This is a genomic window from Streptomyces sp. P6-2-1 (assembly GCF_050613165.1).
Taxonomy (GTDB): domain Bacteria; phylum Actinomycetota; class Actinomycetes; order Streptomycetales; family Streptomycetaceae; genus Streptomyces.
The window spans coordinates 4,532,672-4,590,342 of the sequence record NZ_CP192513.1 but is presented as its reverse complement, the minus strand read 5'-3'; the positions used below and the strand labels follow the sequence as shown (position 1 = coordinate 4,590,342).

Genomic DNA, 57,671 nt, shown 5'->3' with positions numbered 1-57,671 from the left:
CTCGCGCCCAGAGAGGCATCCTGCCCCCACCTGCGGCGGGAACGCCAATCCGGGTCCCCCGTGGAGCTTCGGGCGCGTCGTGTCTCGTGCCCGACACCCTAGGTGCCGGGTGCGGGGGCGGCGATTCGCGACGCGCCGACCGTACGTCTGCCCGCTCGGCGCGGGCCGATGCCCGGCGTGGCGTGCCTCACGTGCGCCACGCCGGGCGGTACGGGTCCACCGCGCCCCGTACCGCCACGGCGAGAACCCCTGCCGTCCCGTACGGAACCGGTCGCGGAACCGGCCCGTACGCCCCGCGCGCGGGCCTCAGCCCGCCGTGGGCGCGGCGGGGGCGCTCATCGCGCCCTCGGCCGACTCACCGGCCGCGCGGGCGGCGTCGCGCACCGCTCCGGCGACCGCGCCGGCGACCTTGTCGTTGAAGACGCTCGGGATGATGTAGTTCCGGTTCAGCTCGTCGGCGCTCACGACGTCGGCGAGCGCGGCCGCGGCGGCGAGCATCATTTCGGTGTTGACGGTGCGCGACTGGGCGTCGAGCAGGCCGCGGAAGACACCGGGGAAGACCAGCACGTTGTTGATCTGGTTCGGGAAGTCGGAGCGCCCCGTGGCGACGACGGCGGCGGTGCGGCGCGCCTCGCCGGGGTCGACCTCGGGGTCGGGGTTGGCGAGCGCGAAGACGATCGCGTCGTCGGCCATCGCGGCGACGTCGTCGCCGTCGAGGACGTTCGGGGCCGAGACGCCGATGAAGACGTCCGCGCCGCGCACAGCCTCCTTGAGGGTCCCCGTGAGGTTCTCCGGGTTGGTGTTGTCGGCGATCCAGCGCAGCGGCGAGTCGGGGGCCGCGTCGACCAGGTCCGTACGCCCGGAGTGGACGACGCCGTGGATGTCCGCGACGACGGCGCGCTTGGCACCGGCCGCGAGCAGGAGCTTGAGGATCGCCGTGCCCGCTGCGCCCGCGCCCGACATGACGACGCGCACGTCCTCGATCTTCTTGCCGACGACGCGCAGCGCGTTGGTGAGCGCGGCGAGCACGACGATCGCGGTGCCGTGCTGGTCGTCGTGGAAGACGGGGATGTCGAGCGCCTCGCGCAGGCGGGCCTCGATCTCGAAGCAGCGCGGCGCGGAGATGTCCTCCAGGTTGATGCCCGCGAAGCCCGGGGCGATCGCCTTGACGATCTCGACGATCGCGTCGGTGTCCTGCGTGTCGAGGCACAGCGGCCACGCGTCGATGCCCGCGAAGCGCTTGAAGAGGGCCGCCTTGCCCTCCATGACGGGCAGCGCGGCCTTCGGGCCGATGTTGCCGAGGCCGAGCACGGCGGAGCCGTCGGTGACGACGGCGACCGAGTTGCGCTTGATCGTCAGGCGGCGGGCGTCCTCGGGGTTTTCGGCGATCGCCATGCAGACCCGCGCCACGCCGGGCGTGTAGACCATCGAGAGGTCGTCACGGTTGCGGATCGGGTGCTTGGACTGCATCTCGATCTTGCCGCCGAGGTGCATGAGGAACGTACGGTCGGAGACCTTGCCGAGGGTCACGCCCTCGATGCCGCGCAGCTTGCTGACGATCTCGTCGGCGTGCGCCGTGGAGGAGGCGGCGATGGTGACGTCGATACGGAGCTTCTCGTGGCCGGACGCCGTCACGTCGAGCCCGGTCACCGAGCCCCCGGAGGACTCGACGGCCGTCGTGAGCTGGGAGACCGCCGTACCGCTCGCGGGCACCTCAAGACGGACCGTCATCGAGTAGGAGACGCTGGGCGCCGTTGCCATGCCGACTTCCTCTTTCCACCTGGTGTTTCTTTGCGACCGGTCGTGACCCGTGGTGAACGGCGACCCGCCGGACGTGCGCACCGATCGTCGCACCTACTTGCGAGTAGGCGCGAATGGCCTCCCTACAGCCCTGAGGGGCCGGGGTGCGGCGGTTGCGACAGTTTTACCGGTCCGGGAGGTCGAATCCGACCGTATCGCGGAATCTATTTTCCGTTCTACGGTACGAGTGAGGGGGATCACGTGCCCGCGCGCGGCGCCGCCCCGCCGTGGCACCCGCAGGCCCCCGTACGGGCCGGGGCCCCGCGTCCCCTCCCCGCCGACGCGCCCACGACCGCTCGGGACAGGTTCCCGACCGTTATCGGGCACACCGGTTTCACGGCGTGGGCAGGTCTTGTCGCGGTGGCGTGAGCGGGGCGGGCGGTCGCGCCGTGCGGTGCGGGGCGGTGCGCGTGGCCGACCCGGCGAACGTCGCGCCCACGACGGGCGGACGGAGCGCGGACGCGGCCTCCGGCCTCCGGCCTCCGGCGAGGGCGTCCGGGGCGTCCGCACCCGCCCGGGGGCGGCTGGGGCGGGGCGTCGGCGCGGCACGACAAAGCCCCGGCCGCGTCTCCGCGACCGGGGCTCCGCCCTACGTCTGGGACACCGGCCCGCCATGCTCGCCTCGCGGCAAGTGGGCGCTCGAAGCGCCTATGGTTGGGCCCGGGGGCTTGGATCGAACCGGTGCCACGTCCAAGGTAACAAAGCCTGGGGGCGGGGCAATTCCCGGTGCCCGGGGTTTTTCCGAGTGACGCTGAGTGACCGCCCGTGCGGGCTGCCGGGTGGACCCTTCCGAAGCGGAGATGGCGTCCAGCAGGCGCCGCTCGTCACCCGGAACGGCCCAGTGCCGAACCGCGCCGCCCCCGCTTGGGAGCGCTTCGCGCACATCCGGCTGCCGGCGACCGGGGTGCGGCGACTCGCCGAGCGGTGCGAGGAGCGGGCGACGGGGCGTCACCCCTGAGAGGGATCGCCGGTCCGGCCCGTGTGGGACAGACTCGGGCGGACGGGTGAGGAGGAGGCGCCGCTTGCCGAGTGGGCCGCGCGGCGGGACGCGCGGGTGGGGCTGCTCAGGGTGGTGGTGTCGGACGAGGCGGGGGGGCGCATGTGCGGCCGGGGAGCCGAGGGCCGTGCGGCGGTGGAACGGGTACGCGTGGGAGCCGTACGCGGTGACGCGGGATCTCGTGGAGGCGTTGCGACCGGTCCGTCCCGAGGGACAGCCGCAGGGCTCGGCGGAACGGTGCCCCGGGTCCTGGCCCGAGAGCCCTGAGCCCGCGCCGCCGAGGTCCGCCCGGTGCGACTCCGGGAACGGCCGGTCACGAGAAGACAGACCGTCCCCGCGCGTGGTCAGCGGGGCAGGATCTCGGCGAGGAGATCGCGGACGAGTCGCTCGATCCGGTCGCGGATCGGCCTGACCGCCTCGATTCCCTGGCCGGCCGGGTCGTCGAGCGGCCAGTCGCGGTACGTCCTGCCGGGGAACACGGGGCAGGTGTCCCCGCACCCCATAGTGATCACGACATCGGATGCCCGGACGGCCTCGGTGGTGAGCGCCTTCGGGATCTCGGCGGAGAGGTCGATGCCGCGTTCGGCCATGACCGCGACGGCGACGGGGTTCACCGAGGCGGCGGGGGCGGACCCGGCGGAGCGGACCTCGACGCGGCCCCCGGAGAGGTGGGTCAGGAACGCGGCGGCCATCTGCGAGCGGCCCGCGTTGTGGACGCACACGAAGAGCACGGAGGGCTTGGTCTCAGGCACGGGCGGGGCCTTCCGGTCGGGCGGCCGCCGACCCGGCCGGGTGCGCGGGCGGAGGGAAGAAGCGGCGGGTGGCGAGGGCGACGTACACGAGGCCGATCAGGACGGGCACCTCGATGAGGGGGCCGACGACTCCGGCGAGCGCCTGGCCCGAGGTCGCGCCGAAGGTGGCGATGGCCACGGCGATCGCCAGCTCGAAGTTGTTGCCCGCGGCGGTGAAGGCCAGCGTCGTCGCCCGGGGGTGGTCGAGCCCGACCGCGCGGCCCACGGACATGGACCCGGCCCACATGACCGCGAAGTAGACCAGCAGGGGCAGCGCGATCCGCGCGACGTCCAGCGGCCGGGAGGTGATGGCATCGCCTTGGAGCGCGAAGAGCACGACGATGGTGAACAGCAGCCCGAGCAGGGCGAACGGCCCGATCCGGGGGACGAGTCGCGTCTCGTACCAGGTGCGGCCCCGGGCCCGTTCGCCGAGGCGGCGGGTGAGGAAGCCCGCCAGCAGCGGGATGCCGAGGAAGATCAGCACGGAGCGGGCGATCTCCCACACCGACACGTCCAGCGCGGTCCGCTCCAGGCCGAGCCACCCCGGCAGCACGGAGAGGTAGAACCAGCCCAGCGCGGCGAAAGCGAGGACCTGGAAAAGGGAGTTGAGGGCGACCAGGACGGCGGCGGCCTCGCGGTCCCCGCACGCGAGGTCGTTCCAGATGACGACCATCGCGATGCAGCGGGCGAGCCCGACGACGATCAGGCCGGTGCGGTACTCGGGCAGGTCCGGCAGGAAGGTCCAGGCGAGCGCGAACATCAGGGCAGGACCGACGAGCCAGTTGAGGAGCAGGGATGTCACCAGGAGGCGGCGGTCGCGGGTGACGGCGCCGAGCCGGTCGTAGCGGACCTTGGCAAGGACCGGGTACATCATGACGAGCAGGCCGAGCGCGATCGGCAGCGAGACGCCGGTGACGGTCACCCGCGCCAGCGCGTCCCCGAGGCCGGGCACGAGCCTGCCCAAGCCGAGTCCGGCCGCCATCGCCAGCACGATCCACACCGCGAGGAAGCGGTCGGGGAACGACAGCCGCCCGGCGACCGGCGCGGGCGCCGCCCCGGCACTCACGACGCCGCCCCGGTGGGCGCGGTCGCGGGCGGGCGCTCTCCGGCGGGCGCGGCGGGCAGCGGTTCTCCGGCGGGCGTCGTCGTGGGCGGTGATTCTCCGGCGGGGCGGGTGAGGAGCGCGGCGAGGCGGTCGGTCGTGTGCGGCAGCAGGCGGTAGTACACCCAGGTCCCGCGCCGTTCGGAGGCGATGAGCCCGGCCTGCTTCAGCAGCTTCAGGTGATGCGAGATCGTCGGCTGCGACAGGTCGAAAGCCGGGGTGAGGTCGCAGACGCACACCTCCCCGCCCGCGCGCGAGGCGATCATCGACAGCAGCCGCAGCCGCACCGGGTCACCCAACGCCTTGAACACCCGGGACAGTTCGAAGGCGCGCGCCTCGTCCAGCGGCGTGGCCAGCAGCCTCGGGCAGCAGTCCTCGGCACCGTCCTGGCCGAGCACCGGGAGTTCTTGTTTCGACATGCTTCTATATTGACAGTCTTCGATCCAGGGCACAAGCTTGCATCGACAGACATCGAATCAACCCCTCGGGGAGAACCGCCATGTCCCGTGTCCAGCTCGCGCTGAACGTCGCCGACCTCGAAGCCTCGGTGACCTTCTACTCCCGGCTGTTCGGCGTCGAACCGGCCAAGCGGCGCCCCGGCTACGCCAATTTCGCCGTCACCGACCCGCCGCTGAAGCTCGTCCTCGTCGAGGGCGAGCCCGGCCAGGACACCCGCATCGACCACCTCGGCGTGGAGGTCGCGTCCACCGGCGCCGTCACCGCCGCCACCGACCGGCTCAAGAACGCGGGGCTCGCCACCTTCGAGGAGAACGACACCTCCTGCTGCTACGCCCTCCAGGACAAGGTCTGGGTCCACGGCCCGGGGAAGGAACCGTGGGAGGTCTACGTCGTCAAGGCCGACTCCCCGCAGAGGGGCGGGAGTCCCGCGCCCGGCACGGCAGGCACCTGCCCCGCCGACCGGCCGAAGGCCGAGGGCGCGCCGACCGCCACGGCCTGCGGGTGCGGCGGCTGAGGCATCGCGCAGGCGTCTCGCGGCGCGGCGCTACGCCCCTCGGCGACGAGCGGCCCGGCGCGCACCCGTGCCCCCCTCATCACCGAGGGGGGCACGTTCCGCGCGCGCCGGGGCCCCTCCCCGGGCCCGTCAGTCCCGCAGCAGGTCGGGGACTCCGTTCTCGTCCGGGGCGTCGCGGTCGCCCGCCACGACCGTGAGGCGTTGGGTCGCGCGGGTCAGGGCCACGTACAGGACGCGCAGGCCCACCACCGACTCCTCGGCGATCTCGGCCGGGGCGGCGACCAGCGTCGCGTCGTACTCCAGGCCCTTCGCCTCCAGGCTGCCCAGGGCCACGACGCGGGGACCCAGGCCGGACAGCCAACTCGCCGCCTCCGCACGGCGGTTCATGGCGACCACCACGCCGATCGTGCCTTCCACCTCACCGAGCAGCCGTTCCGTCTCGGCGCGCACCGTGGCCGCCAGGCCGCCGTGGTCCGCCGCCACGACGTAGCGCGGGGCGAGACCCGTCGAGCGGACCGCGCGCGGGGGTTCGGTGCCGGGCATCGCGAGGGCCAGGACCTGGTTCGCGACGGCGGCGACCTCCGCGGGGTTGCGGTAGTTGACCGTGAGCGTGAAGCGGCGGCGGGGACGGGTGCCGAGCGCCTCGTCGCGCGCCGCCGCCGCTTCCTCCGGGTCGGGCCACGAGGACTGGGCCGGGTCGCCGACGATGGTCCAGGTCGCGTGGCGGCCCCTGCGGCCGACCATGCGCCACTGCATCGGCGTGAGGTCCTGCGCCTCGTCGACGATGACGTGCGCGTACTCGGTACGCTCGGCCGAGAGCCGTTCGGCGCGCTCGCGGCGGCTCTCCTCGCGCTGCGGCATCAGCTCCTCGACGCCGGTGAGTTCGGCGAGCGCGTCGTACGCGCGCGGGCGCTTGGGGCGCGCGGGGGCGCCGAGCACGGCGTGCAGTTCGTCGAGCAGCGCCACGTCGTGGACCGAGAGCTGACCTTCGCCCGTCTCCGGGTCGAGGCGTCGCAACGACCTGGCCACGCGCCGCACTTCGCCCTGGTCGAGCACCCTGCGGGACCAGCGCCCGAGGCGCCGTTCGGAAGCCATCGCCGCGAGCACGCGACGCGGCTTCAGCTCGGGCCACCAGGCGTCCATGAATTCCGTGAAGGAGTCCTCCGAGGTGATGTCCTCGTCGAAGGCGGACCTCAACTCGGCGGCCAGTTCCGGGTCGTTGTGGCGGTCCGCACCCCCGGAGCGCTCCCACAGGGCATCCAGGAGGAGCCGACGGGCGCGCGGGCGGAGGTAGTTGATCGGGCCGCTGCCCGAAAGGGCCGTTCGGCGGACGGACTTGAGCACATCCGGGCCGAGTTCGATGCGGCGGCCGAAGGCGACGACGCGCAGCCGCTCCGGGGGCGCGGCGGAGCGGCCCGGGGTGTCGAAGGTGAGCTGTCCCTCCGCCCCGTCCTGGTCCGTACCCGAAGGGGGACCGGCCACCGGCAGGTCGAGCGCGCCCCGGGCCGCGCGGCGCAGGACGCCGCCCATGCGGGCGCTGCCCTTCACACGCGCGACGGCCGGGGAGTCGTACGCCGTCGCGCCGCCGGGGCCCGCCGCGTCGTCCGCGAGGTCGCCGAGCGCGCGGATCGCGACCTGGCCCTCCTCGCCGAGCGAGGGCAGGACGCCCTCCGTGTACGCGACGAGGAGCGGCGTCGGCGAGACGATGAGGATGCCGCCCGCGTACCGCCTGCGGTCCTGGTAGAGGAGGTACGCGGCGCGGTGCAGCGCGACGGCCGTCTTGCCGGTGCCGGGACCGCCGTCGACGAGGGTCACGGAGGCGGCGGGGGCGCGGATGACCATGTCCTGCTCGGCCTGGATCGAGGCGACGATGTCGTGCATCGCGTGGCCGCGCGAGCGGCCCAGCGCGGCCATGAGCGCGCCGTCGCCGACGGCGGGGAGCGGCGCGCCGTCCAGGAAGGCGGTCAGCTCGGGGCGCATGAGGTCGTCCTCGACGCCGAGGACGCGGCGGCCCTTGGAGCGGATGACGCGGCGGCGCACGACCCGGCCGGGGGCGACGGGCGTGGAACGGTAGAAGGGGGCGGCGGCGGGGGCGCGCCAGTCGATGACGAGGGGGCTGTAGTCCGTGTCGAGCACGCCGATACGGCCGATGTGCAGCGTCTCCGCGATGTCGGCCGTGTTGTCGGGCGTGATGGCGTTCTCGGCGACCTCGACGGCGGTGTAGGCCCCGTCGGGGCCCTTCTTGCCGTCCTTGCCCGCGAGGAGGTCGATGCGGCCGAAGACGAAGTCCTCGAACTCGTTGTTGAGGCGGTTGAGGTGGACACCGGCCCTGTGGACCTGCGCGTCGCGCTCCGCGAGGGCGCCGGGGGTGCCCACGTGGCCGAGCTTGGCCGCGTCGCGCATCAGGAACTCGGCCTCGTCGATCTTCTCCAGGAGACGGCGGTAGGCGCGGTCGAGGTGCGCTTGTTCGACGCTGATCTCGTGGTCGCGTGTATCGGCCACGGAGGCCCCCTTCTGGTGGTGCTGAGCAGCCGTCCACCGTACGGCACTCCCGGTGGGGGGCGGGAGGGGGCTCGCGTCTTCGCACGGGTGCGGCTGTCCGCGGGGCGGGCCTCGTGCGGGGCTCCGCCCCGCACCCCGCTCCTCAAGGGCCGGAGGGGCTGGATTTCGGCGCGGGTGGGTTCTGGGAGCGGGGGTGCGGGGGCGGGGCCCCCGCCGCGGTACGGCGGCGGTGGCGGGCCACGCGCTCGCGGTTGCCGCAGGTCTCGCTGGAGCACCAGCGGCGGCGCTGGCCGCGCGAGGTGTCGAGGTAGATGAGGGGGCAGCCCTCGCCGTCGCACCGACGCAGGAGCGCCGTGCGGGCGGGGTCCGTCAGGAGGGTCAGGGTGTCGCGGGCGAGGAGGGAGAGGAGGGCGGAGAGCGTGGGGGCGCAGTGGAGGGCCGCGACGAGGCGGCCGTCGCGGGCGCGGACGGCCTGCGGGACGGGGGGCGCGGCGAGGGCCGTCGCGTTGAGGCGGTCGAGGGAGAGCGGGGCGCGGCGGCCCGCGAGGCTCGCGTCGAGGAGGCGGCCGAGGTGGCCCCGCACCTCCCGTACCGCCGCCGCCCAGTGCGGCTGCGGCTGCGGGAGCGGCCCGCGTGCGGGGAGCAGCCCCGCGCCCACGCTCCAGCCGACCACGTCCTCGCCCGTCACGAGCCGTTCGACGGGGTGCCCGGTCGCGAGCAGGTCCAGACAGGGCCGCCCGGCGTCGTACCGGAACGGCGCGGGGGCCACGGGAAGCAGCGACATGTTCGTCTCACCGCCGAGGGGGTGGGGGCCAGCGGGGGGTGCGCGACACCAGGGTGCCGGGGGCGGGGGCGTACGGGAAGAGGGCGGGGGGCGCAAGGGTGCCGGGCCGGGGCGTACGGGGGTGGGGGGAGCGCCTCGCGCCCGTACCCCCCCCGCCCGGACCGGGGCCCGCCCGCCCGGGTGCGAGGGGGTGCCTGCCCTCGCGCCGTGCGCCGCCCCGACGAAGGCGGGCGTCCGGGATCGCTGTGGCTACGGGGGCACGGCTGTGGCTACGGGGCACGGCTGTGGCTACGGGGCGCGGGGGCCTGGCCCACCGGGTCTCGCCTCGGACCGCGGCGGTGCGGTGCGGTGCCGCGGCCGCTTCGGGGTCGGTGAAGGCGGACCGTGCGAGGGCGGGGGGCCGCCCTGGGGGCCCGCCCGCCACGCGGAGCGGCGGCCAGGAGGCCGTTCGCGCTTCGTACGCGAGGACGCGGTGGCCGCGCAGGCGCGTCCGCGCCGCGCGCGGGCGGTTCTTCCCTGGAGCGGGCCCGGGAGCGGGCCCCGGAGCGGGTGCCCTTACGAAGCGAGCGCGAGGCGGTAGCCGCGCTTCACGACCGTCTGGACGAGGCCGGGGGTCCCGAGTGCGGTGCGCAGGCGGCTGATCGCGGCGTCGACGGCGTGCGGGTCGGCGCCCGTTCCCGGGAGGGCCCGGAGCAGTTCGGCACGGGGGACGACGCGACCGGGGTGCTCCGCGAGGCGGCGCAGGAGGGCGGCGCTCGCGGGCGGGAGCGGGCGGGGGTCACCGTCGATGAGCGCCACGTCGCCCCGTACCGAGAGGAGATGCCCGGCCACGGGCAAGTCAGGCGCCCTGGCGGGGAGTTCTTCGCACAGGACGTCCACGAGGGGCGCGAGGCGGAAGCGGTCGGGGGCCACCGTCGGGATGCCGAGGGCCTGGAGCGGGGCGGCCGTCACGGGGCCGACGCAGGCGACGAGGACGGATTCCCTGAGCGCGCGCAGGAGTTGGTCTCTCACGCCTCGCTCCTGCGCGCGGGCGATGAGGGCGAGCGCCGCCGGGGCGCTCGTGAAGGGGAGCGCGTCGACGGTGCCCGCGAGGACGGCGTCGACGAGGCGGTCGAGCGGGGCGGGGTCCTCGGGCGGCAGCCAGCGGTAGACGGGGACGGCGAGGACGTCGGCTCCGGCCTCGGTCAGGGCCGTACGGAAGTCGTGCAGCGGGTCGCCGTGGAGCTGGACCGCGACGCGCGCGCCGCGCAGCGCGAACGACCGCAGGTGGTCAAGGACTTCGGCCACCGACTCGGACGCGGGCGACCACTCCTCGGTGAGCCCGGCGGCCCGCAGGGCGCCCTTCACCTTGGGCCCGCGCGCCAGGACGCGTGCACCGCGCAGCGCTTCGTGCAGCCCCGTACCCACTCCCCAGCCCTCGGCCGCCGCGAACCAGCCGCGCAGCCCGACCGCCGTGGTGCCGATGACGATGTGGGGCGGGGCCGCGATCAACTCCTCGGTCACCTGCCGTAGTTCCGCGTCGTCCTCCAGCGGGACCGTCCGCATCGCCGGGCCGTGCAGGACGTGGGCGCCGCGGCGGCGGAGCAGAGCGAGGAGGTCTTCGGCCCTGCGGTCGGCGGTGACGGCGACGGTGAAGCCGGTCAGCGGCGCCGCCCGCCCCTGAGCGCGCGCCCGATCCGTACCGCTGCTCCCCATGCCGCCGTTCCTCGCCGTCCGGTCCCCCGGCCCTGCGCCGGGGAGCGCGCCCGCCTGCCGAACGCGGGCACCGCGACCGCCACCAGCGTATACGGCGGCCCGGAAGCAAGGCTCCGTTGGCGTGGGAGACAGGGACACCGCGCAGTCCGCCACGACGGAGAGGCACAGGGAATGGGTGCTCGCCGCCGCGCTCGAACTGCTCAAGAAGGGCGGGCGGGACACCGTCTCCACACGGGCCGTCAGCACCGACGCCGGTGTCCAGGCACCCACGCTCCACCGCCTGTTCGGGACGAACAGGGCCTGCTGGACGCGGTGGCGGCGCACGGGTGGGCGGCGCATTCAGGAACGAAGCGGCAGTCGCCCCGAGTGACGATCCCGTGGAGGGCCCGCACGAGGGCCGGGGGCTGAACATCTCCTTCGCGCCGGTCAATCCGGCCCTGTACTGCCTGATGCACGGGGACGCCCGGCCGGGTCGCGGCGGCGCGCCCGCCGCGGAGGCCGCCTTCGCGCACCCCTCCGCGTACGTCCGCCGCGTCGCCGAGGCGGGCCGCCCGCGCGTCCCCGAGGAGCACGCGACGCGCGTCCTCCAGGGCGCGGGCAGCGGCACCGCGCTCGCGCTGATCGCCCTCCCCGAGGAGCGGCGCGACCTCACGGCCTCCGACCTCACCAGGGAAACGGTCATCGCCGCGCTCACGACGGAAGCCCCCGCTTCCGCCGCCCCCGGGCCCGCGGGCGCGGCCGTCACCCTGCGCGCGCTCCTCCCGCAGGTGACCGTGCTGACGGACGGCGAACGACAGCTCATGGCGGAGTGGCTCGGGCGGGGCGCAGGTTCCCTCCCCGCGGGACGTGTGCCGCCCGCCCCGGGCCGGTCCCGTACGCCGTCGCCCCTTGAGCGGGCACCCTCCGCAGGACCGCCTTCACGCCGTCCACCAGCACTTTCCGTCGATCCTCCGGCTATGCGACACGTGTCGAAAAAATCTATGCGACAAGTGTTGTTTACATACTTCCCGCGTCGTACCGTCGAGGACATGGACGACAACGAGGTCCCCGCTCCCCCCGCCGACCCCCGCGCGCTGCGCACCAGGCGGCGGCTGCGGGACGCGGTGCTCGAAGCGGCGTCGCTGCGGCCCGTCGAAGAGGTGTCCGTGACCGAGCTGGCCAAAGCGGCGGGCATCAACCGGGCCACCTTCTACCACCACGCCACCGACCCCGCGGCCCTGCTGCGCGCCGCCTTCGCCGAGGAGTACGACGCCCTGCGCGCCGGCTTCGTCGACGTCGCGGCGCGGCCCGGCGGGGACGTCGCGGCCGCGGCACGGACGACGTTCCGCGCCCTGGCCGCGCACGTGGACGCGCACGCCTCGCTCTACACGTGCAACGTGGTCGGCGGGAACGGGCACGCCCTGTCCCGCTTCGTCGCCGAGCACATCTCCCGCACGATCGCCGCCCTGCTCACCGCCCGCCCCGAGCTGCTGCCCCCGCACCTCGGCCACGACGCCTTCATGCTGCGCGTGGCGAGCCGGAAGGTCGGCTACGGGACGCTCGGCGTGCTCGCCACGTGGCTCCAGGAGCCCGCGCCGCGCGATATCGAGCTGCTCACCTCCACCGTCCTCGCGCTGCTGCCCGACTGGATGACCGGGGAGCGGGAACGACCCACAGCCGCTCCGCGCCCACTGCCGTCCGAGCCGGGGGAACACCCCCACGACCACGCGCCCGCCGACGCGCGCGCGGTCCGCACCGTTCGAGAAAGAAGCACCACCGGCATGAACACCACCGGCACGAAGAGCACCGGCACGAAGAGCACCGGCACGAAGAGCACCGTCATCAAGGCTTCCGTCACCAGGGAGCAGGGCAAGGGATTCTCCGTCGAGGAGGTCGAGCTGGCCGCGCCGATCGGCCGCGAGGTCAAGGTCGACGTCCGCGCCTCCGGGCTCTGCCACTCCGACCTGACCTGGGCGACGACGCCCCTGGGCGCCCCCTTCCCCACCGTGCTCGGGCACGAGGTGGCCGGGGTCGTCACCGCGGTCGGCCCCGACGTCACGTCGATCGCCCCCGGCGACCACGTCGTCGGCAGCCTCATCCAGTTCTGCGGCAACTGCGTGAACTGCCTCGCGGGGCGCACGTACATCTGCCGGAACAAGAGCTTCACGCTCCGCACCCCCGAGCAGCCCGCCCGGCTCACGCTCGGCGGCGAACCGATCAACCAGGGCTTCGGACTGGGCGGTTTCGCGCAGCAGGCGCTCATTCACGAGAACCAGCTCGCCGTCATCCCGCGCGAGATGCCGTGGGCCCCGGCCGCGCTGCTCGGCTGCGGTGTCCTCACCGGCGCGGGTGCCGTCCTCAACAGCGCGAACGTGCAGACCGGTGAGTCCGTCGTCGTCATGGGAGCGGGCGGCGTCGGCATGAACGCGCTGAGCGGTGCCAAGCTCGCGGGCGCCGAGAAGATCATCGTCACGGACATCGAGGACGGGAAGCTGGAGCGCGCCAAGGCTTTCGGCGCCACGCACACCGTCAACTCCCGTACGAGCGACCCCGTCGCGGCCGTCAAGGAGATCACCGGCGGCGGTGCGGACCACGTCTTCGACTTCGTCGGGGCGCGGCCGGTCACGCGGCAGGGCTGGGAGATGCTCGGCCTGGGCGGCGGCCTCTACCTCGTCGGCATCCACCCGACGGGCGGGATCGACGTGCCCGGACTCGGCGCGATCGCGAGCGCGGGCAAGGTGCAGGGCGTCGTCATGGGCTCCTCGCACCTGAAGCGCGACATCCCGATGTACGCCTCCCTCTACCTCCAGGGCCGTCTCAACCTGGACGACCTCATCTCGAAGACCATCCCGCTCGACGAGATCGACGCCGGGTACGAGGCCCTCAAGGACGGGTCGACGGCCCGCGTGGTCGTCACCGACCTGAGCTGACCGGGCGCCGCCCGCCCGCGGCGGACCCGCGCCGCTTCGCCGGCCCGGGCCGCCCCGCGCCCCCGGCCGCCCCGCGACCCCGGCCGGCCCACCGGCCCACCGGCCTCCGGCCCACCGGCTCTCCGTCGCATCGCTTCACCACTCACCCCACCGCCCCGCGCCGGGACACCCCCGCACCGGGACCCCACTCAGGGAGCACCACCCCGCATGACACAGCAGTCCACTTTCTCCCTGCTCATCGGCGGCCGCCTCGTCGGCGCCGAGAGCACCACGTCCCCCGCGCTCGACGTGCTCGACCCCGCCACCGAGCAGCTCGCGGGCCGCGTCCCCGACGCCGGCGACGCCGAACTCCAGGCCGCCGTCGACGCCGCCGCGTCCGCCTTCCCCGCCTGGCGCGACACCCCGCTGGAGGGGCGCCGCGAGGTCGTACGGGCCATCGCGGGCGTCCTTCGCGAGCACGCGGACGAGCTGTCCGCGCTGCTCACCCGCGAGCAGGGCAAGCCGCTCGCCGCGGCCAAGGGCGAGATCAACGGCGCCGCCGCCTGGCTCGACGCCTTCGCAGGGCTCGACTACCCGGCCGAGGAACTGACCGAGACCGAGACGCACCGCGTGCGGGTGCGCCGCGTGCCGCTCGGGGTCGTCGCGGGCATCGTGCCGTGGAACTTCCCGGTCAACCTCATGATGTGGAAGGTCGGCCCGGCGCTGCTCACGGGCAACACGATGATCGTGAAGCCGTCCCCGTACACGCCGCTCACGACGCTGCGCATCGGGGAACTCCTCGCCGACGTCGTTCCCGCCGGGGTGCTCAACACCGTCAGCGGCGGCGACAGCCTCGGCCCGAAGGTCTCCGCCCACCCCGGCATCGCGAAGATCGCCTTCACCGGGTCCACCGCGACCGGCAGCCGGGTCATGGCCTCCGCCGCCGCCCACCTCGCCCGCGTCACGCTGGAGTTGGGCGGTAACGACGCGGCGATCGTGCTGCCCGACGTGGATGTGGACGAGGTCGCGCCGAAGGTCTTCTGGACCGCGTTCGGCAACAGCGGCCAGATCTGCATCGCGGCCAAGCGGATCTACGTGCACGAGGACATCTACGACGCCTTCGCCGCGCGCTTCGCCGAGACGGCCCGCGCGGCCGTCGTCGGGCCCGGCACGCGGGAGGGCGTGCAGCTCGGCCCGGTGCAGAACCGCGCGCAGTACGAGAAGGTCGTCGCGCTCATCGAGCGGACGGCCGCCTCGGGGGCGAAGTTCCTGGTGAAGGGCGAGATACCGGAAGGTCCCGGGTACTTCATCCACCCGAGCGTCGTCGACGACCCGGCCGACGACTCCGAGATCGTGACCGAGGAGCCCTTCGGGCCGGTCGTGCCGCTGCTCCGCTTCCGCGACACCGACGAGGTCGTGCGCCGCGCGAACGACTCGGAGTACGGGCTCGGGGGCACCGTGTGGGGCCGCGACCTCGCGGCCGCGGAGGCCGTGGCGGCCCGTATCGACACCGGCACCGTGTGGATCAACGAGGGCCAGCGGCCTTCGCCCACGCTCCCCTTCGGCGGCCACAAGGCCTCCGGCATCGGCACCGAGAACGGGGTCGACGGGATGCTGGAGTTCACCAACACGCAGGTGCTCTCGGTCCGCAAGGGCTGAGCACCCGCGCGGGAACGCACCGCCGCCCGCCCGAGAACGGCCCCGGCCACCGGGGCGGACCACCACGGAGTCCGCCCCGGTGGCCGAGGCGTGGGCGCGCGCGGGCGTGGGCGCGCCCGGGCGCTACGCGCGCCGCCTCCCGTCCGGCCACAGCCTCGGCCGCCGCTTCGCGGCCACGTCCTCGACCCACCCCACGAGCACGATCGCCAGTGCGAGCAGCGGCCAGACGGCCAGGAACATCCACCACGCGTACGAGTCGCCGAGGAAGCTCCCGAAGGCGCCGTCCGCCGCAGGGAGACGCCACAGGAGGTCGACGACAGGAACGGTGGCGAGGATGAGCAGGTTGTGCCACAAGTAGATCGTGACCGCCCGGTTGTTGGTCAGCGTGAGGAAGCGGTCGAGGCGGGCCAGGCGTCCTGGGAGGGTCCTCCAGTGAGGGGCGTACTGGAAGAGGATCACCGTGAAGCCGAGTGACCAGGCGGCCTGCGCCAGCGGGATGTCGTTGAGATCGACGCCGTCGTCCCCGGGGTGGCCGAGCGCCCACCACAGGCCGAAGGCCATGAGGAAGGCGGAGAGCGAGACGGCGAGGTAGCGCGGCACCTTCCGCGACAGCCCCTCCTGGTAGGCCATCCCCAGCACCCAGCAGCTCCCGAACTGCGCGAAGTCGGTGAGGGCCAGGCCCGTTTCGCCGGGGATCGTGACCACTCCCGTCCCGATCACGGCGGTCAGCACGACGGGGGCGAGGAACGTCGGCCAGGGGGCGCGGCGCAGGGCCTTGAGGAGGAGCGGCGAAGCGAGCACGAACCACAGGTAGGCGCGCAGGTACCACAGCGGTCCCGCCGCCTCGTCCGCCCAGCTCCGCTCCAGCCAGCCGCCCGCCGCGCCGAGGCTCTCGGGGTACGGGGGCGCCCCGAAGGGGACGACGTACGCGGCCAGGCGCAGCCACCAGCCGAAGCCCTCGCCGCGCGGGGCGCGCCAGCCCGCGTACAGCATCGCGGGGACGAGCAGCGCGGCGAAGAGCCACAGCGGGGGCAGCAGGCGGCGCAGGCGGCCCCGGATCACGGACCCGGCGGGCCGCGCGAGCGACCTGGCCATGAGCGAGCCCGCGAGCGCGAACATCACGCCCATCGAGGGGAACACGACGCTGAGCCAGGCCCAGCCGAAGACGTGGTAGAAGACGACGCGGACGAGGGCGACGGAACGGAGGAGATCGAGGTAACGGTCCCTCCCCGGGCGGGACATGGGTGCGGGCGCGGGCGCGGGCGCGGGCGCGGGCGCGGGCGCGGGCGCGGGCGCGGGCGCGGGCGCGGGCGCTGGTGCGGGCGCTGGTGCGGGTGCGGGCGCTGGTGCGGGCGCTGGTGCGGGCGCGGGCGCTGGTGCGGGCGCCGGTCCGGGCTCCCGCGCGGACGGCAGCCGTACGGTCCCGGCCTCGCCGCCCGCCACCGGCAGGGGACGCGTCCCGCCGCCGTCCTCGTACGGCTTGCTGTCGGTCCCGCTCATGCCACCGGCCTCCGTTCGCTCCCGTCCGTTCCCCGCTGCCCCCGCGTGCCCGGTGGGCCCTCGCGGGCCGGGCGCGGCTCCGCCAGGTCCGCGAGGTCCTTGCCGCGCGGAGTTCCGCCCGCGTCGAGCACGCCGGTCCTGCGGAGTTTCTGCCAGCGCAGGCGGCCGCCGGTGAGCGCGGTGATCCAGGACTGGAGGAGGACCACGTACATCAGCTGGCGGTAGAGGATCTGCTGGAGCGGCAGCGAGAGGAGGTGCGTCATCGGCTCCTTGTCGAGCCGGAAGGCGTACGCGGCGCACACGGCCTGGATCGCGAGGACGCCGAGCCACGCGAGGAGTGTCCTCTCCGTCGGCCCGAACAGGACCCCGTACAGGAGGAATACGTCGATGAGCGGGGCCAGCAACGGGGCCAGGACCATGAAGAGCGAGACGAGCGGGAGGCCGACGCGGCCGAAGCGGCCCGATGGCCCGCGCTCGACGACGGCGTGCCTGTGCTTCCAGATGGCCTGCATCGTGCCGTAGCTCCAGCGGTAGCGCTGGGACCACAACTGCGCGACGGTTTCCGGGGCTTCGGTCCAGGCGCGGGCCTTCTCCGCGTAGACGACGTGCCAGCCGTCGCGGTGGAGCGCCATCGTGATGTCGGTGTCCTCGGCGAGTGTGTCCTCGCTCATGCCGCCGACGCGGGTGAGCGCGTCGCGGCGGAAGGCGCCGACGGCACCGGGGATCGTCGGCATGCAGCGCAGCATGTCGTACATGCGGCGGTCGAGGTTGAAGCCCATGACGTACTCGATGTGCTGCCACGCGCCGATGAGGGAATCCCTGTTCCCCACCTTGGCGTTGCCTGCGACCGCGCCGACGCGCGGGTCGCCGAAGGGCCGTACGAGTTCGCGGACGGTCGCGGGCTCGAAGACGGTGTCGCCGTCCATCATCACGATGATGTCGTGCGAGGCGTGCGCGATGCCCCGGTTGAGCGCGGCCGGTTTGCCCGCGTTCCGCTGCCGCACGACGCGGACGCCGGGGAGGCCGAGGCGCTCGACGATGCCCGCCGTGTCGTCGGTCGAGCCGTCGTCGATCACGATGATCTCGACGGGGTGCTCGCTGCGGGCGAGCGACGTGACCGTCGCGGTGATGCACTTGGCCTCGTTGTACGCGGGCACGAGGACCGTGACGGGTTCCGTGACGGGCGGGCCCCACGCGAAGGCGTGGCGGCGGGTGCGGCGCGCGTGCGCGAAGGACAGCAGGAGCATGAGGGCGAAACGGGCGATGACGAGGCTGCCCGTGACGGCGAGGCACGCCACGAGGATGCCGGTGACGCTGTCGGAAGCGGCGACGAGCCAGATCCAGGCGCGCCCCTTCCACAGGTCGGGGCCGCTCACGGGGGCGAGGGCACTGGGGGCGCCGAGCGCCTCGGTGAGGTTGGTGAACTTGTAGCCCCTGCCCTGGAGTTCGGGCAGGTAGCGGCCGAGTGCGGCGAGGGTCTGGGCACGGTTGCCGCCCGAGTCGTGCATGAGGACGACGGCGCCCTCGCCCGCCTTCTTCGGGGTCGCGTTGGCGATGATCGTCCTGACCCCCGGCCGCTTCCAGTCCTCGCTGTCGTTGTTGTTGACGACGGTCAAGTAGCCCCGCGAGCCGATGTACTCGGCCACCGGCCAGGACCTGTCGTCCATCGCGTCGGCGAAGGAGGAGTACGGGGGCCTGAAGAGCGAGGTGCGGACGCCGGCCGCTCCGGCGAGCGCGAGCTGGTTCTGCGACAGCTCCCAGTCGATGCGGGTTCTCGACTGGTACGAGAGATCCGGGTGGTTGAAGGTGTGCAGGCCGACCTCGTGGCCCTCGGCGACCATGCGGCGCACGAGCGCGGGGTAGCGCGAGGCCATCGTGCCCGTGACGAAGAACGTGGCGTGCGCGTGGTGCCGCTTGAGGACGTCGAGCACGCGGGGCGTCCAGGTCGGGTCGGGGCCGTCGTCGAAGGTCAGGACGATGCGGTGGTCGGGTATCCGCAGCGACGTCTCCTTGCCGTCGCGCGTGTCGATGACCGGGCCGCCGTCGAGGATCTTCTCCGGCACCTTGCCGGTCGCCGCCTCGGGCCGTACCCGGTGGTCGGCCATGATCTCGCTGTGCACGTAGCCGCGCAGCAGGAGCATCGCGACGACGGCGCACAGGAAGAGGCCGGGCAGGAGGCGGCGGAGCGGGAGGCCGCGTCTGCGGCGTCCGCGAGGGGAGGCGGGGCGGGAACGGGTGCCCTTGGCCGCGCGGGCGCGGCCGGGGGAACGGGTGGCGCCCGCGCGGGGACGCGGTGGCCGGGAACGGTTGGCCATGACGGTGAACGGCCCTTCGGGGAGGGGGAGATGAACGGGGTGACGACGGGGAGGGCGGGCAGGGGCCTTCCGGGCGGGGACGGGCGAAGGCGGGCAGGGCCGCCCGGGCGGGGTGCGGGGGCCGGGCGCGCAGGGGAGGGCACGGCGGCAACCCTGGGCTGCTGCCCGCAAGCCGGTACGGCGTGGGCTGCCGCCCGCAGACCTTTACGGCGCCGGGCGCCCGCGCGCCCGCGCGCCCGCTCTCAGGCCGCCGCTGTCGGCGTGCGCGTGGGCGCCGTTGTCGGTCCCGGCGTGCCCGCCTCCCCCGCGCCGCCGGTCCCGCCCGCGCCGCCCGTGCCGGGGTCGTCCGGGCCCGGGGTGCCCTCGCGGGGTGTGCCCTGCCCCTCGCCCGGCGCCGGAGGCTCGGGGAGCGGGGTCTCGCCGCCGGTCTGGGGCGAGGTGCCGCCGGTCTCGCCGGGGTCCGGGCTCTGACCGCCACCCGTACCGCCGCCCGTACCGCCGCCCGGGCCTGCGCCGGGGTCCGTGCCCCCCGTGCCCGTGCCGGGGCCCGGGTCCGTGGCGCCGGGGCCGGGGCCCGTGCCGGGGTCGGTGCTCCCCGTGCCGCCGCCCGGCTCGGCGCCCGTACCCGTGCCGGGGCCCGGGTCCGTACCGCCCGGGCCCGTGCCCGGCTCGCCGCTGCCGGTGCCGGGGCCCGGCTTCGTACCGCCCGAGCCGGGGCCCGTGCCCGTGCCGCCGCCGGGCCGCGTGCCCGCGCCGGGCGACGCGCCGCCGCCGGGGGACGGCCCGGTCCCTTCGGGTGTGCCGGGCGCCGTGCCCGCGCCCGGCAGCCTCGGGATGCCGGGGATGCCCGGCGTGCCCGGCAGCCCCGGCAGTCCCGTACGCCCCGGCAGGCCGGGGACGAGGGAGGCGGGGAGCGCGGGCGGGGCGCCGTCTGCCACCGCGCCCGCGCCCGTACCCGCGCGGCCCGAAGCGTCCGATGCGTCCGCGCTCGGCGGCGGCGAGGGCTTGACCCTGTCCGCGTGGGCCTTCGCGGCCGGTTGCGGCAGCGGCAGCCAGGGCGCGTCCGAGTTGCCCGAGACGAGCGTGGCGCAGATGACGGCCGCGTAGGCACCGCAGGCGAGCCCGAGGCCGAGCCCGAGCCTGCGGTAGCGGCGGCCGCGACGGCCCGAAGCGTCCACGAAGACGGGGCCGTCGGCACCGCCCTCGCCCTGTCCTGGACCGGGGCCGGAGCCGTCCTGCGCCGGAAGGTCCGCCGAGCGGCGGCCGAGGCTGTCGAGATCGACGGTCACGCCCTGCGGCTCGTGACTACGTCCCGTGGTGACGTCTTCTCGCCAAGTTTCCACGATGTGCGCACTTCCCCCATTGAGCTGGTACGGGTGCGCGGGCGACCCGGACGCCGCCGCTCACCGGACCGGGCCCCCACCCGGTCCGCGCGCCCCCCATTTGTCCCACCGCGCCCGGAGGAGCAAGGTAACGCGTTGACTCGTGGTCAAACTGCCTCTCGTGCGGGACTCATCATGATGAGTGCATCTTTGAGCGGAAGCCATGCGAAAGATGGGCGGATGAGCCATGATTCGGCCTCCGCGAGCGCGCTCGCCGCCGCGCGCAGCGCGTCGAGGCCCGGATGCCGCCGCCCCGCGCGCCACACGAGCGAGACGGGCGAGAGCGGTACGGGCTCGACGAGCGGCCGCAGCACGCTCCCCGCGAGGGCGGGCAGCCCGGTCACGGAGAGCACGGGCCGCCCCTTCTCGGCCATGACCCGCGCGAACTCGGCCTCACCGACGACGAGCGGCGCGGGCGGCGCGAGCCTGACGCCGTGCGGAGCGAACAACTCCTCGGCCAGCGCGGTCCATTCGGCGGTACGGGCATTCCCGGCGCCCGCGTAGACCTCCTCGCCCGCGAGGGCGGCGACGGGCACCTCGGCGAGAGGGGCGAGGGGGTGGCCCGCGGGGAGGACGACGCCCATGCGCTCGTAGGCGACGGGCTGCTGGGCGAGCCCGGCGGCGAGCGCGGGCGGCAGCCCGGCGAAACGGCCGAAGGAGGCGTCGATGCGGCCCGCGTGGATCTCGGCGGCCGCGTGGGTCAGCCCGCTCTCGTACCGCACGACGAGTTCCCCGCCGGGCGTCCCGAGGGCGCGCGCGTGCGCGACGACGCGTTCGCCCAGCAGGCCGGGGCTGTTGACGTCGACGAGGAGGGGGCCGGGCACGGCGAACGCGGCGCGGAGCCCCTCGTGCGCGTCGAGGACGCGGCGGGCGAGCGGGACGAGGCGCTCGCCCTCGGGCGTGAGCACGACGCTGCGCGTGGAGCGCACGAACAGCTGAGCGCCCAACTCCCGCTCCAGGCGCCGCACATCACGACTCAGTGCCTGCTGGGCGAGGTAGAGCCGCGCGGCCGCGCGGGTGAAGTGGAGTTCCTCGGCGACGGCGAGGAAGGCGCGCAACAGGCGCGGCGGGATGTCGTCTTGGGGAGGCACGGCGTGAACCTAGCCGGTCACGCGCCTCCATTGACAACCCCGAGCGGTGAATGGGGCGCCGAAGAAGTGTTGGACCCGCCGCGGGCCGTGCCTTGAGCCTGGGAACATGCCGATCCTCTTCCGGGGCGCCCCGCCGTGGGCCCCCTACCGCGCCCTGCTCGCCCTGCCCGCCGCGCGCCTCTTCACCGCCGCCGGGGCCGTCGCGCGGCTCCCCGCCGCGATGTGCGGCGTGAGCACCGTGCTGCTCGTCGCGCGGGCGCACGGCTCGTACGGGCTCGCGGGCGCCGTGTCGGCCACGGGGCTGCTCGCGACGGCGCTCGCGGGACCGTGCACCGCGCGGCTCACCGACCGGTACGGGCAGCGGCGCGTGGCGCCGTGGGCCGCGGCACTCGCCGCGCTCGGGCTGCTCGGGCTCGTGCTGTGCGTACGGTACGGGGCCCCGGTGTGGACGTACGTCGCGACGTACGCGCTCCTCGGCTGCGCACCCAACACGGGCGCGATGGCGCGGGCGCGGTGGGCGCACCTGCTGCGAGGACCGGGAGGCTCCCCCCTGAAGGGCGCGGCCAACGCCCTGGAGCAGGTCATCGACGAACTCTGCTACACGCTCGGCCCCGTGCTCGCCGTGCTCCTCGCGACCTCGTTCACCCCCGCTGCCGGGCTGCTCACCGCGGCAGGGCTGCTCCTCGGCGGGACGCTCGCCTTCGTGGCGTCGGGCGGGAACGCGCAGCCCGCGCCGCGCGCGGGGCGGGCGGCGGGACGGCTGCCGTGGCGGGGACTCGCGCCGCTCCTGTGCTGCTTCGCGGGCACGGGCGTGATCTTCGGGGCCCTGGAGGTGACGACGGTGAGCGGTACGGGGGGCGCCGCCGGGCTGCTGCTCGGCGTCCAGGCGGCGGGCTCGGGCCTCGCGGGGCTCGCTCTCGGCGCGTACGGGAGACCTCTGCGGCTCGACCGCTGCCTCGCCCTCCTCGCGGCGCTGCTCCTGCTCCCGCCGCTGTGCGCGAGGTCGACGGGCGCGGCCTGGCCCCTGGGTCCCGCGCTGCTCCTCATCGGCACGGCGACGGCCCCCGTGATGATCACGGCCATGAACGCGCTGCACGGCCACGTCCCCGCCGGTCGTCTGACGGAGGCCATGAGCTGGGCGGTCACCGCGATCCTCGCCGGTTCATCGGCCGGAGCGACGGCGGCGGGCCACCTGGCCGACGGCTCCCGCCCGTGGCTGGGCTACACGCTGCCCCCGCTGGCGGCGGCGGGGGCGTGGGCGGCGGTACGGGGGACAGGGGGCGGGCGACGCGGACGGCAGGCTCCGCCCCGTACCCGCACCGAGGCAGGCGCCCCCGCGCAACCGGCCCACACGGCGGAGCCCGCTTCGCACCGGGGCCACGCGGCGAACGCCGCCCCGCACCCCGGCCGCGAGGCGGGCGTGTCCGCCTGCCCCGGCCGCGAGGCGGGCGTGTCCCCGCACCCCGGCGGGCCCGCGTCAGCCCACCGCCATCAGCCTCTTCGGCCCGCGTGACCTCGTCCCGAGCCGCCACTCCACTCCCCCGTCGCCGGGGACGAGCCGCAGCCCCGGGAGGCGGGTGGCGAGGCGGTGGAGGGCGGTGCGCAGTTCGAGGCGGGCGAGCCAGGCGCCCATGCAGTAGTGCGGGCCGCCGCCGAAGGCGAGGGTGGGGGCGGGGAGTTCGCTGAAGAGGTCGTCGGCGTCGGCGGGCGGGAAGACCTCGGGGTCGCGGTTGGCCGCGACGTAGTCGGCGACGACCAGCGCGCCCGCCGGGATGCGGACGCCGCCGAGTTCGGTGTCGGCGTGGCAGCGGCGCAGGCTCCCCGGGCCCTCGCCGAGCGCGACGGTGTGCAGGAGCCGGTCGGCGGCGAGTCCCGCCGCCGCGGGGTCGGCGAGGCGTGGCCAGTCGGCGCGGCGTTCGGTCAGCAGGTAGAGGAGGACGTTGCCGAGCGTCGTCATGGTGCTGTCGTGCCCGCCCACCACCATCCCGCAGACCAGACGCACGAGCTGGGCCTCGGGGATGTCCCCCTCGGCGTCCGCCGCCGTCACGATGCCGCTCACCAGGTCCTCGCCCGGGTTCTTCCGCCGCAGCGCGAGCAGTTCGCCGCCGAACTGGGCGAACTCGGTGAGTCCGGAGGTCAGTTCGGCCTGCGAGTGGGACCCGTCCGTGAACGCGAGGTCGCTCCAGTGGCCGATCCGCTCCCAGGCGTCCCCTTCGAGCCCCAGGAGCCGCGTGATGACGGTCACCGGCAGGGCGCGGGCCAGTCCGGGGATCAGGTCGAAGGGGCCGTCGCGCCGGGCGAGTCCTTCGATCAGCTCCTCGACCGTCGTCGTGATCCACGGTTCCCAGCGGGCCACCGCGCGTGGCGTGAAGGCCCGCCCGACCGTGCGGCGCAGCCGCAGGTGCTCGGGGCCGTCCTGGTTGAAGAGGAGGTCGCGGTCGCCGATGATGCCGCCCTCCGCCGACCGGTCCTGGTACTCGTCGGCGTAGAGCCCGGCCCGCGTGAAGTTCGTGTCGCCGAGCAGCTCGCGCACATCGGCGTACCTGCTCACGCGCCAGGCCGAAGCGCCCTCGGGCAGGGGGACGAGGTAGGGGGCCGCGCAGGGCTCTCTCGGGATGCGGTGCATGGGCGGCAGCTCCGCCGGGGCGGGGGCTGCGGGGGTGGTGCTGGTCACGGCGACCTTCCGGGGAGGGGACGGGGCGGGGGGGCGGCCGGGCGGCTGTACCGCGCGACCGGGCGGGCGTACGCGGTACGCGGGCGGCCGTACGCGGTGCACGGGCGACCGTGGGCGGGCGGCCGTACTGCTGCCGTACTGCTGCCGTACGCGGACGGACGCCCCGGCGGCCCCCGCTCCCCCCGCCGTGTGCCGCTCACAACTTCACCAGCACCTTCCCCCGGTTCGCCGCGCGCGCCCCGTAGAGGCTCCCGTACGCCTCCGGGATCGCGTCGAAGCCCTCGTACACCGTCTGGTCGCTCACGATCTCGGCGCGCCGGATGCGGCCGCCCAGTTCCTCGTGCAGCGCCGCCCAGTTCTCGTCCGTGAACCACTCGATGGAGAAGATCCCGCGGATCGTCGTGCGCGGGAACATGATGTAGGGGAACAGGCGGGGCCCGGTCGCCTCGCGGCCCACCTGCGTCGCCCACTGCCAGCACACCGCGACCCTGCTGTCCACGTTGAGCATCGAGAAGACGGTGTCCGTGACGGCTCCGCCGAGGTTGTCGAAGTAGCGGTCGACGCCGTCGGGAGCGGCGGCCTCCAGGGCCTCGCGGACCTCGTCGGGGCTGTCGCCGTGCCGGTACAGGACGACCTCGTCGAAGCCGATTCCGCGCAGGTACTCGCGCTTCGCCGGGCTCGACGTCGTGCCGACGACGCGGGCGCCCGCGAGCCCGGCGAGCTGTCCGGCGAGCGTGCCGACGCCGCCCGAAGCGCCGCTGACCACGACGGTCTGCCCCGGGCGGACCTCCAGGAACTTGCTGAGCGTGCCCCACGCGGTCATGCCGGGCCCGCCCATCGCGCCGAGCGCCGTCGGGAGCGGCAGCCCCTCGTCGTACCACTCGGGCCGCAGCCTCCGGTACGCGGGGAAGACCATCGGGAAGGTCCCCGTCTTCCACAGCTCGGGTTTCCCGTCGCTCACCAGGTGGGTGCGCCAGCCTCCGAAGCCCTGAAGCAGCTCGCCCTCCTGGAAGGGGGCTTCGGGCCCCGCCTCCATGACCTCCATGATCGAGTCGGCGCCCATGTGCTCACCGAGCGGCGTGTCGAGCGCGATGCCCTGGAGGTACGGGTCCACCGAGACGTACCGCGTGCGCAGGAGCATCTGGTGCGGGGCGAGGTCGGTGCAGATGTCCTCCTCCACGCGCGCGTAGACGCGCGAGACGTCAGGGGTGCCCTTGACGTGCTCGCGGACGACCCACTTGCTGATCTTCACCGTGATTTCTCCTTCTGCGGCGCGAGCTTCTCGGGTACGCGCACGGGCCCGGCCTCCCCTGGTCCCGCCCCGGGGCCCGGCACCCTCGGCCCCACCGGGATGACGCGGTGCGTCGGCAGCGGCCCGTGCGTGTCCACGGACGCCGTGAACTCCTTGGCGTCGTCGCGGCACACGAACTGCATGACGTGCCGCCCGGCGGCGGCCGCGCGGATGAGGCCGCCGGTCGTGGCCCAGACCCCGGACTGGTAGAAGTTCCCGATCCCGGGGACCCCGGGCCCGTACTTCTTGATCAGCTCCTCCAGCGTCTCGCCGCTCTCGACGAACGGCTGCCAGCCCAGCACCGTCCCGTCGAAGTTGCCCGTGTAGCGGACCTGCGTGAGCGGCGTCGACACGTCCTTCACGGCGATGGACTCGCGCAGCCCGGGGAAGCGCTCCTCCAGGAACTCCACGAGCGTGTCCCGCACTTGGTGCTTCGCCGCGTAGTAGCCGCGCCCGTGCTTGACCGGCAGCGTGTGCAGCCGCTCGCCGCCCCTGCGGCGGGTGCGCTGCTCGGGGCCCTCGTCGAGCGCGCGCCACGGCGCGATGTCGCAGAAGTACGTCGCGTAGACGACGCTCGTGCCCGGCGGCGACAGCTCGGGGTAATGGCGGTCGCGGAACTGGACGTTGATGCTGGAGTGCCGGATGCCGGTGAGCTTCGCGGCCGTTTCGTCGTCGAGCAGGTACGTCGTGCAGGGGTCGGCCTCGGGGAACTCGCGCGTGAGGCCGAGGAAGAGCGTCACGTACCCGGGGAAGACCATGCCGGGCTTCTCGATCGTGTCGGTGTAGAGGCGCTCGTACTCCGCACCGAGGTCGCGGCCCTTGAGCAGCGAGCGCATCGTCGTGGGCCCGTCGCAGGCGGCGACGACGATGTCCGCGCGCAGCTCGGTCCCGTCGCTCAGCCGCACCCCGACGGCCTTGTCCCCCTCGATCAGGACCTCTTCGACCTTCGTGTTGTACGAGACCTCGCCGCCGAGCCGCAGGTACCGCTGCTCGATGGAGCGGGCGAGGCCGAGCGAGCCGCCCTCGGGGACGCCCGCGGAGAGGTTGGCGTGCGAGGCCATCTGGAAGTGGGTCGGCAGGACGGGGAAGTTGGGGTGCCGCTCGTAGAGGACGTAGTTGAACGCCCGCCGCAGCAAGGGGCTCTGGAACTTCTCCGCGTAGTCCCGCATGAGGACCGAGATCGTCTTGCGGACCGCGTTGAAGTACGGCAGGAACCCGGCGAGCATCCGCATCCGCTCGACGCGGCCCATGAGCCCGACCGGTTTGAGGAAGGGGTAGACGGCGAGGGCCTTGCGGAAGGAACGGAGGTTGTCGCAGAAGCCCTTGATGTGGCGGGCGTCGGCGGGCGAGATCTCCGTGAGGTGGGCCTGGAGGCGGTCGGGATCGGAGTAGAAGTAGACCGCGCGCCCGTCGGTGTCGCGTACGACGTTGAAGACGTCGAAGTGGCGGACCTCCTTGCCCTGGAGGGCGCCGAGTTCCAGCCAGATCTGGTGCATCTCGTTGCCGGGGCCGCTGCCGAGCAGCCAGCTGACGCAGGCGTCGAGCGTGTAGTCGCCGCGCTCCCAGGCGGTGCAGCAGCCGCCGGGGATCTCGTGCATCTCCAGGACGCGGGAACGGTAGCCGTTGAGCTGCGCGTAGACGCCTGTGGAGAGGCCGCCGAGGCCCGCTCCGATGATCAGCATGGTCTCGCGGCGGTTCCTGGCCCGCGCGCGCTTGTGCTCCTCCTCGGCCAGGTGGGCCAGGTGGGCGGTGGGACGGCTCGTCATCGGGCCCGCCCTTCTTCGCGCCGGCTCGTCATCGGGCCCGCCCTTCTTCGTACGCGGTCGTCATCGGCCCCGCTCCTCGCGTTCGTTCCAGCGGTCCAGTTGGGGAAGGCTGCCGAGCTTCCCCGGGTGCCAGGGTTCGGCGTTCTCGCTCTCGTACGCCCGGAAAGGGAGCCCGAGTTCGGCGCACAGGTACTGGATGGCGAAGCGCCCGGTCGACGCGGCGCGGATGAGCCCGCCCATGCCGATCCACTGGCCCGCCATCGAGAAGCCCGCGAGTCCCGGCAGGCGCATACGGTCCTTGCCGACGAGCTTCGCGGAGATGTCGTCGGCCTCCGAGAAGGCCTTCCAGGCGAGGATCGAGCCCTTGTGGTTGCCGGTGTAGCGGCGCGTCGTCGCGGGCGAGGCGACATCGACCAGCTCGATGCGCCCGGCCACATCGGGCCACTTGCGCTCCAGGAACTCCCGCACGAACGAAGCGACTTCGCCCTTGCGCGCGCGGTAGGCGCGGCGGTCGCGCGCGCGGAGGTCCGCCCAGTACCCGTAGTCGCTGAAGTACGTGCAGTGCACGACGGACTTGCCCTCGGGCGCGAAGCCGTCCGCGTAGCGGGAGCGGAGCTGCACGACGATGCTGGACTGGAGCCCGCCGGGGAGCCGCGCCGCCTCCTCCTCGTCGAGCAGGTACGTCGTGCTGTGCGCGTCCCCCTCGGGGAGGCCGCCCTCGATGCCGACGAAGGCCGAGACGACGGCGGGGAACAACGACCCTTCTTCGTCGAGCAGTTCCCCGTACAGCTTGTCGATCCTCGGGCCCGTGTACCGGCCGTCGAGCAGGCGCTTGATCGTGGTGTCGCCGTCGGCGGCGGAGATGACGTGCTCCGCGTAGAGGCGTTTCCCGCCGCGCAGTTCGACGCCGATCGCGCGGTCGTCATCGACGAGGACGCGTTCCACGCGCGCGCGGTAGCGGATCTCCCCGCCGAGCCCCGTGTACCGCTCCTCGACCGAGCGCGCGAGTCCGAGCGAACCGCCTTGCGGGAAGCCCGCGTTGCCGTGGTAGGCGCTCGCCATGTTGAAGAGGTACGGCAGGACGGGGAAGCCCTCGGGGTCCTGGAAGAAGATGTTGCGGAAGGCGGTCCGCAACAGGGGGTCCTGGAACTTGTCGGCGAAGGCGTGCATCGGCGTCGCGGCGTTGCGCCAGAAGAGCCGGAAGACGGGCAGGACGGTGCGCAGGGTGCGCAGCCGCTCGCCCCAGGTCTTCAGGGCGGGCGCCGTGAGGAAGGGGTACAGCTCGATCCTGAGGAAGCGGCGCAGGTCACGGCAGTAGGCGCGGATGAGCGGGGCGTCGGCGGGCGACAGCTCCAGGAGGTGCGCTTCGAGCCGGTCGGGGTCGTTCCAGAAGACGACCTCACGGCCGTCCGTGCCGACGACCTTGTTGAACAGCTCGAAGTTCGTCACCGACTTGCCGTCGAGCGCCCCGAGTTCGCGCCACACCTGGTGCGCCTCGTTGCCCTCGGCGGTGCCGATGAGCCACTCGATGCAGTAGTCGAAGACGTACCCCTCGCGCGACCACGCGGTGCAGCAGCCGCCCGGCAGGACGTGCTTCTCCAGGACGAGGGTCCGCAGCCCGCTCATCCGCCCGTACGCGCCCGCGGCGAGCCCCGCGAGCCCGGCCCCGATCAGGAGGACGCGGGGCGGGGTCCCCGGGGTGCGCTCGCGGGACTCCCAGTCGGTGGCGGGCGCCCGCCCCGTGGTGCCGGGGCTCTCCCCTGCGGTACGGTCCCGGGCGGCCGGAACCCCGGCCGCCCCCTCCCGCACGGCCGGTTCCGCCGCGCCCGCTCGCGCCGTGCTCACGCCGCCTCCCCTTCGAGCAGCCGCCGCACCAGTTCCGCGTTGCGCGGCAGGTGCTCGGCGTCGAGCATCTCGGCGTGCGTCCCGAAGCCGCACAGCACGCGGTGGCCCGCCGCGGAGGAGCCGTGCCAGGAGCCGGGCACCCCTTCCTCGTACAGGTCCGCCTTGTCCTCGTCCGTGAGCACGCTCACGGGTGCCGCGAGCGTCCCCGTGTTCGGGGTGCGCCCGCAGAACCGCAGGTACTCGGCCGCGTGCTCCATGACCGCCGCCGTGACGATCTCCGAGCCCGTGTGCTGGTGGAGGTGGTGCCCGAGTTCGGCCTCGAATGCCTTCAGGACCTCCGGGCCCGGCTCGTACGCCTCCAGCGTGCGCCGCGAGTCGAGCACGACGACGTGGGCGATCTCCCGCCCCCGCGCCTCCAGTTCGCGGGCGACCTCGAAGGCGAGGTTGCCGCCGAGCGAGTAGCCGAGCAGCGGGACGGGGCCTTCCGGCACGGTGGCATCGACGAGGTCCGCGTACCTGCTCACCTTGTCGTCGCCGGGGAGGTAGTTGAAGGCGACGAGCCGGTGCGCGGGCAGCGAGGTCGCGAGCCCCCGGTACACGAGCCCGTGGCCCCCGGCGGGCGGGAAGCAGAACAGCGGGCGCTCCGCCTCGGGGTTGAAGGTGAGGTGCGGGACCTCGTCCGCCGTCGTCCCCGTGACGCGCTCCTCGACGGCCGCCGCCATCCCGTGCAGCGTCGTGACCTGGTAGAGGCGGCTGACGGGCACGCCCACGCCGAACTCGGTGCGCAGGTGGTGCAGCAGCTCGATGAGCTTGATGGAGCTGCCGCCCGAGGCGAAGAAGTCGTCGGCGAGACCGGCCCTTTCGAGCCCGAGCAGCGTCTCCCAGTGCTTCGCCATGCTCACCTCGTAGAGGGTCACGGGCGGCTCGTAGGCGGCCTGCGCGTCCTCCGCGCGCGGCGCGGGCAGCGCGCGGGCGTCGACCTTGCCGTGCGCGGTGAGCGGCAGCGCGCCGACCTCGGTGAGGTGCGCCGGTACGAGGTACGAGGGCAGCGCGTCGGCGAGCGCGCGGCGCAGCCCGGCACGGCTCACCTCGGCGCCCGGCTCGGGCACGTACCAGGCGCACAGCGCGTCCTCACCGCCCGCGCCCGGCCGGACGGCGACGACCGCGCGGGCGATCCCCGCCTGTGCGGCGACGTGCGCCTCGATCTCGCCCGTCTCGATGCGGTGCCCGCGCAGCTTGACCTGGCTGTCGGCGCGCCCGAGGAGGTGGACCCGCCCCGCGGTGTCCCAGCGCGCCAGGTCCCCCGTGCGGTAGAGCCGCTCGGCTCCCGCGCCAGGCAGCAGCTCGCGCTCCGTGAACCGTTCGGCGGTCAGCTCGGGCCGTCCCGCGTACCCGAGCGCGACGCCCTCGCCGCCGATCCACAGCTCGCCCGTGATCCCCGCGGGCAGCGGGTTGCCGTGCGGGTCGAGCACGTGGAGCGCGGCGTGCGGGAGGGGACGGCCGATGGGGACGGCGAGCCCGGGGTCGAGGCCGTCGGCCGGGCCCTCGAAGCAGGCGCTGTCGATCGTGGCCTCGGTGACCCCGTAGGAGTTCAGGACGCGCGTGCCCGGGCCCGCCAGCTCGCGCAGCCGCTCGTACTCGGCGACCTTCCACGTGTCGGAGCCGACGACGATCAGCCGCAGGAAGCCGAGCCCGACGCCCTCGCGGGCGCAGTGGTCCATGAGCCCGCGCACGAGCGCCGGCACGAACTCGGCGCAGTCCACGCGTTCTTCGCGCAGCACCTCGTGGAGCCGCGCGGTGTCGAGCAGCAGGTCGCGCCCGGCGAGGACGAGCGTCCCTCCCGAGCACAGGGCGCGCACGAGGTCGCCCGTGAAGACGTCGAACGACGGCTGTGCGCTCTGGAGGTGGACGCGCACCTCGTCGCCGAGCCGGTATTCGGCGTGCCAGGAGGCGTAGGCGGCGGCGAGGTTGCGGTGGGCGACGCGGACGGCCTTCGGCTCACCCGTCGACCCGGAGGTGTGGATGACGTAGGCGGGGGCTTCGAGGTCGTCGGCGGGCTCGTGTGCCGCGCGGGCTTCCTGCGAGGCGAGTCCGGCCACGGTGAGCTGTCGGCAGGGCAGGCCGTCCAGGCCCTGCGCGTCCGCCGGTGTGATCACCAGCGAGGCTCCGGCGCCCGCGAGCACCTTCGCCAGGCGCTCCGCGGGGAGCGCGGGGTCGAGCGGCAGGTAGGCGCCCCCCGCCCGCAGCACCGCGAGCAAGTGGGCCACCAGCTCGGGGGACTTGGGCAGCGCGACCCCGACGACGGACCCGCCGCCGACCCCGAGGGCACGGAGCCTGAGCGCCAGGTCCGCCGTCCACGTGTCGAGTTCGCCGTAGGAGAGCGAGGCGCCGCCCGGTTCCCGTACCGCGACGGCCGAGGGGTTCTCCCGCGACGCCCGCTCGAAGAGCCGGTGCACGGGGACCGCGCCCGGCGCGAGCGCCGTGCGCCCGGCGCCGCTCGTCTCCCGCACCAGCTCCTCGCGCTCGTGCGCGGCGAGCATGTCGAGCGCCGAGACCGGCTCCTCGGGTCCCGCGTGCGTGAGGCTGTCGAGGAGCCGCGTGAAGTGCGCGGCCATGCGGCGCACGGTCGTGGCGTCGAAGAGGTCGGTGTTGTACTTCAGGACGCAGTGGAAGCGGCCCTCGGACTCCTCCTCGTACACGCTCAGCGTGAGGTCGAACTGCCCTTCCTCCTCCGGCAGTTCGATGTACTCCAGGCGGTACCCGTACTGCTCGGTCGCGACCTTGTGCGTGAGCAGGATGAACATCGCCTGAAAGACGGCGGAGCGGCTGGAGTCGTGCTGGAGGCCGAGTTCGTCGACGAGGAGCACGAAGGGGTACTCCTGGTGGTCGAGCCCGCCGAGCACCGTGTCGCGCACCTGGGCGAGCAGCGCGTCGACGCCCGGGTCGCCGGAGAGGTCCGCGTGCAGGGGCAGCGGGTTGACGAAGTACCCGTACACGGAGGAGAACTCCTGCCGCGTGCGGCCCGTCACGGGGCTGCCCACGATGAGGTCGTCCTGCCCGGACCAGCGGTGCAGGAGCACGTAGTACGTGGCGAGGAGCACCATGAACGGCGTGACGCCGTGCCGCTGCGCGAGCGTGTGGACGCGGGCGCTCAGCGCCTCGTCGAGCACGAAGAACTCGGAGGCCCCGTTGTGCGTCTGCACGGCCGGGCGGGGGCGGTCGGTGGGCAGGTCCAGGAGCGGGACCTCGGCGGGCAGGTGGTCGCGCCAGTAGTCGCGCATCCGCGCGGCCTCGGGCGAGGCGAGGAACTTGTTCTGCTGGTTGAGGAAGTCGACGTACCGCGCGGGCACCGGCGCGAGCGCCGGTTCGCGGCCCTCCTTCAGGGCCTCGTAGACCTCCAGGAGTTCTTCGATGAAGGTGAACGTCGACACCGCGTCCGAGACGATGTGGTGGACGGCCTTCATGATGACCCAGCGGTCGGGGCCGCGCCGGAAGAGGCGGAAGCGGAAGAGCGCGTCGTGCTCCAGGTCGTACCGCGCGCGGTATTCGTGGATGATCCGCTCCTTGATCTCCTCCCACTCCTGGCCCTCGACGTCGAACCAGCCGAGGTCGGGTTCGCGCCCGTCGCCGATGCGCTGCACGGCGCGGCCCTCGCGCAGGTGGAAGCCGGTGCGCAGCGCGGGGTGGCGCGCGACGAGGCGGCGTACGGCGGCGAACATCAGCTCGGGGTCCAGCTCGGCCCGTACCTCGACGGCGCCGCCGATGTTGTAGGCGTGGCCCTCCGGGTTGAGCTGCTTGAGGAACCAGAGGGCCTTCTGGTTCTGCGTGAGCGGGAAGTCCCCGTCGTCGTCCCAGAGTTCGACGGCGACGGAGCCGCCGGTGTGCTCGTCGCGCGCGAGGCGTTCGGTCAGCTCCTCGTGCAGGCGCGTGGCCAGCTCGGCGACCGGTGTGTTGCTGAGCAGCGCGACGACGGGCGGCGCGACCCCCAGCTCGGCCTGCGAGCGGGCCCGCAGTTCCATCGCGAGGAGCGAGTCGAGACCGAGGGCGCCGAGGCCGCCCGCCGGATCGATCTGCTCGGGCGCGACGCGGAGCACTCCGGCGACGAGGCGCGTGAAGCGTTCCGTGACGAGGGCGCGCCGTTCCTCGGGACCGGCGGCGCGGAAGGCCGCGAGAAGATCGCCCTCGTCGGCGGCGGACTGGTCCCCCGCGGAGGCGGCGAGGTCCTGGACGAGCGCGGGCGGGGTGTCGTACCAGGCGAGGAAGGTGCGCCAGTCGACGACGGTCGCGACGACGAGCTGGGCGACGTCCTGGCCGAGGACGCGTTCGAGGACGCTCATGCCCGCGTCTGGGCTCAGCGAACTCATGCCCCGGCTGTGCAGGTAGTGGGCTTCGAGGCCGAGTTCCTCGATCATCCCGGTGGCCCAGGGGCCCCAGTCGAGCGCGAGGGCGGGGAGTCCCGCGGCGCGGCGGCGGTGCGCGAGGGCGTCCAGGAAGGCGTTGCCCGCCGCGTAGTTGGTCTGTCCCGCCGTCGTGAGGAGCGAGGCGACGGACGCGAAGAGCACGAAGTGCTCCAGGGGTTCGTCCCGCAGGTGCGTGTCGAGCAGGTGGGCCCCGGCGGTCTTCGGGGCGTGGACCGTCTCGAAGGCTTCCCGGTCGATGTCGGCGAGGAGCGTGTCGCGGACCTGCCCGGCGAGGTGGAAGACGCCGCGCAGCGGGGGCGGGTCGCCCGCGCGGTACGTGGCGAGCCAGCCCGTGAAGGCGGCCTCGTCGGTGAGGTCGACGGGCGCGAGCACGACGCTCGCGCCGAGCGCTTCGATCTCCCTGACCAGCGCGATCGCCTGTCCCGCCCGGCTCGCAGGCTCGGTCGTACGCCACTGGGCGCGCGGCGGCAGGGGCGTACGGCCCAGCAGTACGAGCCGCCGCGCGCCGCGCCGCACGAGGGTGCGGCACAGGAGCCGGCCGAGCGCGCCGAAGGCCCCGGTCACGAGGTACGTGCCGTCCGGGCGCAGGCGCGGCGGGAGCGGCCCGGTGAGCCGCTGCGCGGCGGGCCGGAGCCGCAGCGTGGCGCGCGTGTCGCCGCGGAGCCCGATCTCCTCCTCGTCGTCGGCGAGGAACTCGGCGAGGAGCCTCGCCGCCTCGTCGGGGACGGCGGCAGGTACGGGGTCGAGGTCGACGAGCTTGCCCCGGTGTCCCGCGAGTTCCTGGTGGCGCAGGACGCGCGTGACGCCCCAGGCGGGCGCCCCGAGCGGTTCCACGGTGTCCCCGGCGGCGACGGGCTGGGCCGCGCGCGTCACGACGTGCAGGCGGCACGTGTCGCGGCGGGCGCGCAGCACCCGGGCGAGGGCGACGAGCGTCCAGGCGCCGCGCGCGGTGGCGGCGCCGACGTCGGTGCGCGAGGCACCGGCCAGCGGGGGCAGCCCGAGGTTCCACAGGTGCACGATCTCGCCGCGGAACGGGGCGCCCTCGCCGTCGAGTTCGGCGAAGAGCCGGTCCAGGTGGACGGGGTCCTCGGGGGCGAGCGTCACGTCCCCTGCCGCGTTCCGCGCGTAGGCGGCCCCCGGCCGGACGAGGCGGCAGCGGTCGCCCCGCGCCCGTACGAGCGCGGCGAAGGCGTCGGCGATCCCGGTCGCGTCGGCGAGCACGAGCCAGTCGCGCGGGCCCTCCGCACCGGCTTCCCGCACCTCGTCGGGCCCCGGCACGGTCACCCACTCCGGCACGGCGAGCCACGAGTCCACGGTGGCGCGCGAGACGGTCGTCGAGACCTGGTCGATGTCGGCGGCGCGGAAGCCCGTCACGCGTCCGAGCGGGGTGCCGTCCTCGCCGTCGTAGAGCGCGAGGTCGGCGAGGAGTTCCTGCCCGTCGTCCCGCGTCACGGTGCCGTGCACCCACAGCGCCCTGTCCCCGCTCGCGGTGAGGTCGACCTCGCCGAGCGAGAGCGGGAGCCGCACCCCGGAGGCCGCCCCGGCGGCCCCGTCCGCCGCGTCCGGGATCTGCCGGGTGAGCAGCGCCTGGAAGCAGGCGTCGAGCAGGACGGGGTGCAGGTGGTGGCCGGCCGCGTCCCGGCCGAGGAGACCGGCGGGCGGCCGCACCTTCGCGAGCACTTCGCCCTCGCCCGTCCACACCTCCTCGATGGCCTGGAAGGCCGGTCCGTAGTGGTAGCCGAGCGCCGCGAGGCCCGCGTAGCACGCCTCCGCGTCGATGTGGCGGGCCGCGCGTGCCTGGATTCCGGCCACGTCGACGACCGGTCCGAGCGAGGAGGGCTGACCCGAGCGCAGTACTCCCGCCGCGTGCACGACGGGCTCGGTGTCCGCGTCCCCGGGGGTCGCGATCGTGAAGGCGGCCGTCTCCGGGTCGATGCCGAGCTGCACGGTGCTCGTGGCGTCCTCGGCGAGGAAGAGCGCCTTGCGCAGCTCGATCCCCGCGAGCCGCACGCGCGAGGCGCCCGTGAGGGCCCGTACGGCCTGCGCGGCCATCTCCACGTACCCGGCCGCGGGGAAGACCGCGGTGCCCTGGATCTGGTGGTCGGCGAGGTAGGGGAGCCGCTCGGTGTCGAGCGCGGACTCCCACGTGGGCGCCGCGTGCGTGCTCCGGCGCCCGAGCAGCGGGTGGTCGAGGTGCCCGAGGCGCACGCGCGCCACGTTCGCGGGCTCGACCCAGTGCCGCTCCTCGCGCCACGGGTAGGCGGGCAGCGGGATGGTCGTCCCGGTGGGCTGGAGGGTGTCCCAGTCGATGTCGAGGCCGAGCGTGTGCAGGGTCGCGAGCGAGACGGCGAAGCGCTCGGGCTCGTCCTCGGCGCGGCGCACCGAGGGCACGGTGACGGCCTCGTGCCCGGCGGCCTGGGCGCACTCGCGGAGGGAGTGGGCGAGGGCGGGGTGCGGGCCGATCTCCAGGAAGAGCCGGTGCCCTTCGCGGGCGAGCCGGTCGACGGCGGAGCGGAAGTGGACCCGCTCGCGTACATTGCGCCACCAGTACGCGGCGTCGAGCCGCACGCCGTCGGCGCTCGACTCCATGCCCGTCAGCTCCACGGGGACCTGCGGTTCCCGCGGGTCCAGGAAGGCGAGCGACTGGAGCAGTTCCTCCTTGATCGCGTCCATCTTGTGCGAGTGGTAAGGGACTTCGACGGTCAGCGCCTTGGCGAAGACCTGCTCGTCGGTGAGGCGCGCGGCGAGTTCGGCGAGGGCGTCCGTGTCGCCCGCGAGGGTCACCGCGCCGGGGCTGTTCACGGCGGCGACGGCGACCCGCCCGCGGTAGTCCCGGAGTCTGCGCTCGGCCTCCTCCTCGGGGAGGCCCACGGCGAGCATCCCGCCGGTCCCCGCGAGCTTGTGCTGGAGGCGGCTGCGGTGGACGGCGATCGCGCAGGCCTCGCGCAGCGTGTAGACCCCGGCCTCGTGGAAGGCGGCGATCTCGCCTGTGCTGTGCCCGACGATCGCGTCGGGCTTCACGCCGTACGCGTGCCAGAGGCGCGAGAGCCCGTACTGGACGGCGAAGTTGGCGGGCTGGGCGAGCCAGGTCTCGGCCATGCGCGAGGACTCGGCGTCCTTGCCCATCTCCTCCAGGAGCGACCACCCGGCGATCTCGCGGATCTCCCTGTCGCACTCCTCGACCGCGGCACGGAAGACGGGTTCGCTCGCGAGGAGCCCCTGCCCCATGCCCCACCACTGCGGGCCCATCCCGGTGTAGACCCACACGAGCCGCCGGTCCTCGGGCTCCAGGCGCCTGTTCTCGACGACGCGCGGGTGCGGGGTCCCCGCCGCGCGGGCGTCCAGGGCCTCGCGCAGTGAGTCCCTGCCGGAGTGGACGACGGCGAGCCGCGTCTCCAGGTGCTGCCTGCGGTGCGCGAGCGTGTGCCCGAGGTCGGCGAGCGCCACGTCCTCGTCCAGTTCGGCCCGTACCTGAGCGGCCTTGCGCGCCAGCGCCTCGGGGTGCCGGGTGCTGAGCGGCAGCACGGTCCAGGGGCGCTCGGCGGCGACGGGCTCGGCGTGGTCCCGTGCGGGCGCCTCCTCGATGACGAGGTGCGCGTTCGTCCCGCCGAAGCCGAAGGAGTTCACGCCCGCGCGGGCCGGTCCCTCGTGCGCGGGCCACGGCGTGGCGACGGCGGGGATCTCGTACGGGAGGCTGTCGGCGTCGATCGCGGGGTTGAGCGTGTCGAGGTGCAGGTGGGGCGGGATGATCTTGTGCTCGACGGCGAGCGCGGTCTTGATGAGCCCGGCGATCCCGGCGGCGGACTCGGTGTGCCCGATGTTCGTCTTGACGGAGCCGACGTAGCAGGCGGCGCCCGGCTCGCGGCCCTCGGCGAGGACCCGCGCGAGCGCGTTCGCCTCGATCGGGTCGCCGACCGGCGTCGACGTGCCGTGCGCCTCGACGTACTGGAGCTGTCCGGGCGCGATCCCCGCGTCCGCGCACACCTCCCGTACGAGGCGGGTCTGCGCCTCGCCGCTCGGCACGGTGATGCCGGGGGTGCGGCCGTCCTGGTTGACGCCGCTGCCGGTGAGCACGGCGTGGATCGGGTCGCCGTCGCGCAGCGCGTCCGAGAGCCGTTTGAGCGCGACGAGCCCGACGCCCTCGGCCCGTACATACCCCTCCGCGCTCGCGTCGAAGGCGCGCGAACTCCCGCTCCGCGAGAGAAAACCGCCCTTCGTCTCGGCGATCGTGTACTGCGGTGTCATGTGCAGCAGGACGCCCCCGGCGAGGGCCAGGTCGGTCTCGCCGCGCAGGAGCGCCTGGCGGGCGAGGTGCACGGTGACGAGCGAGGAGCTGCACGCCGTGTCGACGGTGAGGCTCGGGCCGCGGAAGTCGAAGACGTGCGAGATGCGGTTCGAGACCATCGTCATCATCGTGCCCGTCGCGGTGTGCGCGGCGAGCGTCTCGAAGCCGAGGTCGGCGAACTGGAGGATCTTGTAGTCGAGCGTGAAGGCGCCCACGTAGACGGCCGTGTTGGAGCCGACGAGGGTCTGCGGGCGCTGCCCGCCGTCCTCCAGGGCCTCCCAGGCGACCTCCAGGAGCTTGCGCTGCTGGGGGTCCATGTGGTCGGCCTCGCGCCCGCTGATCCCGAAGAAGGCGGGCTCGAAGCGGTCGAAGCCGTCGATGTAGCCGCCGCGTCCCCCGGTGAGCCGACCCGGCTTGTCGCGGTGGCGGCTGCCGAGCGTCGTCGTGTCGTAGCGGTCGGCGGGCGTGGGGGTCACGCAGTCCTTGCCGGTGATCAGGTTCTGCCAGTAGGCGCGGTGATCGCTCGCGCCGCCGGGCAGCCGGCAGCCGATCCCGATGATCGCGATCTTCTCGCCCTCTGCGGCAGGTTCGCGGCGGGGCGGGAGCAGGGCCCGCGGGTCCTGGGCGGCGTCGTCGTGGCTGTGCGCGGGCTGCGGGGCATCAGCGCGCGGGGCTCCCGTGGCCGGGGACTCGCTGTGGGCGGCGGCCATGTGGGCACACTCCTCGGTTTCGCGCGTCCTCGGGAGCGGTCCGGGGCGCGGCAAAGTCTGCTGGTGGTACGGGGGAAGGGCGGGGTGGGTTCGGGTCGTCGGAACGGGGACGGGCCGGGGCCGGGCGCGGGTCGCGCGCTCAGGCGCCTTGCGGGCCGTCCGTGGGGGCGACGGGCACCTCGTCCCGGGGGCGTGGGGAGCGCCGTACGGGGTGCAGGAGGCTGCCGATGACATCGCCGGTCCGCGGGAAGGACGTGGGGTCGTGGAGCCCCACGGCGGCGGGCGTGCGGCCCGGGTGCCAGGTGAAGCTGCCGAAGAGGTGGTCCCACACGGAGAGGTCGGAGCCGTAGTGGCCGGCCTCGGCGAGCAGCACGCTGTGGTGGAGCCGGTGTTGCTCGGGGCTGGCCAGGACGTGGTTGAACGTGCCGATGCGGACGTCGATGTTGGCATGGATGAAGTAGCCCTGGGCGGTGACGAAGAGCCCGGAGGCCAGCACGGAGTGGGCGGAGAACCCGACGGCGGCGAGCAGGAGTTGCACGCAGCCCTGCGAGAAGACGATGTCGAGCACGTGGTTGACGCCGTTGTTCGCCACGTTGACCTTCGTCGGGACATGGTGCACGCCGTGGAGCTTCCACAGGTGCTTGTTGGTGTGGCCGAGGCGGTGGGTGACGTAGCCGACGAGCGAGCCGGCGAGCAGCGTGAGCGGCAGTTCCGCCCAGAGCGGCAGTACGGGGTGGCCCGTCGCGACGCGCGTCATGAGGCCCGTGACGAGGAACTGGGCGAAGGCGCTCGCGAGCATCGTGAGCACGAACCAGACGCCGTACCAGCGCCACTCGGCGGCGGTCGGCTGCCAGTCCGGCTCGTACGGGACGAGCCGTTCCAGCGCCGTCAGGTAGAGCGCGACGCCGACGAGGAAGAACGGGCTGACCCGCTCCGGGTCCCAGTCCCGGGCCACGGCGAGACCGGCGACGAGCACGGTCGCGAGGAGCAGCACGGGATAGGCGAAGGCGCGCAACAGCGCCCTGCCGTGCCCGGCCACGACGGATTCCCTTCTGCGCATCGCGCACCCCCCTGCGATCGGCCGCGCCCCGCCCGTCGAGGGCAGCGCGCAGCCGTGGCGAAAATCAAATGAATTCGGAAATGGATTCCGCGACGGATTGAGGGAATGTTTTCCGTTCCCGCGCCGCCCAACCCCCACTTTCGGGCGAATCTCCGCGACACAAGGGCGCACGGGAATCCGGCCGTGAGCCATTGAACAGGAGGAACGGCATCCCGGGATACCTGCGCCACCCAAAGGGGTTAATTAATAAGCTCATCGTATTTATAGGGCGCACAGAAAGAGGCAGGGGTCGCACGGAAGGGGGCACACCACCGTCCCGTGCCCCCGTATCGCGCGCCCCTCACCAGGCACTCCGCCCCGAACGCGAAAAAGCCCCCGGCCCGTGACGCGAACGTCACGGGCCGGGGGCCACAAAGGGAGTGGAGATGGCGGGAATCGAACCCGCGTCCAACGGTGCGGAAAGAGGGCTTCTCCGAGCGCAGTCCGCTGCGATTTTCTCGGCCCCGGAGATCACGCGGACAAGTCTCCGACGGGCTCAGTCACTGTTTGATTTCCCTCTTACTCCCGTGACCGGAGTGAGAGGTTTAGTTCCCTAGCTGATGCCAGGAACCGGGTCGGGAACAGCCCCGGGCTGACACTCCGCGGAGTCTTCGCTAGCTGCTAATCAGGCAGCAAGGGCGAAGGCGGAGGAATCGCGCTTGGTATTGGCGATTATTTTTTGCGACATATGGTTTACGAGATCATTGCCGCTTCCTCGGCTCGCTTCCCCTGTTTCGACAGCCGCTGTCGAAACCGATCATCCCCTTGTGGTGTTGTCAAGGCCGTCGCCGTGAGGCTCCGGCCGCAGGCACCGCGCACGGTGCTTGCGCCATCGTACGGGAACAACGCCGCCACGTGCCAGCGCATTCCCGCCCGCGCGCACCCTGCCGGGCCGGGGGCAACGCCGCCGCGCGGGCCGGGCGCCGCCGCGCCCCGCTCAGGCCGCGCGCTGCTTGCGCCGGGCCGCCGACATCGCGCGGTGCGCCTCGCGCGTGTCCTGCTTCTCGCGCAGCGTCTGCCGCTTGTCGTACTCGCGCTTGCCCTTCGCGAGCGCGATCTCGCACTTCGCACGCCCGTCCTTGAAGTAGAGCGCGAGCGGAATGATCGTGTGCCCCGTCTCCTGCGACTTCGAGTCGAGCTTCGCGATCTCCTCGGCGTGCAGCAGCAGCTTGCGCCGCCGCCGCGCGGAGTGGTTCGTCCACGTGCCCTGCGAGTACTCGGGGATGTGCACGTTGTGCAGCCACGCCTCACCGCCGTCGATCTGCACGAAGCCGTCCACGAGCGAGGCCCGCCCCTGCCGCAGCGACTTCACCTCCGTACCGGTGAGCACCATCCCGGCCTCGTAGGTGTCGATGATCGTGTAATCGTGTCGCGCCTTCTTGTTCTGCGCGATCAGCTTGCGTCCTTTTTCCTTTGCCATGATCCCTCCATTTTCGCACTACGAGGGGGTGCCCAGGCCAGTCAATACCTCGCGGGCGCGTGCCTCGGCGGCGCCCCGCGCCGTGCTCACGTCGGGTGCGAGCCCCGTGCCCTCCACGGCCCGCCCCGCCGGTGTCCGCCACCGGCCCACGGTCAGCTCGGCCACGCTCCCGTCGGGCAGCGCGCGCGGCACCTGCACCGTGCCCTTGCCGAAGGTCGGCTCCCCGACCACGACCGCCCGCCCCCGGTCCTGGAGCGCCCCGGTGAGCACCTCGGCCGCACTCGCGGTGCCGCCGTCGACGAGCACCACGAGCGGCCCCGCGCCCGCTCCGCCCCGTGGCGCGGCGAGCACACGCCGTGTCCCGCCGTCCTCGTACGTCGCGATCTCGCCGCCGTCGAGGAAGGCGCCCGCCGCCCGCGCGGCCTCGTCGAGCAGCCCGCCCGGATTCCCGCGCAGGTCGAGCACGACGGCGGTACGGGGCGGCAGCGCGGCCACCGCCGCGCGCACGCGCTCCCCCGCGCCCCGCGTGAACGCCCGCACCCGTACCCGCGCGCCCCCGTCCCCGTACCGCTCGACGGAGACGACGGGGCCGCCGCCGAGCCGCACCCGTGTGAGCACGAGCCGCCGTTCCGTCCCGTCCTCGCGCAGGAGCCGCACGGCGACCCGCGTACCGGGCGCGCCGCGCAGCAGTCCCACCGTCCGTGTCACGGGCAGCCCCGCGACGTCCGTACCGCCCACCGCGAGCAGCCGCTCCCCCGCCCGCACCCCGGCCCGCGCCGCCGGCGCGCCGGGGCGCACGCGCGAGACGCGCAGCACGCCGCCCGCGTCATGGGCGAGCGCCAGCCCGACGCCCGCGTACGCCCCCGTGAGCCCTTCGCTCCACGCGGTGAACGCCGACGGCCCGTAGACCGCGTCCCAGCGGTGTCCCGAGCGGCTCACGAGCGCCCGCGCGGCCTCGGTCCCCGAGCGGCCCTCGGCGAGCGCGGAGCGCACCGCGCCGTCGAGCCGGGCGCCGGAGACCCCCTCGCCCGCGACGGTGGCGTCCCCGGTCCGCCCGGCCTCGTACGACGGGAGCCAGCCCCCGCGCAGTCCCGCCGCGAGCACGGCGGCGAGAAGCAGGGGCGCGGCGAGCGGGAAGCCCTGCCCGGCGCGGGGTCTCGGCACGCGGGGGCTCTCGGGCATGGCGGGGAGTCTAGTGGCGTACGGGCCGCTCCGGGCGACGTACCCGAAACGCCGTGCGCGGGGCCCCGCGCGCCCGCCCCGCCCGTACGAAGGGCGCCGCACGGTCGTCGACCGTACGGCGCCCGAACACCCCTGAGCCCGGTGGCCCGCTCAGACCTTCAGGTACTTGCGCAGCGCGAAGAACGCCGCGAGCGCGGGCATCACGATGCTCGTCGCGAGGACGAGCGGCAGTTTCTCGATGACCGGGCCCCAGCCGATGAACTCGATCAGGTTGAGCTTGGACGAGAGGTCGAGGCCGCCGTCGATGATGAAGAACCGGCCGCCCACGAGCATCCCGCAGGCCACGATCCCGCCGATGAGCCCGGCGACGGCGGCCTCCATGATGAAGGGCGCCTGGATGTAGAAGCCCGAGGCGCCCACGAGCCGCATGATCCCGGTCTCGCGGCGGCGGCTGAACGCCGAGACGCGGACGGTGTTCACGATCAGCATGAGCGCGACGACGAGCATGAGGGCCATGAGCGCGCGTGCCGCCCAGTTCATGCCGTCGAGCAGTCCGAAGAGGTTGTCGAGGATGCTCTTCTGGTCCTGGACCGACTGCACGCCCGCGCGCCCCTTGAAGGCGGTCGCGATGACGTCATAGTCCTTCGGGTCCTTGAGCTTGACGCGGAAGGACTCCGGCATGAGGTCCGGGGTCAGCTGCGAGGCGATCGGCGAGCGGCTGAATTCCTTCTGGTACAGCTTGTACGCCTGGTCGGCCGTCTCGTGCGTGACCGTCTGGACGGCGGGCATCTTCTTGAGGTCGGTCTCGATCTGCTGGCGCTGCTCGGGGGTCACGGCCCCCTTCGCGCACGACGGGCTCTCGCCGACGTCGTTCTTGCCGCACAGGTAGACGGTCACGTTGACCTTGTCGTACCAGTAGCCCTTCATCGAGTCGACCTGGTCGCTCATGAGGAGCGAGGCGCCGAAGAGGGCGAGGGAGAGGGCGACCGAGACGACCACCGCGAAGGTCATCGTGAGATTGCGCCGGAGACCGACCCCGATCTCCGACAGGACGAACTGGGCGCGCATGGCGTCCTTTCAGAACTCAAGGCGCCCGCGGGACGGCCGGCCCGCGGACGCCGGGTGTCAGTGCTGGTAGCCGTAGACGCCGCGGGACTGGTCGCGGACGAGGCGGCCCTTCTCCAGTTCGATGACGCGCTTGCGCATCTGGTCGACGATCTGCTGGTCGTGCGTGGCCATGACGACGGTGGTCCCGGTCCTGTTGATCCGGTCGAGCAGCTTCATGATGCCGACCGAGGTCTGGGGGTCCAGGTTCCCTGTGGGCTCGTCGGCGATGAGGAGCTTGGGCCGGTTCACGAAGGCGCGGGCGATGGCGACGCGCTGCTGCTCACCACCGGACAGCTCGCCCGGCATCCGGTCCTCCTTGCCGCCGAGCCCGACGAGGTCGAGCACCTGCGGCACCGACTTGCGGATGTCGCCCTTCGACTTGCCGATGACCTCCTGCGCGAAGGCGACGTTCTGCGCGACCGTCTTGTTGGGCAGGAGGCGGAAGTCCTGGAAGACGTTGCCGAGCTGGCGGCGCATCTGCGGCACCTTCCAGTTCGACAGGCGCGAGAGATCCTTGCCGAGGACGTGGACCTGCCCGTGGCTCGCGCGCTCCTCGCGCAGGATCAGCCGCAGGAAGGTCGACTTCCCCGAGCCCGAGGACCCCACGAGGAAGACGAACTCGCCGCGCTCGACTTCGAGGGAGACATCCCTGAGTGCGGGGCGGCTCTGTTTGGGGTAGGTCTTGGAGACGTTGTCGAATCGGATCACGAAAACACCACGGATCGCCGGGGGCAGGTGAGCGTGACCATACGCGACCCCGGGGGCGCCGCGCAGACACCGTCCCGGCGTCGTGCGCGGACGATCCTCCGTTCCGGGCACGATCGCGGGCAAAGCGGGCGCGGGCACGGGGACGCGGGGCGCACGGGTACGGGCCTGCCGGGGCCGGCGGCCTTCCGCGAGCGCCCGCGCCCGCGCCACGGCGCCGGGGACCTGGCACAGTGGAGAGGTACGGCCAGGGCGGAAGGATGAAGCGCATGACCTACGACCGACTGGTGTGCGCGAACTGCGCCGCGCCCGTGAGCGAGGGCCGCTGTCCCGTCTGCCGCGCGAGCCGTGAGCGGCTCAAGGAGACGCGGGGGCAGTCCCCGTTCTCGCAGCTCAGCCCCCCGACCCTGCTCGCCCTCCTGGTGGCGTGCGTGGCGGCGGTGGTGGTGCTCGCCGAGCGTTTCGCCTGAGAGCCGGGGAGATTCCGTGAAGAAACAGTGGGGGCCGGGTGCGTGCGCACCCGGCCCCCACTGGCGTTGTCAGGCGGTCTCGCCGCCGCGGCCCGCGAGGCGGGGCAGGAAGCGGAAGCCGATGCCGCCCGCGATCATCGTCGCGGCACCGAGGACCAGGAAGGTCGTGTCGGCCGCACCGGTCTCGGCCAGCTCGTCCTTCGGCGCCCCCTGCTCCACGGGCTGCTGCCCGAGGCTGTCGGGCCCGGCCCCGCTCGGCCCGTTGCCGCCCCCGACGGCGGGCGAGGACGCCTCACCGGAGGGCTGGGTGCCCGGGTCGCTGGGCTGGGTACCGGGGTCCGAGGGCCCGGTGCTCGGGTCGCTCGGGTCGGTGCCCGGGTCGGAAGGCTCCGTGCCGGGGTCGGTCGGGTCGGTACCCGGGTCCGTCGGGTCGGTACCCGGGTCGGTCGGGTCCGTGCCCGGGTCGGTCGGGTCCGTGCCGGGGTCCGTCGGGTCCGTGCCCGGGTCCGTCGGGTCGGTACCCGGGTCGGTCGGGTCCGTGCCCGGGTCCGTCGGCTCGCCGGACGGGATCTCGGTGCCGGGGTCGGTCGGGTCGGTGCCCGGATCGGTCGGGTCCGTGCCCGGGTCCGACGGGTCGGTCTCCTCGACCGCCGGGCCGTTGTCGCCGTTGAAGGCGACGGCGTGCGCGGCGCCCGCGGCCGACAGGGACGCCCCGGCCGCTATCGCGGCACCCGCGGCGACCCGCGCCACGCGGACCCGCATTCTGTTCGTCATGAGCTAGCTACCCCCAGTAGCGATACGTACGTACGTGGGACGGCGCACCGGGCGGCGCGGACAGGGGGCCTCCTGGATCGTGCCCCCCGTGCGCACACGCCCCAGAAATGCGCATGCCACCCGCCACCTTCGCGGCCCGCCGCAGACACGTCAAGCGCCTTAAGGGTGCCTCACCCGCCTTCGTACCGCTTTGGTCCTGTGAAGACTCCCGTAAGAAAAAGATGCGGCAACTCCCCCGGGCAAAAGGGGGAGTTGCCGCACAAAGATCGCCGAGGGCGCGCGGGGCTCAGGCGCTCTGCTGCTCCTGCTGCTTGCGCCAGCGGATGCCGGCCTCCAGGAAGCCGTCGATCTCGCCGTTGAAGACGGCCTCGGGGTTGCCGACCTCGTACTCGGTGCGGAGGTCCTTGACCATCTGGTAGGGGTGCAGGACGTAGGAGCGCATCTGGTTGCCCCAGGAGTTCCCGCCGTCGCCCTTGAGCGCGTTCATCTTCTCCTGCTCCTCCTGGCGGCGGCGTTCGAGCAGCTTCGCCTGGAGGACGTTCATCGCGGTCGCCTTGTTCTGGATCTGCGAGCGCTCGTTCTGGCAGGAGACGACGATGCCGGTGGGCAGGTGGGTCAGGCGCACGGCCGAGTCGGTCGTGTTGACGCCCTGGCCGCCGGGGCCCGAGGAGCGGTACACGTCGACGCGCAGCTCCGACTCGTCGATCTCGATGTGGTCGGTCTGCTCGACCACGGGCAGCACCTCGACCCCCGCGAAGGAGGTCTGGCGGCGGCCCTGGTTGTCGAAGGGGGAGATGCGGACGAGGCGGTGGGTGCCCTGCTCGACGGAGAGGGTGCCGTAGGCGTACGGGACGTGCACGGCGAAGGTCGTGGACTTGATGCCCGCCTCTTCGGCGTAGGACGTCTCGTACAGCTCCGTCTTGTAGCCGAGGCGCTCGGCCCAGCGCAGGTACATGCGCTGGAGGCGCTCGGCGAAGTCGGAGGCGTCCACGCCACCGGCCTCGGCGCGGATCGTGACGACGGCCTCGCGGGAGTCGTACTCGCCGGAGAGGAGGGTGCGTACCTCCATCTCGTCGAGCGCCTTGCGCACGGCGGCCAGCTCCTGCTCCGCCTCCTCCTGCGTGTCCGCGTCGCCCTCGTCGGCGGCCAGCTCGAAGAGCACGCCCAGGTCGTCGATGCGCCCGCGCAGGCCCTCGGCCTTGCGGACCTCGGCCTGGAGGTGGCTCAGCTTGCTGGTGATCTTCTGCGCCGCTTCGGGGTCGTCCCACAACGACGGAGCCGCCGCCTGCTCCTCCAGGGAAGCGATCTCCCCCCGCATTTTGTCCAGGTCGAGGACGGCCTCGATCGACTCCATCGTGGAGGAGAGGGACTTGAGCTCTTCGGATACATCGACGACTGCCACGTCCATCAGGGTAACCGGGCGAGGGGCGCTCGGGCGAAGCCCGTCCCCCGCGGGGGTACGCGTGGCAGGGTGACGCACATGACCGATTACGGGCACGACCTCCTCTTCGGCTCCTTCGTCACCCCCTCATCGGCCCGGCCCGCCGAGGTCGTGGACCTCGCGGTGGCCTCCGAGCGCGCGGGCCTCGACCTCGTGACCTTCCAGGACCACCCCTACCAGCCGGCGCTGCTGGACGCGCAGTCCCTCCTCGCCTTCGTCGCCGCCCGCACGACGCGGGTGCGCCTCGCCGCGAACGTCACCAACCTCCCGCTGCGCCCGCCCGCCGTACTGGCCCGTACCGCGGCGACGCTCGACCTGCTCAGCGGCGGCCGCTTCGAGCTGGGCATCGGCGCGGGCGGCTTCCGCGAGGCCGTCGTCGCGATGGGCGGCCGCGGCCTGGCGCCCGGGGCGTCCGTGGACGCGCTGGCGGAGGCGATCGGCCTGATCCGTGAGCTGTGGAACACGGAGGAGCGCGGCGGCGTGCACCGCGACGGTACGTACTACTCCGCGCACGGCGCGAAGCGCGGCCCGCGCCCCGCCCACGACATCGGCGTCTGGGTCGGCGCCTACGGCCCCCGCATGCTCGCGCTCACGGGCCGCCTCGCGACCGGCTGGCTCCCCTCGTACGACTACCTGAAGGAGGGCGCGGCCTCGCTCCCGGCGATGAACGCCCGCATCGACGACGCGGCGCGCGAGGCGGGCCGCGACCCCCGCGAGATCCGCCGCTTCCTCAACATCATGAAGCCGGAGCGGGCCACGGTGGATTTCCTCACGGAGCTGGCCGTGGAGCACGGGATCAGCGGCTTCGTCGTGGGAGGGGACGACGAGGGGGCGATCAGGAGACTGGGCGAGGAGGTGGCACCCGCGGTACGGCGGGCACACGCGGCCGGCCGCGCCGGCGGCTGAGCCCCCGCACCCGCGCGCAGCAGCCGCTCACCCCGAGGTGACGGCCGCCGTCCCGGTCTGCTCAGCCCCCGAGTCGCTGTCGTCCCCGCCCGCGACGAGCCATCCGGCGACGGCCAGGATCACCACGGCGACCCCCGCCCCCACCCCCGCCCGCACCCGCCGCCTGCGCAGCGCGGCCTCCCTGGCCCTGGCGGAGCCCGGCCTGGGCGCGCCCGGGGCGCGTGGGACGCGCGCCGTCCCGTGGGCGCCGCCGGACAGCTCGTCGACCCCGGGCACCCGCATGCTCGTGTGCGTATCGCGCCCCGAGTCCTTGCCGGGCGCCGTCGGCACCAGCGACACGGCCCCGCGCGGCGCCCCGCTCGGCGTCTCCTCGCTCACGGCCTCGCCCTCCTCGGGCGGCTCCGCCTGCGGCTCGTCGACCTCCAGGGCCGGAAGCCCGTCGAGCAGCGGCGCCATCTCCCGCAGCCGTTCGGCGAGTTCGGAGGCGCGCAGGCGCGAGGCCGGGGCCTTGGCGAGGCACTGGAGGAGGAGCTGCCACAGCTCCTCGGGGATGCCGGGCAGCGGCGCCACCGTCTCCGTCACGTGCCGCCGCAGGATCGCGCCGGGGTGCCCGCCGCCGAACGGAGTGAAGCCCGCGAGGAGTTCGTAGAGGACCGTGGCGAGTGCGTAGATGTCGACGGCGGCGCGCGGGGGCAGGCCCTCGACGATCTCGGGGGCGCAGTAGTCGGGCGTCCCGATGATCTTCGTACTGCGGCCCGTGGGCGTGGAACGGGGGCTGTCGATGAGCTTGGCGACGCCGAAGTCGGTGAGCAGCGCGGGGTGTTCGCCCGCACGCCCGGGCGTGCCCGACATGTCGAGCAGGATGTTCTCGGGCTTGACGTCGCGGTGGACGACCCCGGCCTTGTGCGCGAAGGCGAGCGCGTCGGCGATGTCGGCGACGATCGCGGCCGCGGCGGCGGGGGCGAGGCGGTGGGCCGAGTCGAGGCGGGTGCGCAGGTCGGTGCCGGGCACGGCGTCCATGACGAGCGCGAGATCGTTGCCGTCCACGACGAGGTCGCGGACGGTGACGATGTGGGGGTGTTCGAGGCCGAGCAGAGCGGTGCGCTCCTGGACGAAGCGGCCGACGAGTTCCTGGTCGGCCGCGAGGTCCTCGCGGAGCAGTTTGATCGCGACGGGCCCCTCGGGCCCGTCGCCGAGCCACACACTCCCCGCGCTGCCCCGCCCGAGGAGCTGGTGTGCGGTGTACCGGCTGCCGATCTTGCGTGCCAAAACTGCTCCGACAGGTCGGGCCCCGGCACGGCCCGGGGCGTGGCGTTGCGACGTTTGCAAAGTCGTGGCGATGCGACGGTTCGCAAAGTTACGCGCGTCCTGGGGTCCTCCGTGCCCAGGATCGGCGTTCACGCCACATCGGGGCGGCGATCGGTCCGGTTTTGCGACGGTTCGGCACGCGAAGACGTCCACCGATTGTCGACTTGTCGCCGCACTCGCCCCCGGTGTCGCCCCCGGTGCGGCGCCCGCCGCGCCCGCCGACCGCGCGGCGCCCGCCCGGCACGAGGGCCCCCGCAGGCCGCTCGGCGCCAACCGTCCGGCGCCAATCGTCCGGGCGCCAACCGTCCGGCGCCAACCGTCCGGCACTAACCGTTCAGTTTCGAGAACCAGCCCGAGACGTCCTTGATCCAGCTGCCGATCTGCTGCCAGTAGCCCCTGCCCGTGCCGATCCAGCTCTGGAGCGGGCTGACCTCCCACACGATCCAGCCGACCACGAAGAGGATCACCACGGTGAACAGGCAGCCCTTGAGGCAGCCGAGGCCGGGGATGCGCATCGGGTTGGCGCTGCGGCGGCGCGGCTCACGCGGGGGCCTGGGCTCGCGGCGCGGCGGGGCCTCGGCGGGCGGCGGGGCCTGCCTGCGCGGGGCGGGCGGGGGTGCGTACTGCTGGGGCTGCGGCTGGGGCTGCGGGGGCTGCTGGTAGCCGCCCTGCTGGTAGCCCCCTTGCTGGTAGCCGCCCTGCTGGTACGGGGGGCGCTGCGGCGGATCGTAGGGGCCCGGTTGCGGCGGGTACCCGTACGGGCCGGAGCCCTGCTGCTGCGGAGGCTGCTGCGGGGGCTGCTGCTGCCGGTGCGGGCGGCGGCGCAGGGGGTCCTCGTGCGGGTCGAGGTACTGGATCTGCGTCTGCTCGTTGCGGTCGCGCGCGGCGCGGAGCTGGTTCTCCCAGGGGTGCGGCGCCTCCGGGTCGCTGCCGGGCGGTACGGGGGGCATGACGGCCGTCGGGTCGGCGTCACCAGGGCGCCCGCCCTGGCCCGTACCGGCGCCCTGGCCCGTACCGCCGCCGGGACCGCCGGGGCCCGTCGTCGGGAGCACGGACGTCGGTGCCGCCGGGTCGTACGCGCCCTGCGGGACGCCGTCGCGCGACAGGACCTCCGTCGCGGCGGCCGCGGAGGGGGGCCCGGGCACGGGGGCGGGGTCCGGGTCGGGCGCGAGAAGGGCGCCGACGCCCTCGGCCGCGGCGATCTGCGCGGAGTTCGCGTGCACGCCGATTCCCTCGGCGACGACGCGGAGGGCGCGGGCCAGGTTCTCGGCGCTCGGGCGGCGGTCCGGGTTCTTGCCGAGGCAGCGCTCGATGACCGTCCACAGCGGCTCGGGGACGCTGGAAGGGCGGCGCGGCTCCTCGCTCAGGTGGCGGTGGAGGACTTCGAGCGCGGAGGCGCCCTGGAAGGGCGGGCGTCCGGTGAGCAGCTCGTAGAGGAGGATGCCCGCGCCGTAGATGTCGACGGCCGAGGTCTGCGGGCGGCCCTCGGCGGCCTCGGGCGCGACGTACGCGGGCGTGCCGACGAACTCCTGCGTGCGGGTGAGGCCCGGGGAGTCGGCGAGGCGCGCGATGCCGAAGTCCGTGAGGAGCGGGTGGAGTCCCCCGTCGGGGTCCTCCTTGAGGAGGACGTTCGCGGGCTTGAGGTCGCGGTGCACGACGCCGTCCGCGTGGCTCGCGACGAGCGCGTCGGCGATCTGCGCGGTGAGCAGGCTCGCGGCGACGGGGCTGAAGGGCCCGTTCTCGCGGAGGTAGCGGTGCAGGTCGGGACCCTCGACGAGGTCCATGACGAGCGCGAGCAGATCGCCTTCGACGACGAGGTCGCGCACGCGCACGATATTGGGGTGGGTGAGCCGGAGCAGCACCGAGCGCTCGCGCAGGAAGCGCATCACGATGTCCGGGTCGTTCGCCAGCTCCTCCTTGAGGACCTTGATGGCGACGGTCTCCCCCGACTGCCCCTGCACGGCCGCCTCGGCCCCCGCGGGGACGGTCTGGCGCGCACGCCACACGGTGCCTGTGGCGCCGCGTCCCAGCGGCTCCTCCAGGAGGTACTTGCTGCCTACCGGCCGCACGTCATGCGCTCCCTGATCATCCGGCTCGCCCGCTTCCCCGGGCCTCCGGGGCTCCGGGCGGGGCGTGTTCGGGGCGGCGGCCGCAGGGCCACCGCTTCGGACAGTTCCGCCCACTGTAGTGCGCGAAACGGGCCGGGCGGGGGTGCGCGGCCCCCGTGGACCGTCCGGCTGTTCGACGAGTACCCGGGCACATACCCCCGCCCGGCACCCGTCCTCCGGCCCCGGGGAACGAACGGTTCCAGCCGATCGGGCCCGTCCGACATGGAACTTTTCCGACCGGAGCAGATCAATCAAGATCAATCGACAGCGAAGGACGGGCGGGTTGTCTCTGGCAAGTGCGAGGATGCGTGTCTGTACGTACAGGCCGAGTGCCCGTGCGCGGCGGGGGCGGGAAGCCCTTTCCCCGGCGTGCGCGCGCGCAGAGGGGACGCGTGACCGGGATGCAGATTCGGCTCAGCCTCCTGGCACGGAGGGGTGCGGGACGCGACTGCGACGTCCTCGTCACCGCCCCGGCGGGCACCCAGCTCTCGGCGGTCGCCGCCGGGCTCAGGAAGGCGGTGCGCGCGGGCGAGACGACGTCCTCCTGGTGGGTGGACAACGCCCGCGTCGACCCGCACCGCGCGGTGCTCGGCGAACCACCGCTCGTGGACGGCGCCGTGCTCGCGCTCGGCGGTCCCGCGGGCCCGGGCGGCGAGCCCGACCCCACGGCGCCGCAGCTCCAGGTCGTCTCGGGACCCGACGCGGGCGGCGTGCACGTGCTGCACGGCGGCGAGGTGCGTATCGGCCGCTCCGCCGACGCCGACGTGACCCTCGACGACCCCGACGTCTCGCGCGCGCACTGCGCCGTCGTCCTCGGGCCCGGGGGCCGCGCGGAGGTCGCCGACCTCGGCTCGACCAACGGCACGACCATCGAGGGCCGCCCGGTGGGCCGCACCCCCCAGCCCCTCCCGCGCGGCGCGCTGCTGCGGGTCGGCGAGTCGGTCCTGCGCGTCGTGCCGGGCGGCACACAGCCGCCGGTGGCGACGGTGCCCGACGGCGAGGGGCACGTACGGGTACGGACCGGACTGCCGGGCGCGGCGGGGACCGGCCCGGCGGCGGGACGCGACAGGGCGGCGGGACGCGACGGGGCGGCGGGAGGACGCGACGGCGCGGCGCGGGTGCCTTCCGCGCGTACGCCGGAAGAACCTCGTACGCCCGGCGGGACCCGTACGCCTGAAGTACCCCAAACACCCGAAACGCTCCGTACGCCTGAAGCACCCCGTGCATCCGAAGTACCCCGCGCCTCCTCCCCCGCCCCCCGCGGCGCCGACGCGACGCACGCCGCCCAGGACCTGCGCGGCCTGCGCGAGGCGCGAGAGGCACGCGAGGGCCGCGAGGCCCGTGACGCGCGCCCGCATCCGCTCGACGGCGCCCCCGAGCTGGCCGCGCCCGCCCCGCAGGACCCGGGCGAGCCCAGGACCGCGCGGCGCAAGGGGGGCGGGCTCGGCCGCTGGGGGCGGCGGCGCGCCGCCCGTACCGACGAGGCCGCGGTCACGACGGAGGGGACCGGCGACACCGCGCCCGAGGCCGCTCCCGTCCCCCTTCCCGCGCACTCCCCCGACGCCTGGCCCGATCCCGCCCTCCTCCTGCTCACCGCCCTCGGCCCCGGACCGCGCCTGTGGGAGCGGGGTCCCGGGCATCCGGAGGCGCTCGCCTGCCGGGTCGGCACGAGCGAGCACCCGCGTCCGGAGGGCGGCTCCCTGCCCGTACCGCTGACCGTGAGCCTCGCCGAGAGCGGTTCACTCGGTCTCGCCGGCCCGCGCGAACGCCTCTCCGGGCTCGCGCGCGCGGTCCTCGCGCAGTACGCGGCGCTGCACTCCCCCGACACTCTCGAAATCGTCCTGATCAGTACCGATCGCCATCAGCCGCTCGCCGATCGCGTCGCGCGCTGGGGCTGGCTCGGCTGGCTGCCGCACGTGCGCCCGACGCGCGGGCAGGAGTGCCGCGCGCTGCTCGCCTACGACAACGAGCAGGCGGCCGCGCGCTTCGCGGAGCTTCGCGGGCGTACGCCGGGGCAGCACGAGGGGCTGCGGACCCTCGTCGTGCTCGACGGCGACCCGGGCACGCCCGCGCTGCGCGAGGCGGCGGCCTGGTGCGCGAGCGCCGAAGGGCGCGCGGCGGGGGTCCACCTCGTGTGCCTCGCCGAGACCCCCGCGGCCTCCCCCGCCTCGCCGGTCACGGAGACCTTCGACGCGGCGTGCGCGCAGCTCGCGGCGTTCCGCGACTGCGGGGCCGTGGCCTTCCTGAGCGGCGATGTCGCGACGGCCGTGCACGTCGTGCGCACGGCGCGCGGGCGGCTCGCCGGGCACGGCACGACGGGCATCGTGGACGCGGTGTCGGCCGCGTGGGCGGAGCGTTTCGCGCGGGCGCTCGCGCCGCTGCGCACGGACGCGGCGCAGGGCGCGCCCCGTACCGCGGCCACGGCGACCCCGTTGCCCCAAGCGGTGCGGTTGCTCGATGAGTTGGGGCTCGCACGGGCCACGCCCGCTTCCTTGCTCGCGCGGTGGGCGAGCGCGGCGGACGAGGCGCGCGGCGGGCGGGTGCTCGGGGTGCTCGGCGCGGGGCCCGAGGGCCCCGCGCTCGTGGACCTCGGCGGGGCCCAGGGCCCGCACCTGATCATCGAGGGCGCGGCGGGCAGTGGCCGCACCGAGCTGCTGCGGGCGCTCGCGGCCTCGCTCGCGGCGGGCGAGCGGCCCGACCGGCTCGGGCTCGTCCTCGTGGACGGCGCGGGCGCGCCCCCCGAGGGCGCGGGGCTCGGGGTGTGCGCGGAGCTGCCGCACGTGACGACGGTGCTGCGGGCCCAGGACCCGGTGCGGATGCGGGAGTTCGCGCAGGCGCTGGTGGGCGAGCTGAAGCGGCGGGCGCGGCTGCTCGACGGGGGCGGCACGGCGTCGGGAGGCGGTGCGGCGTCGGGGGGCGGGGAACCGCTCGTCCCCGCGCAGGGGACGCTGAGCGATACGGCCTCGGGGCGGGTGCGGGCGCGCGGGGCCGCCGGGCCCGGTCCCGGGCCGGGCACCGCAGGTGGCGAGGGGCCCGGAGGCGGTGGCGCCGCGGGTGGTACGGGCACGGGTCCGGCAGGCCCGCGGGCGGCGACGGTCTCGGTGGCGGCGCGGACGAGTCGCGTACGGGAGCAGGAGGTACGCGAACAGGTCATGTTCGACCAGGAACAGCCACCGTACGGCCCCGCGCACGAGCGGGAGCGGTCGCGGTACGGGCAGGAGCGGAGCGCCTACGGGCCGTACGGGCGCCCTCGCGTCCCGTACGACCAGGAGGCGGACCAGCGCCCCGCACCCCACCCCGCGGACGCGACGGCCGCCAACTCGGCCGATCACACCGGCGCTTCGGTCCCCGCGCAGGGGCGCGGCCCCGAGACGGGCGACATCGAGGCGCCCCCGAGCCGCACGCTCCGCCTGCGCCCCCGCACGTCCTCCGGCGGGCGGAACCCGCTCCCGCGCCTCGTGGTCCTCGTGGACGACGTGGACGCGCTGCTCGACCCGCCGCTCGGCGCGACGGGCCGCCCCGCCGCGGGCTCGGTCGTCCGGGCCCTGGAGGCGGTCGTGCGCGAGGGCGCGCGGCTCGGTGTGCACCTGATCGCCGCGGGCGCGCGCACGGAGAAGGCGGCGGCCTCGTACGTGGCGCGCGCCGCGGGCGTACGGGTCGTGCTCGACGCGCCGTCCCCGGCCCCCGAGGAACCCGCCCCCGGCCGCGGCCGCCTCCTGACGCAGGACGGAGCGGCGCTCCCCTTCCAGGCGGGCCGCGTGACGGGCCGTATCCCGCGCACGGCGACGCTCCGCCCGACGGTCACGCCTCTGGAGTGGCCGAAAATGGGCGATGCCCCGGAACGCGCGCGCCCGGTACGTGAGTTGGGCAACGGCCCGACCGACCTCGCTCTCCTGGCCAGCGCCCTGGACCGCGCGGCGAGGGCGGCGGAAGCGACACCGCAGGAGCCTCTGCTGTGACCGTCCACGTCGCAGCCGTCCCCGCCGGGGACCCGCGCTTGCGCCCCCTCCTCACGGCGTACCACCTGCGCACGGAGGAGGAGAAGGGCGTCCCCGTCTCCGGCCCGGCGGATCTTCCCGCCGCGTACCTGGCCGAAATCGACCAGCCCGCGCGGTCCTTCGCCGGAGCGACGGTCCTCCTCGCGACGGACGACGAGGCCCCGGCGGGCTGCGCCGTGGTACGGACCCCCGCGTCGGCCCCCGCCGAACTGAAACGCCTGTGGACCGCCCCCGCCCACCGGGGCAGGGGCGTCGCCGCGGCCCTCCTGGCGACAGCGACGACCCTCGCCACGGAGGCAGGCGCCCCCGCCCTGCGCCTCTCGGTCTGGTCCTGGCGGGAGAACGCGCTGCGCCTGTACGCGCGCACGGGCTTCCACCGCGTACCGTCATGGGAGTCACGGTCGGAACTGATCTGCCTGGAGAAGGCGTTGGGCTGACGCCGGACCCGACGCGGTGGCGCCGCCATTCCTCGCGGGACCCGCCCTCGCCCCCGCCCAGTCCCGGGCCTCTGCCGGACCGGGACCGATCCGCCGGAAGGCCGAGGGCTTCGGCGAGGCGAAGAGTGTGCGGGCCGGAGCGGCCCCGGCTCTCCTCCGCGGCACCCCGGCTTCTCCACGGGGGCTCTGCCCACGGCCCGGCTGCCCGGATCACGCCACCGGGGACCACCACCGGCGTCGCACCCGTACGCGGTGATGCCTGCGGAGGGGGAGCCGTCGAGCGCGGGCCCGTGGCGCGGTGACCGGGACTGCGAGGGACCGGTGAGGCCGGCTTCGCCGAGGGGGGCGGGCGGGTCCGGGGGCCCTCACCATGCCGCACGGCATACGCCGTGCGCGCCGGGACACCGCGGCTCGCCGCCTCACAGCACCGGTGGGCGCCCCAGCCGCGTCATGCGCCACACCGTGCGCCACCGCATCGGGCGGCGCGGGCCGCACGGATTCCGGATGCCTTCGGCGAAGCCGCCCCACCAGGCGCGCAGGGCGGGGAGCGAGGGGGTGCGGAGGAGGGTGAGGAGGGCCCAGGCGCCGAGGTGGACGGGGACGAGCGGAGCGGGGAGGCGGCGGTGGGCGAGCCAGACGCGGTTGCGGGCGGTGTGGCGGTAGTGGCCGGGGTGGCGGGCGGGTGAGGTGCGCGGGTGCTGGAGGACGAGGCGCGATTCGTAGCGGATCGTCCAGCCGTCGTCGATGGCCCGCCAGGCGAGGTCGGATTCCTCGTGGCCGAAGAAGAAGGCGGCGGGCCACAGCCCGATCCGCCGCAGCATCGGCATCGACAGGGCATGCCCGCCCCCGAGGAAGGCGGTCACTTCGCCGCCGCGCATCGGGTCGCCTGCGCGCAGCCTGGGCACCCAGCGCCGTTCCGTGCGACCGTGCTCGTCGGCGATCCTGAACCCGACGATCCCGAGCCCCGGGTCCTCGGCGAAGAGGCGCTGGACCCGGCGGAACACGTCGTCGGCGACGAGCAGCCCGTCATCGTCCAGTTCGACGACGACATCGACGTCACCGGAGTCGCGCAACAACTCAAGGGCTACGTTCCTGCCCCCGGGGCACCCCAGGTTCTCGGCGAGCGGCACCTTCGTCGCGTCCGTCGCCACTTCGCCGAGCGGCGTCGCGTTCCCGACGAGCACGACCCGCTCCGCGGGAACGTCCTGCTTCTCCACCGAGGCGAGCAGCGCGTCGAGCGCTCGCGGCCGCGTGCCCATCGTCACGACGACCACACCGATACGGGGCAGGGACATACGGCGATCTCCCGGGGACGCTGAAGGAGTGAGACTTTATCCGCACGCCGGTGGGCGCGGCGGTCCGACGCCCCCCTCTCCCGGGTCACAGGGTGATCACAAACAGCCGTGTCCGTGCAGGTCGTCCTCTCCCGCCCCCTTGTACCCGTGACCGTGCGGGCGTAGATGTGCGGGGGAGGGGAAGGGGTTCCCCCTCTCCGGCAACGGCCGGGGAGCGAGCCGTAGTTGGAGCGAGACGGAAGAGAACGGGGCGATGATGCACGCACCTCTTCGGGATGCACGGACGCGGAAGCCGAGAGGCTCTGGGAGGCGGCGGGCGCGCGGACTCGCGCTCATGGCGGTCGCGGCGGGGACCGCCGTCGCGCTCACCGCCTGCGGGAGCGAAGGCGACAGCGGCAAGGACGGGGGCAGCGAGGCCAAGAAGCCCTCCGCCTCCGCCGGACAGTCCTCCTCCGGCGTCCGGTTGCCGAAGCTCGACGGGCAGACCGTGAAGGTCGCTGCCGTGTGGAGCGGGGCCGAGCGGGACGCCTTCGAGAAGGTGCTCGCCGACTTCGGGAAGCGGACGGGGGCGAAGACGGAGTACGTCGCCGCGCAGGACCCCGTCATCGGCTTCCTGGAGTCGAAGATCGCCGGTGGCGGTCAGCCCGATGTGGCGATGCTGCCGCAGGTCGGGGCGATCGAGCAGGCCGTCAAGCGCAAGTGGGCGAAGCCCGTGGGCCCCGAGGCCCAGGCCGAGCTGAAGAAGAACTACGGGCAGGGCTGGCAGGACCTCGGCGCGGTGGACGGCACGCAGTACGGCGTCTACTTCAAGGCGGCGAACAAGTCCCTCGTCTGGTACAACACCGCCGTCTTCGACAACGCGGGCGCCGAAGTCCCCTCCTCCTGGGCCGACTTCCTGAAGACCGCGCAGACGGTCGCCGACTCGGGTGTCACGCCCGTCTCGGTCGCGG

General features: G+C 74.2%; 37 protein-coding genes and 1 other RNA gene (1 of these 38 cut by a window edge). 11 read left to right on the top strand and 27 right to left on the bottom strand.

Annotated features, from left to right (window positions below):
* Positions 1-306 precede the first annotated feature (306 nt).
* Complete coding sequence (locus ACQYWQ_RS19675; RefSeq protein ID WP_431036241.1) at positions 307-1,761, bottom strand: NAD-dependent malic enzyme; 1,455 nt, start codon at positions 1,759-1,761, stop codon at positions 307-309.
* A gap of 839 nt (positions 1,762-2,600) precedes the next feature.
* On the opposite strand from ACQYWQ_RS19675, the gene ACQYWQ_RS19670 reads away from it, so the two are divergent.
* On the top strand, positions 2,601-3,209 hold the full coding sequence (locus tag ACQYWQ_RS19670; RefSeq protein ID WP_431036239.1) for a DUF6087 family protein: 609 nt from the start codon (positions 2,601-2,603) through the stop codon (positions 3,207-3,209).
* Here ACQYWQ_RS19670 and ACQYWQ_RS19665 read toward each other — a convergent pair.
* From ACQYWQ_RS19665 to ACQYWQ_RS19655, 3 genes are read right to left on the bottom strand one after another with little or no spacing between them, the layout of a single operon-like run.
* Positions 3,142-3,549, bottom strand: a complete 408-nt coding sequence (locus ACQYWQ_RS19665; protein WP_431036238.1) for an arsenate reductase ArsC — start codon at positions 3,547-3,549, stop codon at positions 3,142-3,144. The two genes, ACQYWQ_RS19670 and ACQYWQ_RS19665, sit on opposite strands and share 68 nt — an antisense overlap.
* The gene (gene arsB, locus ACQYWQ_RS19660; RefSeq protein ID WP_431036237.1) at positions 3,542-4,654 is read right to left on the bottom strand and encodes an ACR3 family arsenite efflux transporter; all 1,113 of its coding nucleotides are present in this window, start codon (positions 4,652-4,654) and stop codon (positions 3,542-3,544) included. The genes ACQYWQ_RS19665 and arsB overlap by 8 nt, the downstream gene beginning before the upstream one ends.
* Positions 4,651-5,109, bottom strand: coding sequence for an ArsR/SmtB family transcription factor (locus tag ACQYWQ_RS19655; RefSeq protein ID WP_431036236.1), 459 nt, complete (start codon positions 5,107-5,109; stop codon positions 4,651-4,653). Before ACQYWQ_RS19655 ends, arsB begins: the two co-directional genes overlap by 4 nt.
* Before the next feature lie 80 nt (positions 5,110-5,189).
* On the opposite strand from ACQYWQ_RS19655, the gene ACQYWQ_RS19650 reads away from it, so the two are divergent.
* Positions 5,190-5,663, top strand: coding sequence for an ArsI/CadI family heavy metal resistance metalloenzyme (locus ACQYWQ_RS19650; protein ID WP_431036235.1), 474 nt, complete (start codon positions 5,190-5,192; stop codon positions 5,661-5,663).
* A 129-nt stretch (positions 5,664-5,792) separates the two neighbouring features.
* Here ACQYWQ_RS19650 and ACQYWQ_RS19645 read toward each other — a convergent pair whose 3' ends face one another.
* From ACQYWQ_RS19645 to ACQYWQ_RS19635, 3 genes are all read right to left on the bottom strand, one after another.
* Positions 5,793-8,165: a HelD family protein gene (locus ACQYWQ_RS19645; RefSeq protein WP_431036233.1), complete on the bottom strand. Its 2,373-nt coding sequence runs from the start codon at positions 8,163-8,165 to the stop codon at positions 5,793-5,795.
* Between the two features lie 142 nt (positions 8,166-8,307).
* Positions 8,308-8,949, bottom strand: a complete 642-nt coding sequence (locus ACQYWQ_RS19640) for a CGNR zinc finger domain-containing protein (protein WP_431036231.1) — start codon at positions 8,947-8,949, stop codon at positions 8,308-8,310.
* Positions 8,950-9,504: 555 nt separating this feature from the next.
* A complete protein-coding gene (locus ACQYWQ_RS19635; RefSeq protein WP_431036229.1) occupies positions 9,505-10,644 on the bottom strand; it encodes a uroporphyrinogen-III synthase in 1,140 nt (379 codons plus the stop codon).
* A gap of 121 nt (positions 10,645-10,765) precedes the next feature.
* On the opposite strand from ACQYWQ_RS19635, the gene ACQYWQ_RS19630 reads away from it, so the two are divergent.
* The 3 genes from ACQYWQ_RS19630 (at position 10,766) to ACQYWQ_RS19620 (ending at position 15,191) form a co-directional block, all read left to right on the top strand.
* Complete coding sequence (locus tag ACQYWQ_RS19630) at positions 10,766-11,014, top strand: TetR family transcriptional regulator (protein WP_431036228.1); 249 nt, start codon at positions 10,766-10,768, stop codon at positions 11,012-11,014.
* Positions 11,015-11,021: 7 nt separating this feature from the next.
* Positions 11,022-13,553: a zinc-binding dehydrogenase gene (locus ACQYWQ_RS19625; RefSeq protein ID WP_431036227.1), complete on the top strand. Its 2,532-nt coding sequence runs from the start codon at positions 11,022-11,024 to the stop codon at positions 13,551-13,553.
* 207 nt (positions 13,554-13,760) lie between these two features.
* Complete coding sequence (locus ACQYWQ_RS19620) at positions 13,761-15,191, top strand: aldehyde dehydrogenase family protein (RefSeq protein ID WP_431036226.1); 1,431 nt, start codon at positions 13,761-13,763, stop codon at positions 15,189-15,191.
* A gap of 123 nt (positions 15,192-15,314) precedes the next feature.
* Here the strand turns inward: ACQYWQ_RS19620 and ACQYWQ_RS19615 are convergent, their stop codons facing one another.
* From ACQYWQ_RS19615 to ACQYWQ_RS19600, 4 genes are all read right to left on the bottom strand, one after another.
* Entirely contained in the window at positions 15,315-16,691 is a 1,377-nt protein-coding gene (locus tag ACQYWQ_RS19615; protein WP_431036224.1) for an acyltransferase family protein, read from the bottom strand.
* Entirely contained in the window at positions 16,688-19,006 is a 2,319-nt protein-coding gene (locus ACQYWQ_RS19610; RefSeq protein WP_431036223.1) for a glycosyltransferase, read from the bottom strand. Before ACQYWQ_RS19610 ends, ACQYWQ_RS19615 begins: the two co-directional genes overlap by 4 nt.
* 242 nt (positions 19,007-19,248) lie before the next feature.
* A complete protein-coding gene (locus ACQYWQ_RS19605; protein WP_431036222.1) occupies positions 19,249-20,349 on the bottom strand; it encodes a translation initiation factor IF-2 in 1,101 nt (366 codons plus the stop codon).
* A gap of 146 nt (positions 20,350-20,495) precedes the next feature.
* Positions 20,496-21,446: a LysR family transcriptional regulator gene (locus ACQYWQ_RS19600; protein ID WP_431039261.1), complete on the bottom strand. Its 951-nt coding sequence runs from the start codon at positions 21,444-21,446 to the stop codon at positions 20,496-20,498.
* Between the two features lie 139 nt (positions 21,447-21,585).
* Between ACQYWQ_RS19600 and ACQYWQ_RS19595 the strand changes: the two genes are divergently transcribed.
* The gene (locus ACQYWQ_RS19595; protein ID WP_431036221.1) at positions 21,586-22,992 is read left to right on the top strand and encodes an MFS transporter; all 1,407 of its coding nucleotides are present in this window, start codon (positions 21,586-21,588) and stop codon (positions 22,990-22,992) included.
* Here the strand turns inward: ACQYWQ_RS19595 and ACQYWQ_RS19590 are convergent.
* The 11 genes from ACQYWQ_RS19590 to ftsE all read right to left on the bottom strand — a co-directional run bounded on the left by ACQYWQ_RS19590 (position 22,957) and on the right by ftsE (position 43,987).
* On the bottom strand, positions 22,957-24,105 hold the full coding sequence (locus ACQYWQ_RS19590; protein WP_431039260.1) for a cytochrome P450: 1,149 nt from the start codon (positions 24,103-24,105) through the stop codon (positions 22,957-22,959). The genes ACQYWQ_RS19595 and ACQYWQ_RS19590 overlap by 36 nt on opposite strands.
* A 244-nt stretch (positions 24,106-24,349) precedes the next feature.
* On the bottom strand, positions 24,350-25,405 hold the full coding sequence (locus ACQYWQ_RS19585; RefSeq protein ID WP_431036220.1) for an MDR family NADP-dependent oxidoreductase: 1,056 nt from the start codon (positions 25,403-25,405) through the stop codon (positions 24,350-24,352).
* Positions 25,402-27,126: a phytoene desaturase family protein gene (locus ACQYWQ_RS19580; protein ID WP_431039259.1), complete on the bottom strand. Its 1,725-nt coding sequence runs from the start codon at positions 27,124-27,126 to the stop codon at positions 25,402-25,404. The genes ACQYWQ_RS19585 and ACQYWQ_RS19580 overlap by 4 nt, the downstream gene beginning before the upstream one ends.
* A gap of 144 nt (positions 27,127-27,270) precedes the next feature.
* A complete protein-coding gene (locus ACQYWQ_RS19575; RefSeq protein ID WP_431036219.1) occupies positions 27,271-29,055 on the bottom strand; it encodes a phytoene desaturase family protein in 1,785 nt (594 codons plus the stop codon).
* Positions 29,052-38,471 (bottom strand): amino acid adenylation domain-containing protein, encoded by a 9,420-nt coding sequence (locus ACQYWQ_RS19570; protein ID WP_431036218.1) that lies wholly within the window; start codon positions 38,469-38,471, stop codon positions 29,052-29,054. Before ACQYWQ_RS19570 ends, ACQYWQ_RS19575 begins: the two co-directional genes overlap by 4 nt.
* Positions 38,472-38,610: 139 nt before the next feature.
* Positions 38,611-39,531, bottom strand: a complete 921-nt coding sequence (locus ACQYWQ_RS19565; protein ID WP_431036217.1) for a sterol desaturase family protein — start codon at positions 39,529-39,531, stop codon at positions 38,611-38,613.
* Between the two features lie 417 nt (positions 39,532-39,948).
* Positions 39,949-40,335: a transfer-messenger RNA gene (gene ssrA / locus ACQYWQ_RS19560) on the bottom strand.
* Between the two features lie 172 nt (positions 40,336-40,507).
* Complete coding sequence (smpB, locus tag ACQYWQ_RS19555) at positions 40,508-40,990, bottom strand: SsrA-binding protein SmpB (RefSeq protein ID WP_431036216.1); 483 nt, start codon at positions 40,988-40,990, stop codon at positions 40,508-40,510.
* An 18-nt stretch (positions 40,991-41,008) separates the two neighbouring features.
* Entirely contained in the window at positions 41,009-42,172 is a 1,164-nt protein-coding gene (locus tag ACQYWQ_RS19550; protein ID WP_431036215.1) for a S41 family peptidase, read from the bottom strand.
* A gap of 150 nt (positions 42,173-42,322) precedes the next feature.
* The gene (gene ftsX / locus ACQYWQ_RS19545) at positions 42,323-43,240 is read right to left on the bottom strand and encodes a permease-like cell division protein FtsX (protein ID WP_007822906.1); all 918 of its coding nucleotides are present in this window, start codon (positions 43,238-43,240) and stop codon (positions 42,323-42,325) included.
* A gap of 57 nt (positions 43,241-43,297) precedes the next feature.
* Positions 43,298-43,987: a cell division ATP-binding protein FtsE gene (ftsE, locus tag ACQYWQ_RS19540; RefSeq protein ID WP_007822907.1), complete on the bottom strand. Its 690-nt coding sequence runs from the start codon at positions 43,985-43,987 to the stop codon at positions 43,298-43,300.
* A 266-nt stretch (positions 43,988-44,253) separates the two neighbouring features.
* Here ftsE and ACQYWQ_RS19535 point away from each other — a divergent pair, with 266 nt between their 5' ends.
* Entirely contained in the window at positions 44,254-44,454 is a 201-nt protein-coding gene (locus tag ACQYWQ_RS19535) for a hypothetical protein (RefSeq protein ID WP_431036214.1), read from the top strand.
* Positions 44,455-44,523: 69 nt separating this feature from the next.
* Here ACQYWQ_RS19535 and ACQYWQ_RS19530 read toward each other — a convergent pair whose 3' ends face one another.
* On the bottom strand, positions 44,524-45,228 hold the full coding sequence (locus ACQYWQ_RS19530; RefSeq protein ID WP_431036212.1) for a hypothetical protein: 705 nt from the start codon (positions 45,226-45,228) through the stop codon (positions 44,524-44,526).
* A 286-nt stretch (positions 45,229-45,514) separates the two neighbouring features.
* On the bottom strand, positions 45,515-46,630 hold the full coding sequence (gene prfB / locus ACQYWQ_RS19525; protein WP_431036211.1) for a peptide chain release factor 2: 1,116 nt from the start codon (positions 46,628-46,630) through the stop codon (positions 45,515-45,517).
* Between the two features lie 78 nt (positions 46,631-46,708).
* Between prfB and ACQYWQ_RS19520 the strand changes: the two genes are divergently transcribed.
* Positions 46,709-47,575: an LLM class flavin-dependent oxidoreductase gene (locus ACQYWQ_RS19520; RefSeq protein WP_431036210.1), complete on the top strand. Its 867-nt coding sequence runs from the start codon at positions 46,709-46,711 to the stop codon at positions 47,573-47,575.
* Between the two features lie 27 nt (positions 47,576-47,602).
* Here ACQYWQ_RS19520 and ACQYWQ_RS19515 read toward each other — a convergent pair whose 3' ends face one another.
* Together ACQYWQ_RS19515 and ACQYWQ_RS19510 are read right to left on the bottom strand one after the other, a co-directional pair.
* Positions 47,603-48,844 carry a serine/threonine-protein kinase gene (locus tag ACQYWQ_RS19515; RefSeq protein ID WP_431036209.1) on the bottom strand — a complete coding sequence of 414 codons (1,242 nt, stop codon included), beginning with the start codon at positions 48,842-48,844 and terminating at the stop codon, positions 47,603-47,605.
* A 365-nt stretch (positions 48,845-49,209) separates the two neighbouring features.
* Positions 49,210-50,952, bottom strand: coding sequence for a serine/threonine-protein kinase (locus tag ACQYWQ_RS19510; protein ID WP_431036208.1), 1,743 nt, complete (start codon positions 50,950-50,952; stop codon positions 49,210-49,212).
* 440 nt (positions 50,953-51,392) lie between these two features.
* Here ACQYWQ_RS19510 and ACQYWQ_RS19505 point away from each other — a divergent pair, with 440 nt between their 5' ends.
* Together ACQYWQ_RS19505 and ACQYWQ_RS19500 are read left to right on the top strand one after the other, a co-directional pair.
* Positions 51,393-54,950, top strand: coding sequence for an FtsK/SpoIIIE domain-containing protein (locus ACQYWQ_RS19505; RefSeq protein ID WP_431039258.1), 3,558 nt, complete (start codon positions 51,393-51,395; stop codon positions 54,948-54,950).
* Entirely contained in the window at positions 54,947-55,426 is a 480-nt protein-coding gene (locus ACQYWQ_RS19500; RefSeq protein ID WP_431036207.1) for a GNAT family N-acetyltransferase, read from the top strand. Before ACQYWQ_RS19505 ends, ACQYWQ_RS19500 begins: the two co-directional genes overlap by 4 nt.
* A gap of 419 nt (positions 55,427-55,845) precedes the next feature.
* Here the strand turns inward: ACQYWQ_RS19500 and ACQYWQ_RS19495 are convergent, their stop codons facing one another.
* A complete protein-coding gene (locus ACQYWQ_RS19495) occupies positions 55,846-56,721 on the bottom strand; it encodes a glycosyltransferase family 2 protein (RefSeq protein ID WP_431036206.1) in 876 nt (291 codons plus the stop codon).
* Positions 56,722-57,055: 334 nt separating this feature from the next.
* On the opposite strand from ACQYWQ_RS19495, the gene ACQYWQ_RS19490 reads away from it, so the two are divergent.
* Positions 57,056-57,671: the start of an ABC transporter substrate-binding protein gene (locus tag ACQYWQ_RS19490; RefSeq protein WP_431036205.1), read on the top strand. The gene runs 731 nt beyond the window's last position; 616 of the gene's 1,347 nt are visible here — the first part of the coding sequence; it begins with the start codon at positions 57,056-57,058; its stop codon lies beyond the right edge, outside the window.

What these genes read in the sequence shown, in the direction of transcription:
- ACQYWQ_RS19675 (WP_431036241.1), bottom strand. Translation starts at nt 1,761, where the DNA reads ATGGCAACGGCGCCCAGCGTCTCCTACTCGATGACGGTCCGTCTTGAG.
- ACQYWQ_RS19670 (WP_431036239.1), top strand. Translation starts at nt 2,601, where the DNA reads ATGGCGTCCAGCAGGCGCCGCTCGTCACCCGGAACGGCCCAGTGCCGA.
- ACQYWQ_RS19655 (WP_431036236.1), bottom strand. Translation starts at nt 5,109, where the DNA reads ATGTCGAAACAAGAACTCCCGGTGCTCGGCCAGGACGGTGCCGAGGAC.
- ACQYWQ_RS19650 (WP_431036235.1), top strand. Translation starts at nt 5,190, where the DNA reads ATGTCCCGTGTCCAGCTCGCGCTGAACGTCGCCGACCTCGAAGCCTCG.
- ACQYWQ_RS19640 (WP_431036231.1), bottom strand. Translation starts at nt 8,949, where the DNA reads ATGTCGCTGCTTCCCGTGGCCCCCGCGCCGTTCCGGTACGACGCCGGG.
- ACQYWQ_RS19635 (WP_431036229.1), bottom strand. Translation starts at nt 10,644, where the DNA reads ATGGGGAGCAGCGGTACGGATCGGGCGCGCGCTCAGGGGCGGGCGGCG.
- ACQYWQ_RS19620 (WP_431036226.1), top strand. Translation starts at nt 13,761, where the DNA reads ATGACACAGCAGTCCACTTTCTCCCTGCTCATCGGCGGCCGCCTCGTC.
- ACQYWQ_RS19615 (WP_431036224.1), bottom strand. Translation starts at nt 16,691, where the DNA reads ATGAGCGGGACCGACAGCAAGCCGTACGAGGACGGCGGCGGGACGCGT.
- ACQYWQ_RS19610 (WP_431036223.1), bottom strand. Translation starts at nt 19,006, where the DNA reads ATGGCCAACCGTTCCCGGCCACCGCGTCCCCGCGCGGGCGCCACCCGT.
- ACQYWQ_RS19595 (WP_431036221.1), top strand. Translation starts at nt 21,586, where the DNA reads ATGCCGATCCTCTTCCGGGGCGCCCCGCCGTGGGCCCCCTACCGCGCC.
- ACQYWQ_RS19590 (WP_431039260.1), bottom strand. Translation starts at nt 24,105, where the DNA reads ATGCACCGCATCCCGAGAGAGCCCTGCGCGGCCCCCTACCTCGTCCCC.
- ACQYWQ_RS19580 (WP_431039259.1), bottom strand. Translation starts at nt 27,126, where the DNA reads ATGCTGATCATCGGAGCGGGCCTCGGCGGCCTCTCCACAGGCGTCTAC.
- ACQYWQ_RS19570 (WP_431036218.1), bottom strand. Translation starts at nt 38,471, where the DNA reads ATGGCCGCCGCCCACAGCGAGTCCCCGGCCACGGGAGCCCCGCGCGCT.
- ACQYWQ_RS19565 (WP_431036217.1), bottom strand. Translation starts at nt 39,531, where the DNA reads ATGCGCAGAAGGGAATCCGTCGTGGCCGGGCACGGCAGGGCGCTGTTG.
- smpB (WP_431036216.1), bottom strand. Translation starts at nt 40,990, where the DNA reads ATGGCAAAGGAAAAAGGACGCAAGCTGATCGCGCAGAACAAGAAGGCG.
- ACQYWQ_RS19550 (WP_431036215.1), bottom strand. Translation starts at nt 42,172, where the DNA reads ATGCCCGAGAGCCCCCGCGTGCCGAGACCCCGCGCCGGGCAGGGCTTC.
- ftsX (WP_007822906.1), bottom strand. Translation starts at nt 43,240, where the DNA reads ATGCGCGCCCAGTTCGTCCTGTCGGAGATCGGGGTCGGTCTCCGGCGC.
- ACQYWQ_RS19535 (WP_431036214.1), top strand. Translation starts at nt 44,254, where the DNA reads ATGACCTACGACCGACTGGTGTGCGCGAACTGCGCCGCGCCCGTGAGC.
- ACQYWQ_RS19530 (WP_431036212.1), bottom strand. Translation starts at nt 45,228, where the DNA reads ATGACGAACAGAATGCGGGTCCGCGTGGCGCGGGTCGCCGCGGGTGCC.
- ACQYWQ_RS19520 (WP_431036210.1), top strand. Translation starts at nt 46,709, where the DNA reads ATGACCGATTACGGGCACGACCTCCTCTTCGGCTCCTTCGTCACCCCC.
- ACQYWQ_RS19505 (WP_431039258.1), top strand. Translation starts at nt 51,393, where the DNA reads ATGCAGATTCGGCTCAGCCTCCTGGCACGGAGGGGTGCGGGACGCGAC.
- ACQYWQ_RS19495 (WP_431036206.1), bottom strand. Translation starts at nt 56,721, where the DNA reads ATGTCCCTGCCCCGTATCGGTGTGGTCGTCGTGACGATGGGCACGCGG.